Here is a 56204-nt window from a genome sequence, read left to right as displayed (position 1 = left end):
GGAGTACGTCGTCTTGCCGGTCGCGAGCAGATCGCGCACCGTTCGTGAGCGATCTGTCCTGGTGGAAGGTGTGCCAAGGGCCATACCGGCAGGTTAGCCACGGGCCGGTCGTCACCCAACCGGAGCGGGGTGTTTTGTCGCTTTTGCCGGGTTGTTGTCCACTCTGTGGACACTCGTGGACAGGGTGGGTGGGCGGTGACCGCTCCGGAGGAGCGCTCTCCGGACACCTCCTAGGCGGATCGCTCGCGGACCCGCTTCGCCAGCGCCGCCGCGGCCCGGGCCGGGTCGTCCGCCTCGGTGATCGCCCGGACGACGACGATCCGGCGGGCGCCGGCGTCCAGCACCTCGTCCAGGTTGGCCGCGTCGATGCCACCGATCGCGAACCACGGCCGCCGCTGGTCCAGCGACGCCGCGTACCGCACGAGATCCAGTCCGGGGGCGTACCGCCCCGGCTTGGTGGGCGTGGGCCAGCAGGGGCCGGTGCAGAAGTAGTCGACGCCGGGCTCGGCGACCGCCGCGTCCACCTCCGCCTCCGCGTGCGTGGAGCGGCCGATCAGCACGTCGTCGCCCAGGACGGCACGGGCGGCCGGGACGGGCAGGTCGCCCTGGCCGAGGTGCAGCACGTCGGAGCCGATGGCGTGCGCCACGTCGGCGCGGTCGTTCACCGCCAGCAGCGTGCCGTGCCGCCGGCAGGCGTCGGCGAACACGGCCAGGTGCTCCAGCTCCTCGCCGGCCTCCATGCCCTTGTCGCGCAGCTGGACGATGTCCACGCCGGAGGCGAGCACCGCGTCGAGGAAGTCCGGCAGGTCACCCTGCCGCTTGCGGGCGTCCGTGCAGAGGTAGAGCCGGGCGTCGGCCAGCCGGGCGCGTGCGGTGGACATGCGGTGTTCCCCCCGTTGGGTGCGGCGGTGTCGGTCTTCCGCCCGGCGTACGGCGCCGGGACTCAGGGCGTCAGACGGCGAGCGCCTGGGCGCGGCGCTTCACCTCCGTGCCGCGATTCTCGCTGAGCGCCTGCACGGGCGTGCCCGGCAGGGTCGGGTCGGGGGTGAAGAGCCACTCGAGCATCTCTTCGTCGGTGAAGCCGTCGTCCCTCAGGAGCGTCAGGGTCCCGGAGAGGCCCTTCACCACCTTGCCGTCCTTGATGAAGGCGGCCGGCACCTGGAGCGTCCTGTTCTCGCCGCGGCGCACGGCGATCAGCTGGCCCTCCTTGACCAGCTGCCGCACACGCGTCACCTCGACATCGAGCGTTTCCGCGATGTCGGGCAGGTGGAGCCAGGCGGGGACGAGAGCATCGATCTTTGCGTCAATCTCGGTCACGGCACTAGCGTGCCATCCCGCACCGACAGTCGGTACCCGGGCTACGCCGGACCTGCCTCCGCTACCCCCGGGCGGCCGACTTCAGCGGGACCGACGAGTCCGCGACGCGCTCGGGGTCGAGGGGTGTGCCCGCCTCGATGAGCTTGCGCCCCTGCGCCAGGTCGCGCGGGCGGCCCACCGCCAGCAGCGCCACCAGGGCACCCCGGCGCAGCCACGCCACCGACCAGGCGGCACCGGCCGGGTCGCCCCGCCACACCAGCGTGTCCGCGGCCGCGTGATGGCCGGCGTACTGCACGAACCGCCCGAACTGCTCGGACCAGAAGTACGGCACCGGGTCGTACGGCCGCGGGACCTCGCCGACCACGGCGGCGGCCACCGTGCGCGGGCCCTGGAGGGCGTTGTCCCAGTGGTGCACCATCAGCCGCTCGCCGTAGCGCGCCGACGGGAAGGACGCGCAGTCGCCCACGGCGTACACGTCGGGCGCGGACGTGCGCAGGTGCTCGTCGGCGACGACCGCGCCCTCCGGCCCGAGCGCGATGCCCGAACCGGCCAGCCACCCGGTGGCGGGCCGGGCGCCGATACCGACGACCACCGCCTCGGCGGGCAGCAGCCGGCCGTCCTCCAGGGCGACCTCGCCCGGTTCGAGGTGGCCCACGCGCGCGTGCGTCAGGAGCGTGGCGCCGCTCTCCTCGTACCACTCGGCCATCGGGGCGGCGACCTCGGCGGGCAGCGCACCGGCGAGCGGCCGGTCGGCGGCCTCGACGACGGTGACCGCGCAACCGGCCTCGCGGGCGGCCGTCGTGAACTCGGCGCCGATCCACCCGGCACCGACCACCACCACGTCGTGCTTGTCCGCCAGGACGGGGCGCAGCCGCTCGGCGTCGTCGAGGGTGCGCAGCAGGTGGACGCCGCGCACGCCCTCGGAGCCGGGCAGCGCGACCGGTCGGGCACCGGTGGCCACGACCAGGACGTCGTAGGGGACCGGCCCGGTCCCGGTGTCCACCTCGTGCGCGTCGGGGCGCAGGGCGGTGACCTCGACCCCCAGGCTCAGCTCGATGCCGAGCGCTTCGAAGTCCACGTCGAAGGCCGACCCCTCGGCCGTGCCCAGGAGCACCGCCTTGGACAACGGGGGCCGGTCGTACGGCTGGTGGGGCTCGGCCCCGATCAGTCGCACGGGGCCGGTGAAGCCCTGTTCGCGCAGCGCCACCGCCGTCTGCACACCCGCCATCCCGGCACCGACGACGACGACGCGCCGCTCCGCTTCCATCCGCTCGCTCACCCGCCCACCTTACGCAGCTGACACGATGTCAGGAAGGGAGCCGCCCCACGGCACCGGCGCCACCGCCCTCCTGGGACTCCCCTTCCCGCGTCTCCGACGGCCGAACGCGCCCGCCGCCGGGCTCCGCGATCGTGGTAGCGGCGCGCCCCGACACCCGTGCGGCCGGTCACGGTCCAGCCGGACGTACCGAAAGTCGAGACGATCTCCCCCGCGACCGCCGGCGAGGTGCCCGCACGCCACGCCACCGCCCGTGCACGCGGGCCGCCGCGGCCGTCCACACCGCGGTACGCGACGCAGGCCGCTGGACCGACCTGGCCGGGGCGCGGTCGGCCACCGGCCGTGGGTGTCCCCCGGCCGACGGCGGGGGTGAGAGCCCGCGGCGCGACCACACCAGGGTGAAGCTCCCTTACAGCGGGTCCCCGGGTGGGGTTAGTCTGGCCACCGCAGAGCACTCGCGGGAGCCCGGACGCACCGGGCTGAGAGGGAGGCTGGGACGGCCTCCGACCGTACGAACCTGATCCGGGTCATGCCGGCGAAGGGAGGGGCTGGACGCCCATGCATCCACGTACGACAGGTCCGCGCACGACCTCCGACGTCCTGGTCGTCGGGGGCGGGATCATCGGCCTGGTCACGGCCTGGCGGGCCACGCAGCACGGGCTGCGGGTCGCCGTCGTCGACCCCGAGCCGGGCGGCGGGGCCGCGCGCGTGGCGGCGGGCATGCTCGCCGCGGTCACCGAGCTCCACTACGGCGAGGAGACGCTCCTGGGGCTGAACCTGGAGTCGGCGCGCCGTTACCCGGACTTCGTCGCCGAACTCCAGGAGGCGGCCGGCGGCATGGACGTCGGCTACCGCGCGTGCGGCACCCTCGCCGTCGCCCTGGACGCCGACGACCGCGCCCACCTGCGGGAGCTGCACGCCCTCCAGCAGCGCTCGGGCCTGCGGTCGGAGTGGCTGACCGGCCGCGAGTGCCGCCGCCTGGAGCCCTTGCTGGCGCCCGGGGTGCGCGGCGGGCTCCGGGTGGACGGCGACCACCAGGTCGATCCGCGCCGGCTGGCGGCCGCCCTGGTGGCCGCGTGCGAGCGGTCCGGAGTGGTGTTCCACCACGCCCGGGCGGAGCGGCTGGTCGTGACCGGCGAGCGGGCGGCGGGAGCGGTGCTGGACGACGGCACGGAAGCGGGCGCCGGCCAAGTGGTGCTGGCGGCCGGCAGCCTGAGCGGCCGGCTCGGTGGCGTACCGGAGGAGGTGCTGCCGCCGGTACGGCCGGTGAAGGGGCAGGTGCTGCGGCTGTCCGTGCCCCGCGCGTACGCGCCCTTCCTCAGCCGTACGGTCCGGGCGGTCGTGCGCGGCAGCCAGGTGTACCTGGTGCCCCGCGAGAACGGCGAGCTGGTGGTCGGGGCGACGAGCGAGGAGCTCGGCTGGGACACCACGGTCACCGCGGGCGGAGTGTACGAGCTGCTGCGCGACGCTCACGAGCTGGTGCCCGGCATCACCGAGCTGCCGCTGACCGAGACCCGCGCGGGGCTGCGGCCGGGCTCCCCCGACAACGCTCCCCTGCTCGGCCCCACGGCGCTGCCCGGTCTGCACCTGGCGACGGGGCACTACCGCAACGGGGTGCTGCTGACCCCCGTCACCGGGGACGTGATGGCCACCGTGCTGACCACCGGGGAGCTCCCCGAGCCGGCCCGGGCCTTCACCCCGGCCCGCTTCGGGCCGTCACCCGCCTCCCCGTCCGTCTCGCCGACCACCTCCCCCTCCCTCTCTCCGGCAGGAGTGTCATGAACGTCTCCGTCAACGGCGAGGCCCGACGGCTCGCCGGCCCGACCACCCTCGACGCCCTGGTCGCCACGCTCACCACGGCGCCCTCCGGGGTCGCCGCCGCCGTCAACGAGACCGTCGTCCCGCGCGGCCAGTGGCCGGCGACCGTCCTCGGCGAGGGCGACCGGGTCGAGGTCCTCACCGCCGTCCAGGGGGGCTGACCCGTGGCAGACGACCGTCTCACCATCGCCGGGACCACGTTCGACTCCCGGCTGATCATGGGCACCGGCGGGGCGCCCAGCCTCGACGTCCTGGAGCGCTCCCTCGCCGCCAGCGGCACGGAGCTGACCACCGTGGCCATGCGCCGCCTCGACCCGACCGTGCAGGGCTCCGTCCTGTCCGTCCTCGACAGGCTCGGCATCCGGGTCCTGCCCAACACGGCGGGCTGCTTCACGGCGGGCGAGGCGGTGCTGACCGCCCGCCTCGCGCGCGAGGCACTCGGCACGGAGTGGATCAAGCTGGAGGTCGTGGCGGACGAGCGGACCCTGCTGCCCGACCCGATCGAGCTGCTCGACGCCGCCGAGACGCTGGTCGACGACGGCTTCACGGTGCTGCCGTACACCAACGACGACCCGGTGCTGGCCCGCAGGCTGGAGGACGTCGGCTGCGCGGCGATCATGCCGCTGGGCTCGCCCATCGGTTCCGGTCTCGGCATCCGCAACCCGCACAACTTCCAGCTGATCGTGGAGCACGCGCGCGTGCCGGTGATCCTGGACGCGGGTGCCGGGACGGCGTCCGACGCGGCGCTGGCGATGGAGCTGGGGTGCGCGGCGGTGATGCTGGCGTCGGCGGTCACGCGCGCGCAGGAGCCGGTGCTGATGGCCGAGGCGATGCGGCACGCGGTGGAGGCGGGCCGGCTGGCGCACCGGGCGGGGCGGATCCCGCGCCGGCACTTCGCGGAGGCATCCTCCCCCGTGGAGGGCCGGGCGGCGCTGGACCCTGAGCGGCCGGCGTTCTGACCCCGGCGCGGCGCCCGCTCCACGGGCCGGGCGCCCGCCGCGCCGGTGTCACAGGTCGGCCGCAGTCCAGGCCGGGGCGGGGACGGGGCGGCGGGGGTGCCGGTCCGGGCTCGTAGACTCGGGCGGGTGGATACGACCCTGCACGACCCCCTCGTCGGCCAGCTGCTCGACGGCCGCTACCGGGTCGACGCGCGCATCGCCGTCGGTGGCATGGCCACGGTCTACCGTGCCCTCGACACCCGGCTCGACCGGGTGCTCGCCCTGAAGGTGATGCACCCCGCCCTGGCGACCGACGCGGCCTTCGTGGAGCGCTTCATCCGCGAGGCCAAGTCCGTGGCCCGGCTGTCGCACCCCAATGTGGTGGGCGTGTTCGACCAGGGCGCCGACGGGGCGTACGTCTACCTGGCGATGGAGTACGTCGCCGGCTGCACCCTCCGCGACGTCCTGCGCGAGCGCGGCGCCCTCCGGCCCCGGGCGGCGCTCGACATCCTGGAGCCGGTGCTCGCCGCGCTGGGGGCCGCGCACCGGGCCGGGTTCGTCCACCGCGACATGAAGCCCGAGAACGTCCTGATAGGCGACGACGGCCGGGTGAAGGTCGCCGACTTCGGCCTCGTCCGGGCGGTCGGCGCGGCCACCAACACCACCGGGTCCGTCCTCGGCACCGTGTCCTACCTGGCGCCCGAGCAGATCGAGCACGGCACCGCCGACACCCGCGCGGACGTGTACGCCTGCGGCGTCGTCCTGTACGAGATGCTGACCGGCGCCAAGCCGCACGCCGGCGACACCCCCGCGCAGGTCCTCTACCAGCACCTGAACGCCGACGTCCCGGCACCCTCCGCCCTCGTCCCCGGCCTCGCGGTCGAGCTGGACGACCTGGTGGCGAGCGCCACCGCGCGCAACCCGGAGGTGCGCCCGCACGACGCGGTGGCGCTCCTCGCCCAGGCGCGCGAGGCCCGCGCGGCGCTCGGCGACGAGCAGCTCGACCTGGTCCCGCCGCAGGTCCGGGCGGAGCCCGAGGGCGCGGCCGGCACCGGCTCGGAGAGCCCCACCAGCGTGATCGCGCGCCCGCTGCCCGGCGAGGACGTCGGCAGCGGCGGCTTCGAGGGGGGCGACGGCGTCCAGCGCACCAGCCGGCTGCCGGTGCCCCCGCCGCCCGGTCCCGGCCCGGCCGCGGTGGCCGCTCGTCCGGCCCGCCTCCCGTTCGGCAACGCGGGCAACGCCCGCCGCGGCATGGTCGCCGCCGTCGTCGCCGTACTGCTGGTCCTGGGCGTCGGCGCGGGCGTCTGGTACATCAACTCGGGGCAGTTCACCCGCGTCCCCACCGTGCTCGGCCGGACCCAGGCGGAGGCCGAGAAGCGGCTCGCCGACGCGGGACTGGACGTCAAGGGCGTCGAGCGGGACTACAGCACCGCGTACGAACGGGGCACCGTGATGGCCGCCGACCCCGCTCCCGGTGAGCGCGTCCGCGGCAACGGTTCGGTGACCCTGACCATCTCCCGGGGCCCGGAGACCGTGAAGGTCCCCAACCTGAGGGGCCTGCCGCTCGGCGAGGCCGGGCGCGAGCTCGCGGAGGCCGGACTCGCCCTGGGCAAGGTCACCAAGGCGTTCAGCCAGGAGTTCGAGAAGAACACGGTCATCAGCACCGACCCGAAGGCGGGCACCGCGCGCAAGCCGGACTCCGCGGTCGCCCTCGTCGTGAGCAGGGGCGCCCCCGTCGACGTGCCGGACGTCACCGGCGACACCGTCGAGGACGCGACCCGTACGCTGGAGGAGTCCGGGCTCACCGTGAAGGTCGCCGCCGCGCGGGTCCACTCCGCTCAGCGGGCGGGCAGCGTGGCGGCCCAGTCCCTCTCCGCCGGCGGCCGGGCCGCCGAGGGCGACACGGTCACACTGACCGTCTCCAAGGGCCCGCGCATGGTGGCCGTTCCCGACGTCACCGGCAAGAACGTCGACGACGCCAAGGAGGAGCTGGAGGGCGCCGGGTTCGAGGTGAAGGTCGAGAAGAACTTCCCGTTCCTCGGCGACACCGTGGAGAGCCAGTCCGTCGGCGGCGGCGACCGGGCCCCCGAGGGCAGCACCATCACCATCAAGACCAAGGGACTCTAGAAGCACATGAGCAACGCAGTCGGCGGCCATGTTCCCGTGGCCGGCGGCCTCGCCAAGACCGGCCTCACCTACGCCCGCGAGGTGGGCGCCGAAGCCGTCCAGGTCTTCGTCGCCAATCCGCGCGGCTGGGCGACACCGGTCGGCAATCCGGTCCAGGACGAGCTGTTCCGCGAGGAGTGCGCCGTCGAGGGCATACCCGCGTACGTCCACGCCCCCTACCTGATCAACTTCGGCTCCCACACGGAGGCGACCGTCGAGTTCTCCGTGGCGTCCCTGCGTCACTCGCTGCGTCGCGCCCGGGACATCGGCGCGCTGGGCGTGGTGGTGCACACCGGTTCGGCGACCGGCGGCCGCCCCCGGCAGGAGGCCCTGGCCCAGGTGCGCACGCACATGCTGCCGCTGCTGGACGAGCTGGACCACGACGACGACCCGTTGCTGCTGCTGGAGTCGACGGCCGGACAGGGTTTCTCCCTCTGCTCCCGCACCTGGGACTTCGGGCCGTACTTCGAGGCCCTGGACTCCCACCCCAAGCTTGGGATCTGCCTCGACACGTGCCACATCTTCGCCGCCGGGCACGACCTGACCGGCGAGCACGGCGTGCGGCAGACCCTGGACCTGCTCGTCGAGACGGTCGGCGAGGGCAGGCTGAAGCTCATCCACGCCAATGACTCCAAGGACGTCGTGGGTGCCCACAAGGACCGCCACGCCAACATCGGCGCCGGTCACATCGGCGAGGATCCGTTCCGCGAGCTGATGCGCCACCCGGCGGCGGACGGCGTCCCCCTGGTGATCGAGACGCCCGGCGGCAAGGAAGGACACGCGGCCGACATCGAGCGGCTCAAGAAGCTCCGGGACAGTTGAGGACATACCCCGGGGGGTATACGGGCGCGATGGCGCCCCCGACACCACCGCCGGGTGCTCAGAGCTCCGGGCCGTCCCCCGGCTCCTCCTGGTACGAGTACCGCTGCTCCGTCCACGGGTCGCCGATGTTGTGGTAGCCCCGCTCCTCCCAGAAGCCGCGGCGGTCGGCGGTCATGTACTCCACGCCCCTGACCCACTTGGGGCCCTTCCAGGCGTACAGGTGCGGCACGATCAGCCGCAGCGGGAAGCCGTGCTCGGCGGTGAGCAGCTCACCGTCCTTGTGCGTGGCGAAAATCGTTCGGTCCGAGGCGAAGTCGGAGAGCCGCATGTTCGCGCTGAAGCCGTACTCGGCCCACACCATCACATGCGTGACGTTCGCGGCCGGGGGTGCGAGCTCCAGGACCGTACGGGCGGGCACCCCACCCCATTCGGCCCCCAGCATGCTGTACTTCGTCACGCAGTGCAGGTCGGCCACGACCGTCGAGAACGGCAGCGCCGAGAACTCCTCGTGGTTCCAGCAGTGCTTGTCGCCGCCCGCCGTGGCTCCGAAGACCCTGAACTCCCAGCGGTCCGGCTTGAACTTGGGGACCGGCCCGTAGTGGGTGACCGGCCAGCCGCGCTGGAGTCGCTGTCCCGGCGGAAGCTCGGACTCCCCTGCTGCCCGGTGTTCCCCGCTCCCTGGCTGACCCATGCCTCAATGGTGACAGACCGGGAGGGGTGGTCACGACCAGGGAAGAGTCCTATTCGGGCAACTCCTACTAAGCATGCACTTACTGGACGCCCCCGGCCCGCAGTGCGAGACTGCGCGACATCTGCCCCTTTCACCAGCGCGGAAGGAGCCTCTGCGATGCAGGGCGACCCCGAGGTCATCGAGTTCCTCAACGAGCAGCTCACCGCCGAGCTGACGGCGATCAACCAGTACTTCCTGCACGCCAAGATGCAGGAGAACTTCGGGTGGACGAAGCTCGCCAAGTACACCCGGGCGGAGTCGTTCGACGAGATGAAGCACGCCGAGGTGCTGACCGACCGGATCCTCTTCCTCGACGGCCTGCCGAACTACCAGCGGCTGTTCCACGTCCGCATCGGCCAGACGGTCACGGAGATGTTCCAGGCGGACCGACAGGTCGAGGTCGAGGCGATCGACCGGCTCAGGCGCGGCATCGAGGTCATGCGCAACAAGGGCGACATCACGTCCGCGAACATCTTCGAGTCCATCCTGGCGGACGAGGAGCACCACATCGACTACCTCGACACGCAGCTGGAGCTGGTCGAGAAGCTCGGCGAGGCGCTCTACATCACCCAGCTGATCGAACAGCCGGACAGCTGACCCGCCCCGTCCGGCCCCGCGGCGCCGAGGGAGCCCGTCCGGCCCCGCGCTCGCACCCGTGACCGCGGACTCAAGCGGCTTCGGGCAGCTCCGCCGCGTCCACCGCGTCGGCGAGTCCGGCGCCCGTGAGCGCCGGCATGCCCTGGTCCACCAGCTCGCGCCGGGGGCAGTTCCCGCGACCGAGGATCGCCTGGATGCGGCGTACGCAGGATCCGCAGTCCGTGCCTGCCTTGCAGGCCGACGCGATCTGGCGGGGCGTGCAGGCACCGGCGTCCGCGTGCTGCTTGACCTGCTTCTCGGTGACACCGAAGCACGAGCAGACGTACACGCGGTTCACCTCCCTGCGGGATCGACGGGATCGAAGACTGGGCACCCCGCCCTGATCGGTGAGGCTAACCTAACCTTACCCAACGGCCATGGCGTGCAAAAGCCCGGCGAACGACGATGGGGCGCGGATCACACGATCCGCGCCCCATCGGTACGTCAAGGCGATATTCGGCCAGGCACAACCAGGCACGGTCACGACCGGCCAGGGATCCCTGGTCACCGGTCACCCGTGACCGGTGATCTGTCACCGGTCGCCTGTCACCGGCTCACTGGTCGCGGTACATCTCCGCCACCAGGAACGCCAGGTCCAGGGACTGGCTGCGGTTGAGCCGCGGGTCGCAGGCCGTCTCGTAGCGCTGGTGCAGGTCGTCGACGAAGATCTCGTCGCCGCCGCCGACGCACTCGGTGACGTCGTCACCGGTCAGCTCCACGTGGATGCCGCCCGGGTGCGTACCCAGCTCCTTGTGGACCTCGAAGAAGCCCTTGACCTCGTCGAGCACGTCGTCGAAACGACGCGTCTTGTGGCCGGAGGCCGCCTCGAAGGTGTTGCCGTGCATCGGGTCGGTCACCCAGGCCACGGTGGCACCGGAGGCGGTGACCTTCTCGACCAGCTCGGGCAGCTTGTCCCGCACCTTGTCGGCGCCCATCCGGACGATGAAGGTCAGCCGGCCCGGCTCCCGCTCGGGGTCGAGGCGGTCGACGTACGTCAGCGCCTCGTCGACCGTGGTCGTCGGGCCGAGCTTGATGCCGATCGGGTTGCGGATGCGCGACGCGAACTCGATGTGCGCGCCGTCCAGCTGGCGGGTGCGCTCACCGATCCAGACCATGTGGCCCGACGTGTCGTACAGCTGCCCGGTCCGGGAGTCCACGCGGGTGAGCGCCGACTCGTAGTCGAGCAGCAGCGCCTCGTGCGAGGCGAAGAACTCGACCGTGCGGAACTCGGCCGGGTCGGTGCCGCACGCCTTCATGAAGTTGAGCGCGTTGTCGATCTCCCGCGCCAGCTGCTCGTAGCGCTGGCCCGACGGCGACGACTTCACGAAGTCCTGGTTCCAGGCGTGGACCTGGCGCAGGTCGGCGTAGCCGCCGGTGGTGAAGGCGCGCACCAGGTTCAGCGTCGAGGCGGACGCCTGGTACATGCGCTTGAGCCGCTCCGGATCCGGGATCCGCGACTCCTCGGTGAAGGCGAAGCCGTTGACGGAGTCGCCGCGGTACGTCGGCAGCGTCACCCCGTCGCGGGTCTCGGTCGGCTTGGAGCGCGGCTTGGAGTACTGGCCCGCGATCCGCCCCACCTTCACGACGGGGACGGACGCGGCGTACGTCAGCACGGCGCCCATCTGGAGCAGGGTCTTGAGCTTGTTGCGGATGTGGTCGGCCGACACGGCGTCGAATGCCTCGGCGCAGTCGCCGCCCTGGAGCAGGAACGCTTCGCCCCTGGCGACGGCTCCCATCCGGGCGCGCAGCTGGTCGCACTCGCCCGCGAAGACGAGCGGCGGATACGCCTCGAGGTCCGCGATCACATCGCGCAGAGCCTCGGCATCGGGGTACTCGGGCTGCTGCGCCGCGGGAAGGTCTCGCCAGGTGTTGCCACCGGTTGCGGTGGGCTTAGCGTTCACGGTCACGTGCACAACCTTACGGCCTGTTCCCATTCGTCCATCTGGCCGCTCACCTGATGAGACGGGAATCTTGAACTTCCGGGGTTCCCGTGCGGTAGGGTGCGGCCCATGTTCGCGCACTCGACCCAGAACTGGTGGTGGACCGCTCATCCGGCGGCCCACTGACTGCGCGTACCACCACACGCGAAGGCCGCCCGGGGGGCGGCCTTCTTCCGTTTCGGCGGGCCGTTCCTCTCCACCTGGATCTCCCTCTCGGATCTCCACCCCGGAAGGAACGCTGCCCATGGACCTCGACCTCAGCCGCCTGCTCGACGACTCCTGCCCGCCCTTCGCCCTGCTGCGCCGCCGCACCCCCGGCCGCGACCACGACACCGTCGAAGTGCTGATCGGCGCCGTGCACGAGGCGGAGCGGCTGGCCGACCTCCCCGTCGGGGACCGACCGACCCTCGCCCTGGTGCCCTTCCGACAGCTGCGGGAGCGGGGCTTCGACGTACGGGACGACGGCACGCCGCTGTCGGTGCTGGTGGCCGACGAGGCGTACGAGATGCCGCTCGTGGCCGCGCTGGAACAGCTCCCGGCGCACGACGTGACGGTCGAGGGCGGCGCCTTCGACGTGTCCGACGAGGAGTACGCGGGCGCCGTGCGCCGCGTCATCGAGGACGAGATCGGGCGCGGCGAGGGGGCGAACTTCGTCATCCGCCGCACCTACCGGGGACGGATCCCCGGCTTCGGCCGGCGGGACGCGCTGGCGCTGTTCCGGCGGCTGCTGGCCGGGGAGCGGGGAGCGTACTGGACGTTCGTCGTGCACACCGGGGAGCGCACCCTGGTGGGGGCGAGCCCCGAGGTGCACGTCCGGATGTCGGGCGGGACGGTCGTGATGAACCCGATCAGCGGCACGTACCGCTATCCCGTCGGCGGTCCGACCCCGGAGGACCTGCTGCGCTTCCTCGCCGACCGCAAGGAGACCGACGAGCTCTCCATGGTCGTGGACGAGGAGCTGAAGATGATGTGCGCGGTCGGCGACATGGGCGGCGTGGTGATCGGCCCCCGGCTCAGAGAGATGGCGCACCTCGCGCACACCGAATACGAACTGCGGGGCCGGACGTCGCTGGACGTGCGGGAGGTGCTGCGCGAGACGATGTTCGCGGCGACGGTCACCGGCTCGCCGGTCCAGAACGCCTGCCGGGTCATCGAGCGGCACGAGACCGGCGGGCGGGGGTACTACGCGGGCGCGCTGGCGCTGCTCGGTACGGACGCGGGCGGCGCGCAGACCCTCGACTCGCCGATCCTCATCCGTACCGTCGACATCGCCGCGACCGGTGAGCTGCGCGTCCCGGTCGGCGCCACGCTGGTGCAGCACTCCGACCCGGCGGGTGAGGTCGCCGAGACGCACGCGAAGGCGGCCGGGGTCCTGGCGGCGCTGGGGGTGCGCCCCGAGCGGCCGCGCGAGGAGGCCGTGCGCCCCCGGCTGGCCGACGACCCTCGCGTACGCGCGGCTCTGGACGGGCGGCGGGCGGACCTGGCGCCGTTCTGGCTGAAGATGCAGGAGGCGGCGGCCGCCCCGGCCGGGCACGCCCTGGTGGTCGACGCGGAGGACACGTTCACCGCGATGCTGGCGCACCTGCTGCGCGCCGCGGGCCTGCGGGTCACGGTCCGCCGGTTCGACGAGCCGGGGCTGCGGGAGGCGGCACTCGCGCACGAGGGCCCGGTGGTGCTGGGGCCGGGCCCCGGTGACCCCGGCGACGCGGCCGACCCGAAGATGCGCTCGCTGCGGGCGCTGACCGCCGAGCTGGTGCGCGGCCACCGCCACGGTCTGCTGGGCGTGTGCCTGGGCCATGAGCTGATCGCCGCCGAGCTGGGGCTGCCGATCGTGCGCAAGGCGGTGCCGTTCCAGGGCGCGCAGGTACGGATCGGCCTCTTCGGCCCGGAGGAGACGGTCGGCTTCTACAACAGCTTCACCGCCCGGTGCGACGACGAGGCGGCCGCCCGGCTGGCGGCGCGGGGCGTCGAGGTGAGCCGCGACGCGGCGACCGGCGAGGTGCACGCACTGCGCGCGCCGGAATTCGCCGGCGTGCAGTTCCATCCCGAGTCGGTGCTGACGCTGCGGGGCGCGTCGCTCGTACGGGAACTGGTGCGGGCGCTGGACGTCACCCGGCGGTGAGCGCCCCTGGCCTGGAGGGCCGGGAACGGGCGCCGCGCGCCCGGCCCGGCCCCCGGGGTTCGCGCCGCCCCCTGCCTCCCGCGCCCCCCGGGCCCCGCATCCGGCCCCCTCGCCCTCAGCCGAAGAAGACGCCGACCTCCGCGTACAGCGCCGGGTCCACCGTCTTCAGCCGCGCGGTCGCCTCACCCATCGGTACGCGGACGATGTCCGTGCCGCGCAGGGCGACCATCGCGCCGAAGTCGCCGTCCCGTACCGCGTCGATCGCGTGCAGCCCGAACCGGGTGGCGAGCCAGCGGTCGAACGCGCTCGGGGTGCCGCCGCGCTGGACGTGCCCCAGCACGGTGGTGCGGGCCTCCTTCCCGGTCCGCTTCTCGATCTCCCGCGCGAGCCACTCGCCGACCCCCGAGAGCCGGACGTGCCCGAAGGCGTCCAGCGTCCGGTCCTTGAGAACCATGTCGCCGTCCTTGGGCACCGCCCCCTCGGCCACGACCACGATCGGCGCGTACGACGCCCGGAAACGGGAGGTCACCCAGGAGCAGACCTGCTCCACGTCGAAGCGCTGCTCCGGGATGAGGATGACGTTGGCGCCGCCCGCGAGACCGGAGTGCAGGGCGATCCAGCCGGCGTGGCGGCCCATCACCTCGACGACCAGGACCCGCATATGGGACTCGGCGGTGGTGTGGAGGCGGTCGATGGCCTCCGTCGCGATGCCGACCGCCGTGTCGAAGCCGAAGGTGTAGTCGGTGGCGGACAGGTCGTTGTCGATGGTCTTGGGTACGCCGACGCAGGGGATGCCGTGCTCGCCGCACAGCCGCGCGGCGACCCCCAGGGTGTCCTCGCCACCGATGGTGATCAGCGCGTCCACCGCGTGCTCGGCGAGGGTGTCCTTGATGCGGCGGACACCGTCCGGCACCGTGAGGGGGTTGGTGCGCGAGGAGCCGAGGACGGTGCCGCCGCGCGGCAGGATGCCGCGGACGGCCGGGATGTCGAGGCGTACGGTGTCGCCCTCCAGGGGGCCGCGCCAGCCGTCCCGGAAGCCGGTGAAGGCGTAGCCGTACTCCTGGACGCCCTTGCGGACGATGGCGCGGATGACCGCGTTGAGTCCGGGGCAGTCGCCGCCCCCGGTCAGTACTCCGACCCGCATGGAATCTTCCCTTCGCCGTCACGGAGACGATGGAGACGCACAGGGGCCACGCTAGTGGTGACCTACGTCACTCCGGGACGGTACGAACGGTGAATTCCGGGTGGGCGTAGGGGAGTTACGCGTCAGGCGTCGTCGAGGCCACGCTCTATCGCGTACCGCACCAGCTCGACCCGGTTGTGGAGCTGGAGCTTGCCGAGGGTGTTCTGGACGTGGTTCTGCACCGTGCGGTGCGAGATGACCAGGCGCTCGGCGATCTGCTTGTAGCTCAGGCCCTTGGCGACCAGCCGCAGCACCTCGGTCTCCCGCTCGGTGAGTCGCGGGGCCTTGGGGTCGTCGGCGCCGGCGGCCGGCTGCGGCTCGGAGGCCAGGCGGCGGTACTCGCCGAGGACGAGACCGGCCAGGCCGGGCGTGAACACCGGGTCGCCGGCCGCCGTCCGCCGCACGGCGTCGAGCAACTCGCCGGTGCTGGCCGACTTCAGCAGGTACCCGGTCGCGCCGGACTTCACCGCTTCCAGCACGTCGGCGTGCTCACCGCTCGCGGACAGCACCAGCACCCGCAGGGCGGGGTCGGCGCCGACGAGCTCCTTGCAGACCTGGACGCCCGGCTTCGCGGGCAGGTTCAGGTCCAGGACCAGCACGTCCGGGCCGGTGGCCCGGGCGCGGCGCACCGCCTGCTCGCCGTCCCCGGCCGTGGCGACCACGTCGAACCCGGCCTCCGCCAGGTCGCGGGCGACGGCATCCCGCCACATCGGGTGGTCGTCGACCACCATCACCTTGATCCGCTGCTCGTTCATGTCCCTGCCTTCCCCCGTGTGTCCCGTGGAACCTTCAGCTCGACTTCCGTGCCCTGCCCCGGCACCGATATCAGTTCGGCGGTGCCGCCCAGGTCGCGGAGCCTGCCCCGGATGGACTGCGCGACGCCGAGCCGTCCCTCGCCCTCGGCCTGCGCGAGGCGCCCTTCCGGGATGCCCGGCCCGTCGTCCCGCACCGTGACGATCACCTCGTCCGGCCAGTCCTCCAGCAGGATCCACGCCCGGGCGGCCTCACCCGCGTGCCTGCGGACATTGTCCAGGGCGGCACCGACAGCGGCCGCCAGCTCCCGCGCCGCGGCGGGCGCCAGCAGCACCGGGGCGCCCGGTTCCGAGAAGGTGACCCGGGCCCCCGCGTGCCGGGCGAGCAGGGCGCGCAGGTCGGTGGGTCCGTCGCCGGGGCCGTCCTCGGGTTCCTCCACCTCGCGGACGACGGCGCCCAGCGACTCGTCCTCCGAGACGTGGGACGTACGGGTCAGGCCGCCCGCGACCAGCGTGCGCAGCGCGACCTCCTGCTCCCCCGCCATCCGGCCGAGCTCGGCGGCCTCGCCGCCCAGGGCCGTGCCCCGGCGCTGGACCATGGCCAGCACCTGGAGGACCGAGTCGTGGATGTCACGGGCCAGCCGCTCCCGCTCGCGGGTGGCGGCCTCGATCTCCAGCGCCCGCGCGAGGGTCCGTTCGGAGGCGCGGGCGACCTCGACGACGTACCCGATCGCTATGGAGGCGACCCACACCAGCAGCACGTTGTGCAGGGTGTCCCGGCTGGGGTCGCCGCGCTCGACGATGTTGGCGACGGCGACCAGGGACGATGCGAACGCGGCCCAGCGCCAGCCGCCCTTGATGGCGTACGCGAGGACCGAACCGGCCGTCCAGATGCTCGGCAGCGTCGGCCCGTCGAACGACTGGGCGTGGACGTCGGCGAGCGGGGTCAGCACGATGCCGGTGAGGGCGACCGTCAGGTCGGCGACCAGGAAGCGCGTGGTGCAGAAGGCGGCACCGGCCACCTTGGGCAGCGTCGCCAGCGTCCAGACGGACAGGGCGGCGAGGAACCCCACGGCCACCCAGGGACGCTCGAACTGGTCCCGGGTGAAGACGAACAGCAGCACCGCGTACCCCATGGTGAGGACGCGGTACGCGGACAGCGCCCGCCACAGCGGCTGCTCGACGGACATGCGGACGACGCGCTCGCGTCTGGCCAACTCCCCCACCCCCGGACCCGCGGCGCGGCTAGGCGCCGGACTGCTCGCGCCCGGGCTCCGCCGGCTCCCGGGACGGCTGCTCGGACGCCTTCGCCGCCTCCTTGGCGGCCTCTTTCGCGGCCTCCTTGGCGGCCTTCTCCGCGTCGGCGATCTGCCGCTTGGCGGCCGTCGCGTAGATGTCGACGTACTCCTGGCCGGAGAGCTTCATGATCTCGTACATCACCTCGTCGGTGACCGAGCGCAGGATGAAGCGGTCCCCGTCCATGCCCTGGTAGCGGCTGAAGTCCAGGGGCTTGCCGATCCGGATACCCGGGCGCATCAGCTTGGGGACGACCTTGCCGGGCGGCTGGATCTTCTCGGTGTCGATCATGGCGACCGGGATCACCGGCGCGCCGGTGGCCAGCGCCACGCGCGCGAGACCGCCGGGCTTGCCCCGGTAGAGCCGGCCGTCGGGCGACCGGGTGCCCTCCGGGTAGATGCCGAAGAGCTCACCGCGCTCGATGACCTCGATACCGCTCCTGATCGCGGCCTCGCCGGCGCCGCGCGCCCCCGAGCGGTCCACCGGCAGCTGGCCGACGCCCTTGAAGAACGCGGCGGTGAGCTTCCCCTTCAGGCCGGGCGAGGTGAAGTACTCCGCCTTCGCGATGAAGGTCACCTTGCGGTCCAGGACCGCTGGCAGGAAGAAGGAGTCCGAGAACGAGAGGTGGTTGCTCGCGAGGATCGCCGGCCCCTCGGCGGGAATGTTCTCGAGGCCCTCCACCCAGGGCCTGAAGGCCAGCTTCAGCGACCCTCCGATGGAGAACTTCATTGCGCCGTAGATCAACTCGAATGCCTCCTGTGTTCCGTCGATCAGACCTTAACCCGACCGGCGCCCCCGGCCCGCCCGAGGACCGCGCGAGGGGCCCTTGACCGGTCGGGCGCGGGCGGCGACGGATCTGGTCGGTGTCAGCCCGGTCGCGTACGGTGAAGTACACCTTCCCGAGACCCATCGAACCCCCGAACAGGAGACCCCGGTGCCGGTCCTCCCTGGAGCCGAGCCGTACCGCCATGAGGGCGGAGAGGTCGGCGTGCTGCTCTGTCACGGCTTCACCGGTTCGCCGCAGTCGCTGCGGCCGTGGGCCGCGTACCTGGCGGAGCGCGGCCTGACCGTGTCCCTGCCGCTGCTCCCCGGCCATGGCACGCGCTGGCAGGACATGCAGGTCACCGGCTGGCAGGACTGGTACGCCGAGGTGGACCGCGAGCTGCGCGCACTGCGGGAGCGGTGCGGCCGGGTCTTCGTCTTCGGCCTCTCCATGGGCGGGGCGCTGGCACTGCGGCTCGCCGCCAAGCACGGGGACGAGGTGGCGGGCCTCGTCCTGGTGAACCCGGCCAACAAGGTGCACGGGGCCGCCGCCCACGCGCTGCCCGTCGTACGCCACCTCGTGCCGTCGCGGCCCGGCATCGCGAGCGACATCGCCAAGGAGGGCGTGCGGGAGCTCGCCTACGACCGGGTGCCGCTGCACGCGGCCCACTCGATGCGCCGCTTCTTCCGGATGGTGGACGCCGAGCTGCCGCAGGTCACCCAGCCCGTGCTGCTGCTGCACAGCCCGCAGGACCACGTCGTGCCGCCCGCCGACTCGGCGCAAATCCTCGGCCGGATCTCCTCCACGGACGTCAAGGAGATCCTGCTGGAACAGAGCTACCACGTGGCGACGTTGGACCACGACGCGGAGCGGATCTTCGAGGAGAGCCACGCGTTCGTCGGCCGGCTCGCTCCGAGTACCGGCACGTCGGGGTTTCCCATGCCGGAGACCCGGGGAGGGAGCACGACCGGTGGCTGAACAGCACGACTCGGACAAGCGGGACGAGCAGCCGTTCGACGAGGAGGCGGCCTGGGCGGCGATCGTCGCCGGGTACGGCGAGGAGCCGGCGGACCCGCCCGGCGCCAAGCCCTTCAAGTCGATCGAGGACCTGGCCCTGCCGGAGGACGACGTCAACGACCTGCCCGGGAGCGCGCCGCCGGAGCCCGGGAAGCCGGACAAGCCGCTGGGCGGCTCCGTGGTGTTCGCCCCCGGTGTCGGCCCCGGGGGGCCGCGCGACTACGAGGTGTCCGAGGCGAGGGACGACGACCTCGACGACACCGACGAGGGTCACTTCGTGCCGCCGGAGCCCCCGCCGCTGCCGGAGGCCGACGCGACCGCGAGGTTCGCCTGGCTCGGGGTCATCGGCGGCCCGGTGCTGATGCTGCTCGCCGTGATACTGCGGTGGGACATGACGTGGTGGCTCACCACGGTGTGCATCGGCGGGTTCCTGGGCGGGTTCGCCACCCTGGTGGCCCGGATGCGCACCGGTGACGACGAGGACGGCGACGACCCCGGTCGTGGAGCGGTGGTCTGACCCCCTGGCGCTCGGGCCCGTCAGGGGACCGCGGGCACCCGCAGGGCCGCCAGGACCGGGAGGTGGTCCGTGGCGGCCCGCAGGTCGGCGTCCGTGAGGCCCGGCAGGTCCCGCGGACGCGGGACGCCGCAGCCCAGCACCTCGATCCCCTTGGTGGCGAAGACCGCGTCGATCCGCTTGTGCGGCTCGCCGGGGTTCCAGGTGTGCTCGCCGCCCCAGGGCCGGACGGACCAGCAGTCCTGGAGGTCGGCCGCCAGCCGCCGGAAGGCGCGCCCGTCCGGCTCGTCGTTGATGTCGCCGGCCGCGATCGCGTGCGGGGCGTCGAGGGCGGCCAGCCGGTCGAGGAGCATCCCGGCCTGGTCGTACCGCTCCCGGGGCTGGAGGCTCAGGTGGCAGCCGAGCACGCCCAGCCGGGCGCCCCCGACGCGGACGACCGCGGTCGCGAAGCCCCGCCGGTGCAGGCCGGGGGTGAGCGGCAGCAGGACGTCCTCGGTCCGCTCCACGGTCGCCCGCAGCGAGCAGAGCAGCAGCGGCCCGGCCGCGGTCGCTCCGCCGCCCAGCACCAGCAGATCGCTCTTCGCGGCGAGCCGGGCCGCGTGTTTGCGCCAGCGGAAGAAGCGGGGCGCCTCCTGGATGGACACGATGTCCGGCGCGCAGGCCCGGATCACGCGCGCGAGGGCGTCCTCGTCGTCCCGCATCGAGCGGATGTTGTAGCTGAGCACCCGCACCACGGCGGAACCGTCCGGCTCGGTGCGCGAGTTGGGCAGTTCGGTGATCGGCATACGAGCACGATATGACGGTGCCCGCCGCATCCGGGCGAGGACGCGGCGGGCACCGTCGTACGAGCGGGGTGGGTCAGCCCTGGCGGGCCAGGTCGGCCGCCCCGACGAGACCGGCCTCCCCGCCCAGCTGGGCGGCGAGGACCTGGGCGTGCGGCCGCCACTGGCCGCCGATCAGCCACCGCCGGAACGACTTGCGGATCGGGCCGAGGACCAGCTCGCCCTCGTCCGAGACGCCGCCGCCCACGATGAACGCCGAGGGGTCGAACAGCGAGGCCAGGTCGGCCAGGCCGGCGCCGGCCCAGCGGGCCAGCTCGCGGAACGAGTCGACGGCGACGGGGCAGCCCTGGCGGGCGGCCTCGGAGATGTGCTTGCCCTCGATGCCCGCGGGGGTGCCGTCACCGAGCCCCAGCAGGATCGCGGCGTTCTCGGGGGTGGCGTTGGCGCGCTGCTTGGCGTACCGCACGAGGGCGCGCCCCGACGCGTACTGCTCCCAGCAGCCCTGGCTGCCGCACCCGCACAGCAGGCCGTCCGGGACGACCCGGATGTGACCGAACTCGGCGGCCACGCCGAAGCGGCCGCGGCGCAGCTTGTTGCCGATGATGATGCCGCCGCCGAGGCCGGTGCCGAGCGTGATGCAGATGACGTCCTCGTGGCCCTTGCCCGCACCGAACTTGTACTCGCCCCAGGCCGCGGCGTTCGCGTCGTTCTCGACGACCACGGGCAGCCCGACGCGCTGTTCGACCTTGTCCTTGAGCGGCTCGTGCCGCCACTGGATGTTGGGCGCGAAGAGGACCGTGGCGCGCTTGTCGTCGACGTACCCCGCGGCACCGATGCCGACGGCCTCGATGTCATGACCCTTGCCGGCCTCGGAGACGGCCGCGCAGATCGCGTCGACGATGCCTTCGGCGGTCGGCGGGGTGGGCACCTTGTGGGTGTCGAGGATCGTGCCCTCCTCGTCGACCACTCCGGCCGCGATCTTCGTGCCGCCGATGTCGACGCCGATGGTGAGTCCCATGTGTCCCTCAGTTTTCGGTCGAGCCCCGCTACGGCCAACCGTACCCGGTGTCAGTCGAGGTCGATGTGCTCGGTGGTGTCCGGGCCGTCCTCGTCCCGCTTCGCGCCCGGGGACGGAGGGGCGTCCGGTCCGCGGGTCCATCGGCGCTCCTGGCCCTCGACGGCGGAGCGGTAGGCGGCCAGCAGTTCGTTGCCGGCGGCCGCGAGGTGGTCGAAGACCTGCGGGTTCCGCTCGATGACCGGCTCGACGGCGGCCTTCGCCTGGCTGACGAACTGCTGTACGGCGCCCTGGGCGCCCATGCCGAGCAACGGGGTGCGCAGCGAGGCGACCTTGTCGGCGACCGCGTCGACGAGTTTGCGCAACTCCTCGGCGGCGCTGCCGGGCGGCGGGCCGTCGGTGCCGCGGCGGCGGGCCTTCTCCGCGGCCAGGTCCTCGGCGCAGGCCTTCGCCCAGGCGTCGGCGTCGGCGTCGGGATGCTGGGTGCCATCGCTCATGGCGTACTCCTGCGGCAGCGTGGGTGGTACTCCCGACGTTACCGCGTGCGGGGCCACAAATCCGGGTCGGGGACGAAGCGGACGCTCAGCACCCCGTCGTCGAGGGCGGCCCCGGAGACGGTGCAGCGGCGGAGGGCGGACGGCAGCGGCACGGCGCGGCGGAAGGGGCCGGCCGTGAGCACCAGTTCGTCGCCGCGGCGGACGAGGCCGAGGTCCGGTTTCTCCGCTCCGGGCAGGGCGATGCGCCAGACCAGGACGCCGTCGGCTTCCCGGCGGTCCTGCACGGTCCAGGGCGGCACGGGGGCCGGTGGGGCGGCGGGGGGCTCCAGCCGGGCGAGGTCCCCGGCGGTCCGGGGGTCGTGGCCGAGGTGCGGCAGCTCGCGTGCGTCGCCGTCGCCCAGGGCCTTGAGGTGTGCCTGCTGCTGCGCGGCGAGGCCGGCCAGCCAGGGGTCGGGGGACGAGGTGGGCAGCATCCGGTTGGCGACGACCGGCTCCACGGCGAGGCGGTGCAGGGCCAGTCCCGCGCGGGCGGCGCGAAGGGTGCGGGCGGCGGCCGGGCCGGGTTCGGCGACCAGCCGGACGGTGGTCGCCGGGTCCGCGATCAGGGCCTCTACGGCGGCGAGTTCGGCGTCGCGGCGGGCGGCGGCCTCGTACAGCCAGTCGGCGGGCATCGGTACGCCGGCGAGCTGGGCGAGCACGGGCCGCAGCGCGCGGGCGGCCTGCCGTTCGGGCGGCAGGAGGCGGCGCAGGTAGCGGCGCAGCTGCTCGGGCAGGGCCAGGACGGCGACGGCGTCGAGGACGGGCGGCATGTCGACGACGACCAGGTCCCAGTCCTCGGCGGCGGCCTCCCGCAGGGCGCCGAGCAGCGCGAACCGGTCGCTTCCGGGGAGTTCGGTGAGCTCCTCGCCGGCCAGCGGGGTGGCCCCGAGCAGTCCGAGGGCGGGGGCGGCACGCTCCTGGAGGGCCAGCAGTTCGGCGCGGAAGTGGGCGCCGGAGTCGACGCGGCGCACGACCGGCCGGTCACCGCCGTCGGGGCCCTCGCCGAACCAGCCGTCGGGCACCGCCCGCTCGCCGGTCAGGAACAGGGCCCGCTGTCCCCGGCGGGCCCCGCCGAGGGCGGTCGCGGCGGCGACGGTGGTACGCCCGGCGCCGCCGGGGCCGGTGACCAGGATGGTTCGCATGTCCCGGGACGCTACGGGGCGTGCCGGGGTCAGGAGGAGGCGGGGGCGGACTCGACGCGCTTCTTCAGGCCGGCCAGGGCTCGGTCGATGATGACCTTCTCGGCCTTGCGCTTGATCATGCCCAGCATCGGGATCTTGACGTCCACCGTCAGCTGGTAGGTCACCTCGGTGCGGGTGCCGCCGTCCAGCGGCGCGAGGCGGTAGGAGCCGTCGAGGGCGCGGAGCATCTGGGACTTGACCAGCGTCCAGCCGACCTCGTGGTCGCCGGTCCAGGTGTACGCGAGGGTGTGGTCGTCCTTGATGGCGCCGGCGTCGAGCAGCAGGCGGACCTTCCCGGCGCGGCCGGCGGCGTCCCTCTCCAGGACCTCCGCCTCCTTGACCTCGCCCGTCCACTCCGGGTAGCGCGCGAAGTCGGCGATCACTCCCATGACGTCGGCCGGCGCCGCCTCGATCTCGATGGTCGAGCTGGTGTGTTCCGCCATCGCGGTGGCTCCTCCAGTGCGGTACCGAATCCCTGTGGGGTGAAGGCTATCGCGTGGGCGGGGTTCACCATTCCAGGGCCCATGGCCGCCCGGTCGACGCGAAATGTCCCACGTTGACGCACTCGGTCGCCCCGATCCGCATCCGCCGCGTCAGCGGCTGGTGGACGTGGCCGAAGAGCGCGTACCGGGGCCGGGTGCGGCGGATGGCGTCGAGCAGGGCGCGGCTGCCGCGCTCGAAGCGGCGCGCGACCGTGTCGTAGGTCAGGTCCGGCACCTCCGGCGGGATGTGCGAGCACAGCACGTCGACCTCGCCCAGGGCCTCGACCTTGGCCGCGTACTCCTCGTCGGAGATCTCGTAGGGGGTGCGCATCGGGGTGCGCAGCCCGCCGCCGACGAAGCCGAAGACCCGGCCGCCGAGCTCGACGCGCTGCCCGTCCAGGACGGTGGTGCCGGGGGCGGCGTACTCGTGCCAGAGGCCGGGGATGTCGACGTTGCCGTACGTGGCGTAGGTCGGGGTCGGGAAGGCCGCGAACAGCGCGGCGTACTGCCGGCGCACGGCGGCCTCGATGGCCGTCTCGCGGTCCAGGTCCAGTTCGGCCCACAGGCGGCGGCCCAGCTCCCGCGCCTCGTCGAAGCGGCGGGCGGTGCGCAGCTCCACGAGCCGGTCGGCGTTCTCCACGCCGAAGAGGTCGGGGAAGATGCCGCGTGAGTGGTCGTGGTAGTCGAGGAAGAGCACCAGGTCGCCGAGGCATATCAGGGCGTCGGCGCCCTCCCCCGCCGCTGCCAGGTCCTCGACGTTCCCGTGCACATCGCTGATCACGTTGACCCTCATGCCGGTCCACCATAGGGGGTCGGACCTGCGGTTACTTCCACGTCGTCACAGGAGTGGACTACTGTGCGTCAAGTACAGCCATTCACGTGTGACGCAGCGAACATCTGACCGGCTCCCCTATCGGGAACCCTGTACTGGTGGGTAACGTCCGGGCAGTCCAGTCGTGCTCGCCCCCACCGAGCACCTGCCCGATCTTGGACCGCAACCGGTGCATCACACAGAGCCGTGGCGCCGGCGCCCGATGAGGAGCAGCAGTTTTGCGCGAGTTCAGCCTTCCGGCCCTGTACGAGGTCCCCACGGACGGCAACCTGACGGATCTCATCCGCCGCAATGCCGCTCAGCACCCAGATGTCGCCGTCATGGGCCGCAAGGTGGACGGCGTGTGGACGGACGTCACCGCCACCCGGTTCCTGGCCGAGGTCCGGGCCGCCGCCAAGGGCCTGATCGCCAAGGGCGTGCGCCCCGGCGACCGGGTCGCCCTGATCTCCCGCACCCGGTACGAGTGGGTGCAGCTGGACTTCGCGATCTGGAGCGCCGGCGCCGTGACGGTGCCGGTCTACGAGACCAGCTCCGCCGAGCAGGTGCAGTGGATCCTGAGCGACTCGGGCGCGGTCGCGGCGATCGTGGAGACCGGGACGCACGCCGCCGCGGTGGAGTCCGTACGCGAGAACCTTCCGGAGCTGCGGCACGTCTGGCGCCTGGACCAGGGCGGCGTGGACGAACTGACCGCCGCCGGGGCCGACGTGCCCGACGAGACCCTCGACGAGGCGACGTCGGCCGCCAAGGCCGACGACATCGCGACGATCGTCTACACCTCCGGCACCACCGGCCGCCCCAAGGGCTGCGTCCTGACGCACCGCAACTTCTTCGCCGAGTGCGGCAACGTCGTGGAGCGGCTCAAACCGCTGTTCCGCACCGGCGAGTGCTCGGCGCTGCTCTTCCTCCCGGCCGCGCACGTCTTCGGGCGGCTCATCGAGGTCGGCTCCGTCCTGGCGCCGATCCGCCTCGGCTGCGTACCGGACATCAAGGAACTCACCGACGAGCTGGCCGCGTTCAGGCCGACGCTGATCCTGGGCGTCCCGCGCGTCTTCGAGAAGGTCTACAACTCGGCGCGTGCCAAGGCGCAGGCGGAGGGCAAGGGCAAGATCTTCGACAAGGCCGCGCAGGCGGCCATCGACTACAGCCGCGCCACCTCCACCCCCGAGGGCCCGTCGCTGGGCCTGAAGGTGAAGCACTTCGTCTTCGACAAGCTGGTCTACAGCAAGCTCCGCGCGGTCCTGGGCGGGCGCTGTCAGGCGGCCGTCTCGGGCGGGGCGCCGCTGGGTGAGCGGCTGGGCCACTTCTACCGCGGCATCGGCCTCACCGTCCTGGAGGGCTACGGCCTGACGGAGACGTGCGCGGCGACCGCGTTCAACCCGTACGACCGCCCCAAGATCGGCACGGTGGGCCAGCCGCTGCCCGGTTCGGTGGTGCGGATCGCGGACGACGGCGAGGTCCTCGTCCACGGCGAGCACGTCTTCTCGGGCTACTGGAAGAACGAGTCCGCGACGGCCGAGGCACTGGCCGACGGCTGGTTCCACACCGGGGACATCGGCACGCTGGACGAGGACGGCTACCTGGCCATCACGGGCCGCAAGAAGGAGATCCTGGTCACCGCGGGCGGCAAGAACGTCGCCCCCGCGGTGATCGAAGACCGCATCCGCGGCCACGCGCTGGTCGCGGAGTGCATGGTGGTCGGCGACGGCCGCCCGTTCGTGGGCGCGCTGGTCACCATCGACGAGGAGTTCCTGGGCCGCTGGGCCGCCGAGCACGGCAAGCCGGCCGGCTCCACGGCGGCGTCGCTGCGCGAGGACCCGGACCTGCTGGCGGAGGTGCAGCGGGCCGTGGACGACGGCAACGCGGCGGTCTCCAAAGCGGAATCGGTGCGGAAGTTCCGTGTCCTCACCGCCCAGTTCACGGAGGAGGCCGGGCACATCACGCCGTCGCTGAAGCTGAAGCGCAACGTGGTGGCCAAGGACTTCGCCGACGAGATCGAGGCGATCTACCGCGCCTGACCGGCCCGGCCCAGCCGGTCACGTACACCTCCCCGTCCCCGGGACGCGCCCCGCGTCCCGGGGACGGCTGCGTGCGGGGCCGCGCCCACGACGGGGCCGGCGGGACCGTGGCAGGCGCGTGTCCGGTGGGTGGCACGCGCGTGTCCGGTGGCCCGGCCCGCCGGCCGGGGGCCTCGCCGGACGCCGCCCAACGGCGCCTCCTCACAGGAGCCGCTTCAGCTCCTCCGCCAGCAGGTCCCAGCGCCACTTCTCCTCGACCCACGCCCGGCCCCGCTCCCCCATCCGGCGCCGCAGCTCGGGGTCCTCCAGCAGCGTGACGACGCGGTCGGCGGAGTCGGCCGGCGACCCGCCCCGCACCACCCAGCCCGTCTCCCCGTCCAGGACGGCGTCCGGCGCGCCGCCGGAGTCGCCCGCGACGACCGGGAGCCCGGTCGCGGAGGCCTCCAGGTACACGATGCCGAGGCCCTCGACGTCCAGCCCGCCCCGCCGCGTGCGGCAGGGCATCGCGAAGACGTCACCGGCCCCGTAGTGCGCCGGGAGCTCTTCCCACGGCACCGCGCCCGTGAACCGTACGGATCCCGCCACACCCGTCTCGTCGGCGAGCCGGCGCAGATCTTTTCCGTACGGGCCTCCGCCGACGATCAGCAGGACCGCGTCCGGCACCCGCGCGAGGATCGCGGGCATGGCCCTGATCAGGGTGTCCTGCCCCTTGCGGGGGACCAGCCGCGAGACGCACACGACGACCGGCCGGCCCGCCAGGCCCAGCCGCTCCCGCACGGCGTCGCCGCCCGAGCCGGGGTGGAACGTCTTCTCGTCGACCCCCGGCGGCAGCTGGACCATCCGCCCGGCCGCCCCGGGCGTCAGCGCCGCCGCGATGCGGGAGCGCGTGTACTCGCCGAGGTACGTGATCGTGTCCGTGCCCTCGCCGATCCGGCGCAGCAGCCCCCGGGAGCCCGGCAGCTGCGCCCACCCCGCCTCGTGGCCGTGCGTCGTGGCGACGATCCGCCGCGCGCCGGCCCGGCGCAGCGCGGGAGCCATGAGGCCCAGCGGGGCCGCCGCGCCGAACCACACCGACTCGCAGCCGTGCTCGCGCAGCAGGCCGACCGCCCGCCTGGTCACGCGCGGTGTGGGCAACAGCATGGTCGTGGGGTCCCGGACAACCGTGAACGGCTGTCCGGCGTCGAACAAGGCGGTCGCCTCGGCCCCCTCCCGGCCGCGCTTCCACGTGGAGGCGTAGACGACGATCCGTTCCGGATCGAGTCTGAGCGCCATGTTGTGCAGAAACGCCTGAATCCCGCCGGGTCTGGGCGGAAAGTCGTTGGTTACGATCAAGGTCTTGTGCATCGCATGCCGACAGTACCGAACGGCGCCGCACCACCGCTCACGCACAGTCCCGCCCGGCACCACCACCCCCGACCGCCCACCCACCCACCCACCCGGACGAGGTTTGCATGAAGGGCCCCAGCGGCACCCGGCTCCCGCTCCCTGTCGTCGGCATATGGCTCCTGACCAGAGCACTGCTGCTGCTCTGCGTCTTCAAGGTCCTCGTCCTGCCCGGACCCGACGTCACGAGCGACGTCTCGGTGATCTATCAGGGCTGGTACGACGTGCTGCGCACCGGCACGTACCCGCTGGACGACGTCACCTGGCAGTACCCGCCGGCCGCCGCGCTCGCCGTCCTGTCACCCGGCCTGCTGCCCTTCCTGGACTACGCCTCCGCCTTCTTCGTCCTGGTGTTCGCCTGCGACGCGGTCGTCTTCGGCCTGCTGCTCTACGCGGGGCGCCGTCCAGGCAAGTGCCTGTCCGGGGCGTGGGTCTGGGTCGCGGGCGTTCCGCTGCTCGGCCCCACGGCGTACGCGCGCTACGACCTGATGGTCACCGCCGTCGCGGTCGCCGCGCTGCTGGCCGGAGTCCGGCACCCGCGCGTGCTGGGCGCGCTGGCCGGCGCGGGCGCGCTGCTGAAGGTCTGGCCGGCGCTGCTGCTGGCGGGCACCCGGCGCGGCGCCGTCACCCGGCGTTCCTGGACCGCCGCGGCGGTCACCGGGGCGGTGGTGCTCCTGGCCTGCACGGCGGCGATGCCGGGCGCGCTTGCGTTCCTGACCTTCCAGCGGGACCGGGGCACCGAGGTGGAGTCGCTGGGGTCCCTGGTCTTCCACGTGGCGCGGAACTTCGGCTGGGAGGGGCGGGTGCTGCTGAACTACGGGTCGGTGGAGTTCCTCGGCCCGTACGTGCCGGTGGTCTCCACCGCCGCGCTGGCGCTGACGGTGGCGGCGTTCGGCTGGCTGCTGGTGTGGCGGCTGCGGGCGCGCGAGTTCGGTACGACGACGCCGGCCGACGCGGCGTTCGCGGCGGTGCTGCTGTTCACCACCACGAGCCGGGTGATCAGCCCCCAGTACATGATCTGGCTGGTCGGGCTGGCGGCGGTGTGCCTGGTGTTCCGCTCCAGCCGGATGGCCCGCCCCGCGAAGATGGTCCTGGCGGCCACGGGCGTGACGCTGCTGGAGTTCCCCATCTGGTTCACCCACGTCGTGCACAGCGACCTGTGGGGCATCACGCTGCTGACCGTGCGCAACGGTCTCCTCGTCGCCGCCACCCTCACCGCGTGCCGCGAGCTGTGGCGCCGGACGGTCACCGAGCCGCGCCTGCGCGAGCTCGCCACCGTACCGGCGCAGACCGCCGGCGCCGGGCCGCGCCGGCCGGACGTCACCCCAGCCGCTCCCGCAGGTGACCACGCCACTGCGCGGTGAAGGCCGCCGGGGTGGTCGCCAGCACCTCGCCCAGGGCGCGCTCCACTCCGTGCGTCCCCGTCACCCGGTACAGCTCCCGCAGCTTCCCCTCGCCCCAGCGCTCGGCGATCAGCTCGCAGGCCAGCCAGCCGCCCTCGTACGCGCGGCCCAGGGCGTCCGGGTCCGAGGCGAAGGAGAAGTCGCCGTCCGTCGGCAGGGCGGCCGGGACGGTGCCCGCGCGGACGGCGTCACGCAGCCCGGGCGCGGCCTGGGCCGGATCGCGGGACGTTCCTCGGTAGGCCACCCAGTCCGCGAGGCCCTCCGACAGCCACAGCGGCGTGGCCGCCGAGGTGTGCGCCCGGGTGGCCACGTGGGTCGTCTCGTGGGCGAGCACGAAGCGCTGCCCGAACGCGCCCAGCTCCGCGTACGCTTCCGGGTTGACGATCACCCGGTCCGCCGGGGCGTCCGGCCCGCCGCCGACCCGGCCCGTGGTGACCGCGGCGATCCCCCGGTACCCCGCCGCCGGCTCCCCCAGCAGCGCGCCCATCGCCGTGAGCGAGCCCGGCACGAGCACCACGACCCGCCGCGCCCAGCCCTCGGGCCAGGCGTCCGACACGGCGGGCACCGCGCGGTCGGCGGCCGCGGCGACGGAGCGCAGCCGCTCGGCGCTCTGCCCGACGCCCAGGACGAGGCTCCGCCTGCCCCGGACGACGTCGATGTCGCCCTGCTCCCACAGCTGCGGGGCCTCGCCGCGTGCGGGCCGGTCCGACGTCACCCGCCAGCGCCCGTCCCGCCGCGCCAGCACGAGCGCCCGCTCGCCGGTCACCGCTCCGCCGTCGTACCCGGCGACGCGGTAGCTCAGCTCGGCCCGCGCGGTCGCCCGGTCGTCGCCGTCCCGCCGCGCCTCGATCACCCGGTACGACCAGGAGCCGAGCGGCACCCCGGCCAGGGCGCGGGCGCGTACCTCGGCCGCCCGGCGGTCGGCCGCCGCCTGGAGCGGGGCCGGGTCGAGCGGGGGCCGCGGCGTCCGGGCCGTACAGCCGCCGGCGAGCAGGCAGAGGGCGAGCACCGCCCCCGCCGTACGCCTCCGGACCCACATCCTCCCGATCCTACGGCCGCGTGCGACGTCAGACCCTGGTGACCGCGGAGACGGGCATCATGCCCACCGGGTCGTAGCGCACGGGCGCGCCCGGGTAGGGGGCGTGCACCACTTGGCCGTCGCCGACGTACATCCCGACGTGGCTGGCGTCGTCCCGGTAGATCACCAGGTCGCCGGGGCGCGCCTCGGACAGCGGGACGTGCCGCCCGGCGTCGCGCTGGGCCTGCGAGGTGCGGGGGATGCCGACGCCCGCCTGCGCGTAGGACCACTGCGTCAGTCCCGAGCAGTCGAAGCCGGAGGGGCCGTTGGCGCCCCACACGTACGGCTTGCCGAGGGCGGAGCGGGCGGCGGCCACCGCGGCGGCGGCCCGGCCCGACGCGGCTTCCCCGCCGGGCGGCGGGAGGTCGTCGCGGCCGGAGCGGGAGGCCCGGTCGAAGTCCTCGCGCTCCTTGGCCGTGAGGGAGTTGAGCAGGGCCCGCGCCTCGGCGAGCTTCCGCTCGACGGTCCGCTTGTGGAGGGCCACGGCCGCGCGGCTGCGCTCCAGTTCGGTGAGCAGCCGGCCGGCCTCGGCACGCCGCTGGGCCAGGTCGCGCTGGGCGCGCCTCAGTTCGGCGAGGGCGGTGGCCTGCCGCTCGCTGATCCGGTCGAGGGCGGCGGCCTTGTCGAGGTAGTTGTCGGGGTCCTCGGAGAGCAGCAGCGCGAGCGCGGGGTCCATGCCGCCCGACCGGTACTGCGCGCCGGCGACGGCGCCCAGCACACCGCGCATCCGGTTGATCCGCTCCTGCCCCCGGGCCACGCCGTCCTGCACCCGGGACACCTGCTCGCGGAGCACGCCGGCGCGCTCGTCCGCCTTGTTGAAGCCCTCGGTGGCCCGCTCCGCCTGCTCGTAGAGCCGGTCGACCTCGGCGCGGGCGGTCCGCTCCCCGGTGCCGGGGTCGGCGCTCGACGGGGTGGCGCCGAACGCGGCGGCGGTGACCGCCGCCGCGGAGAGGACGGTGACCTTCGCGCTCCGGGAGAGCACCGATGACGAGGACGACGGGGACCGGCGATGGGACGCCACGAACCGCGCTCCCTTCCGCTGACGTGAGGCCGTGCGGCCGATGCCGTACCGGCCGTGCGGGCTGTTGCGCGCCAGACAGTAGCCGGGCGATCACACCGCGGCCAGCGACCGTACGGGCGTCGAACAACGGCGCCCCGCCCGAGACCACAAGGTCACCGGCGGGGCGGAGCGTCAGCTTGGAGGGTGGTGAACCACCCGATCGGGCGTGGGGTTCGGGCGCGTCAAAGGTGTGCGGGCGGGCACGGGGGTCAGATACGCACGCCGAACTGGAAGTCGCCGAGGTACTCCATCGCCTCGTAGCGCACGACCGTGCCCGGGTAGGGGGCGTGCAGCACCTGGCCGTTGCCGGCGTACAGGCCCACGTGCGACAGGTTGCTGAAGAAGACGAGGTCGCCCGGCTTGAGCTGGCTGCGGCCGATCTTCACACCGTCGTTGTGCTGGGTGTAGGTGGTGCGGGAGATGGCCACACCGGCCTGGCGGTAGGCCCACTGGGTCAGGCCCGAGCAGTCGTAGGAGTTGGGGCCCTCCGCGCCGGAGACGTACGGCTTGCCGACCTGGGTGTCGGCGGCGGCGAGCGCGGCGGCGCCGCGCTGCGAGGCGGGCACCTCGTTGCCGAGTTCGACGCGGTCGCTGGCGGCCCGGCTGGCGCGCTGCTCCTGCTCCTGGATCTTGGCCCGCTCCTCGGCGGTCAGGGTGTTGAGCAGCTGCTGCGCCTCGGCGAGTTTGGCCTGGTACGCCTTCTTCTTCTCGGCGAGGTTCTTGCGCACGTCCTCCAGGCCGGCGAGCTTCGTGGTCGCCTCGGCGCGCTGCTGGGCCAGGGCGCGCTGCTTGGCCTGGATGGTCTCCAGGGCCTCGGCCTGCTTGGCGCTGATGGCGTCGACGGCGGACGCCTTGTCGAGGTAGCTGTCCGGGTCGGAGGAGAGCAGCAGCTGGAGGGAGGGGTCCATACCGCCGGAGCGGTACTGGGCGGTGGCGACCGAACCCAGGCCGTTGCGCAGCTCGTTGAGCTCCTGCTGGCCGCGCGCGACCTTGTCCTGGAGGGCGTCGACCTCCTTCTGGAGCTTGCCGCGCTGCTCGTCGGCGAGGTTGTACTGCTCGGTGGCGACCTCGGCCTCGTGGTGGAGCTTGTCGACCTTCGCCTTGACCTCGGTCTTGCTCGGCTTGGGGTCTGCCTGAGCTGCCTGGGAGGACAGGGCGACGGCAGCGGCGGCGGTTGCGGTGAGCACGGTCACGCGGGCGCGGCTCGGCTGCTTGGGACGACGGTGGGACGCCACGGAGGCGAGCTCCTTCATTCCTCTACGCCGCCTGCCGGGCTGTGGGTTCGGGGCCCCGGCTCCGCACGTGGCCCGGCTCCCCCGCGAAACAGGCCGGACCGCACGGAATTAGGCGGTTCCTCCGCTGTCGCTCCCGATGAGCGATCAACTGCGCGGAGGTTCGTGGCCAGACCCTAGTGACCATCTTGTGATCAGTTCAAATCCTCATGCGAAAAATCTCGCTCAGGGGCCACATTCTTTACATACAGTCCACGGTAAGTCATGGGCAGTTGACGGTACGTTTCCCGAAACCGGGCATTGCGCCCATGAGTTATGAGACGCGCGAAAGCCGCTTCAGCAACAAGGCGGACGCGACGGGCCGGGCACCGGCCTTGGCGACCCCGTCGGCGACCTCACGGTCGGTGGAGACCACCACGACCGGCCTGCCCGGTGGCTCCGCCCGCACCAGCTGGCGGATCAGCTCGTCGGCCGTGACGCCCGGCTTGGAGAACAGCACCCGCACCCCGCGCGGCGGCGCGAGCAGCACCGGGGCCGCCAGTTCGGCGCCGTCGAAGACACAGGTGACCTCCGCCCCCGACCGGGCGGCCAGCGCCGACAGGCCGCCCAGCAACCGCAGCCGCTGCTTCTCCAGCGGCATGGTCGGATAGCCGGTCTTGGTGACGTTGTAGCCGTCCACCACCAGGTGCGCCTGCGGCAGCGCCAGCAGTTGGTCCAGCAGCGCCGGGTCGGTCTCCGACAGCGCGCGCGCCGCGATGTCCTTGGGCGACATCCGGCCCGGCTCCACCGCGTCGACGGTGTCCGCGGGATGCACCGACACGGGCGGCAGGGCCAGCTCGCGGCGCAGTCCCTGGGCCGCCTCCAGGACGGTGTCCAGCAGCAGTCGCAGCCGCATGTCCTCCACCGAGCGCCCCTCGCGGGTGGCCCGGCGGCTGGCCTCCAGCGCGGCCTCCGCCTCGCCGAGGCGGGCCTTGAGGCGCCGCGTCTCGCTCTCCGCGGCGGACACCTGGGCGGCCGCCTCGGCGCGGACGCCCTCGACGTCGGCCCGGCTGCGGCGCAGGGCCGCCTCACCGCGCTTCACGTCGCTCTGGGCGCTGCGCAGCTTGCGCTGAAGCGATTCGGCTTCCTTGCGCGCCGCGTCCAGCTCGGCGCGCAGCCGCTCCGTCTCGGTCCTGGTGTGCGCGCGCGCCTCGGCCAGTTCGGCGCGCAGCCGCTCCAGCTCCCGCCGGCCGGCCTCGTCGGCGCGTTCGGCGTCCGCCCGCTGGGCCTCCTCACCGGCGGCGGCGACCAGCTTGACCCAGCCGGCGGGGCGGAGCACGTACGCCGTCGCGGCGACGTCCACCGGGTCGGCGGCGGCCGGCGGGGCGCCGGACTCGACCGCGCGGGCCAGCTCCGGCTGCCCCTCCTTGAGGCGCTCGCCGATGCGCTGGCGGAACACCGGGTCGCCCTCCAGGGCCGCCGCCATCGCGTTGCCCGCGAACTTGGCCCGGCGCGACGGGGTGAACCGGGCGTACTGGCGCAGCTGCGCGGGGAGCTCCGCGACCGTCAGGCCGCCGAAGGCGTCGGAGACCAGCGCGACGACCCGGCGCCGCACGCCGTCGGGCAGCGGGCGGTCGAGCGCCTCGGCGGCGTCACCGGCCGCACCGGCCGGCTCAGCGCCGCTGTCGGGCTGCTCCACGATTCGTCACCCCACTACCCGTCCGTCTTGGCCCGCCGGACCGCCTCCGGTCCCTCAGGAAGCGGCGTCCGGCCTGTCCACCAGCTCGATCCGGTCCACCGCGTTGCACCAACGGCAGCGGACCGACTCGATGGTCTCACTGACCACCTCGCGCTCCTCCACCGTGGGCTCGCCCGCGAGGTCCAGATGGACGTACTCCACGACCTTGGACGAGCGCGTGACGTCGAAGCGGGTCAGATTGCCGCAGAGCGTGCAGCGCCAGCGGGTCGTCGCGGTCGGCAGGGGAACCGTCGTCATCGTTCCGTCCTCTTCCATCGTGCCGGGTCCGGGATCCGCGGTGCGCCGTCGAACTGCGGGTGTGCGTCCCGTAACCCTACGGCCTCGCGGGTACCCCGTGGCGCGGCGAGGCACCCTGTCCCGCTCCCTCCGTTTACGTCATGATCTGTCCATGATCGCTTGGCGCGGGCCCACCGTGACGTACGCCGTGATCGGCGCCTGTTTCCTGGTCTTCCTGATCAGCCCGGTGTCCGGGCTGAACCCCTCGTACGGCACCGGCGACGCGCTCCTCGCCGCCCAGAGCTCGTACTTCCGCCGCTGGGGCATCGTCCCCGCCGAACTCCTGAGCGGCTCCCCGGACGTCCTCCTCACCCCGCTGACGGCCCTTTTCGTCAGCGGCAGTTGGCTGCACCTGCTGGGCAACATGCTGTTCCTCTACGTGTTCGGGGCGATGACCGAGGAACGGCTGGGCCACCTGGAGTTCGCCCTCTTCTACGCCGGCTCCGGCTGCCTCGCGCTGTTCGGGTACGCCGTGGCGCACGCCGACTCGGACCAGACCCTGGTGGGGGCGTCGGGGGCGATCTCGGGGGTGCTCGGCGCCTTCCTGCACCTCTTCCCGAGGGCGCGGGTCACCAGCCTCTTCCCGTTCCTCTTCTTCCTGCCGCTGCGGTTCCCGGCCTGGATCGTGCTGATCTTCTGGTTCGTGCTCCAGTGGCTGGCCGCCCGGGGCGCGGACAGCGGCCCGGGAGTGGCCTACCTGGCCCACGTGGTGGGCTTCTGCCTGGGCTTCCTCTACGCGTGGGTGCGGTTCGGGCGGGGGGCTAGAGTGAAGGCCCACCCAGCGGCCACCGAGGGAGAAGGACAGCCGTGATCACCGCGATCGTGCTCATCAAGACCAGCGTGGACCGCATCCCCGAGATCGCCGAGTCGATCGCCTCGCTGGACAGCGTCAGCGAGGTCTTCTCCGTCACGGGTACGTACGACCTCATCGCCATGGTCCGTGTGGCCAGGCACGACGACCTGGCGGACGTCATCCCCGGCCGGATCAGCAAGATCCCCGGCGTCGAGGCGACGGACACCCACGTGGCGTTCCGCACCTACTCCCAGCACGACCTGGAGGCCGCGTTCGCGATCGGCCTCGACGCGTAGGACGTCCCCCCCGGGGGCCACGCGTCCGTGGCGTTGCCGGACCGGCTCGCGCATCACCCGGACGGGTGGCTCCCCGGCGGACGCCCGCGGGGTCGTCCGGGCGCGGGACGCGCGCCGCCGAGGCCACCCCCTCGACCGCGTCGCGGGCGCCTTCTCCGCAGGCTCGGGCGTCGCCCGCCCGGAACGCGACCCGCCGGGCGGCCTCCGGCGGGGGCGGCCGGACGCGGAAAACCCGGGCCGTTCATGAAAGAGCCCTCATCCGGCGCTCATCCAGGCGCGGCCGGCCCGCGCCCAGGATGTGCCCCATGGCTTTCTCCCTTCGCATGGCGACGCTCGCCGCGGTCGTCGCCATCCCGCTCGGCATCGCCGCCACCAGCCATCTGCTGACCGAAACGCCCGAGGCGCCCGTGGTGCCGCCCGGAGTGCAACTGGGCGCCACGCCCCGGCCGGCCGGGAGCGGGGCGGGCGCGTCCCCGATCACCGGGCCGGACGTCCCGCCGCCGGGCCGGGGACCGGACGCGGAGCCGAGCGGGACACCGGGCCGCGACGCGGGGGGCACGCCGGCCGCCGTACCCGCCCGGGGCGGGCCGCCCGCGGGGACACCGGGCGGGCCGCCCGGGGGGTCACCGGACCGTGGCGCGGGGACACCGGACGGACGGACCGCGGGGACACCGGAGGGGCCGCCCGCGGGCACGCGCGCGAGCACGCCGGCCCGGCCGGCCGGTGGCGGCGCCGCGCCGGTCCGCACCACGCCCACCGACACCGTGGTGCCGGGGCCGCCGGCCACCGAGGGGGACGACGACGACGACCGCGGTGACGGCTCCGGGGACGACTCCGGTGACGACACCTGACCGCCGCGTCTCCGCCCGGGTGCGGATCCTGCTCTGGCTGCTGCTGGTGATGGCCGTGGCGCTGGTGGCCGTCGCGATGACGACCCGTTCCATCCTGCTGCGCGACGTCGACCACCGGATCAGCCGGTTGCTCACGCAGGAGACCCGCGAGTTCGCCAACTTCGTCGACCAGGGCGTGGATCCCGGCACCGGCGCCCGGTTCGGCGAGCCGCGCCGCCTGCTGGAGGTGTTCCTCCAGCGCCAGTACTCCGACCCCGACGAGGAGCTGCTCGGCCTCACCCGGGGCCCGGGCGGCGTCCCGTCCGTGCTGCGGCAGCCCCGCGACACCACCGGCGCCGCCCTCCACCGCGACCGGGTGGCGCTCACCCGGATCCTCGGCTCCCCCGCCCGCTCGGGCACCCTGGACCGGCCGTGGGGCGAGGTGCGGTGGGCGAAGGTGCCCATCAACCCGGCGAGCCAGGCCCCGCCCGGGGCGTTCGTCGTCGCCTTCCACGCCGCCGACGAACGGGCCATCGCCATGGAGGCGTTCCGCACCCAGCTCGCCATCTCCGGGGTGGCGCTGCTGATGACCACCGGCATCGGCTGGGCCGTCGCGGGCCGCATCCTCGCCCCCGTACGCCTGGTGAGCCGGGCCGCCGCCCAGCTCACCGAACAGGACCTGACCCGCCGTATCCCGGTGCGGGGCCGGGACGACATCGCGCTGCTCGCCGAGACGTTCAACGCGATGCTGGACCGGCTGGAACGGGCGTTCGCGGCGCAGCGCCAGTTCGTCGACGACGCCGGCCACGAACTGCGCACGCCCATCACGATCGTGCGCGGCCACCTGGAGCTGATGGGCGACGACCCGGCGGAACAGGCGGAGACGATCCGGCTGGTCACCGACGAACTGGACCGGATGAGCCGGATCGTGGAGGACCTGCTGCTGCTCGCCAGGGCCGAACGCCCCGACTTCGTCACGCCCGAGCCGGTCCAGCTGGGCGAACTGACCGCCGACGTGTTCGTGAAGGCCCGCGCCCTCGGCGAGCGCGACTGGGTCCTGGACGGCGTCGCCGACCGGGAGGCCGAGCTGGACCCGCAGCGCATCACCCAGGCGATGGTCCAGCTGGCGCAGAACGCCGTCCAGCACACCGCCCCCGGCCGGCGGGTGGGAATCGGCTCCCGTGAGGCGGACGGCCGGATCGAGCTGTACGTCGCCGACACCGGCCCCGGCGTACCGGCGGAGGACGCCCCCGTGATCTTCGAACGGTTCCGCCGCGGCACCACCCGGCGGGGTGCCCGCGCGGGCGGCGGCGCCGGGCTGGGGCTGTCCATCGTGAAGGCCATCGCCGAGGGGCACCGCGGCCGGGTGGACCTGCGGCCGACCGAGGGCGGCGGCGCCACCTTCGTACTCGTGCTGGAGGACGCGCTCGTGCCGGGTCACGCGCTCTCGGCGGAGGAGGGCGAGTGAGCAGGATCCTGATCGCCGAGGACGAGGAGCGGATCGCCTCCTTCGTCGAGAAGGGCCTGCGCGCCAACGCCTTCACCACCACGGTCGCCGCCGACGGGGACACCGCCCTCGACTACGCGGTCACCGGCGGCTTCGACCTGATGGTGCTGGACATCGGGCTGCCCGGCCGGGACGGCTTCACCGTGCTGCGGGAGCTGCGCGAGGCGCGCGTGACGCTGCCGGTGATCGTGCTGACGGCCCGCGACTCGGTACGGGACACGGTGGCCGGCCTGGAGGGCGGCGCCGACGACTGGATGACCAAGCCGTTCCGCTTCGAGGAGCTGCTGGCGCGGGTACGGCTCCGGCTGCGCACCGCGGCGCGCGCGCCCGAGGTGACGGTGTTGCGCAGCGGCGACCTCAGCCTGGACCTGCGCACCCGCCGCGCCCGCGCGGAGAGCCGGACCGTCGACCTGACGGCCCGTGAGTTCGTGCTGCTGGAGCTGTTCCTGCGCCACCCGGGCCAGGTCCTGTCACGGGAGCAGATCCTGTCCCACGTATGGGGGTACGACTTCGACCCCGGCTCGAACATCGTGGACGTGTACGTGCGGGCGCTCCGCAAGAAGCTGGGCGCGCGACGGCTCGAAACGGTGCGCGGCATGGGCTACCGCATGCCATGAAGCGCCCCGTTCCATGAACTTCCCTTAACGAACCGCTCATCGGGGACTCATGGCGCGAACCGAGGCTGATCACCGTGACCCTCACCCCCGGCCGGGCGGCGTGGGTCGGCGGCGGGCTGGGGTCGTGCACGCTGCTGGCCGTGCCGGCCCTGTTCCCCGGTCTCGGCGCCGACGCGCGCCTCACCCTCGCCGTCTTCGTGCTCGCCACCGTCGCCTGGATCGCGACCCCGGCCGACGACACGTATGTCGCGCTGGGCGCGGGACTCGCCCTCACCGCGACGGGCGTGATCAGCAGCCGGACGCTCTTCGCCCCCCTCGGTGACGAGACCATCTGGTTGCTGATCTGCGCGTTCGTCCTGGCCGCCGCGGTCACCCGGACGGGCCTGGCGGGGCGGACGGCGGCGTTCCTGGCCGGCGGCGCCCGGACGGTGCGCCAGCTGGTCCACCTGACCACGGCCGCGCTCGTCGTCACCTCGTTCGCCGTGCCGGCGACCTCGGGGCGGGCCGCGCTCGCGCTGCCCGTGTTCCTGGCGCTGGCCGCCGTGCTGGCGGACCGCCGGCGGCTGGTGGTGATGCTGGCGCTGCTGTTCCCGACGGTGGTGCTGCTGTCCGCCGTCGCGACGCTCATCGGCGCCGGGGCGCACCTGATCACCGTCAACGTGCTGTGGGAGCACACCGGGCAGCGGCTGGGGTTCGTACGGTGGCTGCTGCTCGGCCTGCCGCTGGCGGTCGTGTCGTCGCACCTGGCCGCCGAGGTGGTCCTGCTCACCACCACCACGCGCGACGACCGGCGCGCCCCGGTGCGCGTCACCCCCGCGGACATCGAGGCGCACGCGCACGCCCCCGTCACGGGACCGCTGTCCACCGCCGAGGCACGCTGCGCCCTGCTGCTGGCCACGGTGGTGGTGCTGTGGTGCAGCGAGCCGCTGCACCGGGTGTCCCCGGCGGTCGTGGCGCTGATCGGCGCGGTGGTGGCCGCGTCGCCGGCGCTGGGGACGGTACGGCTCAAGGACGGCTTGCGGACCGTGCCGTGGCCGCTGCTGCTGTTCATGGCCGCGACGATGGCGATGGGCGTGGCGCTCGCCGACTCGGGGGCGGCGGAGTGGCTGGTGGCGGGCCTGCCGGTGCACGCGCCGCCCTGGCTGTTCCTGACCGGTGTCGTGGTCGTCAGCACGGCCGCGCACCTGGTGCTCCAGTCCCGTTCGGCCCGCTCGTCGGTGCTCGTCCCGCTGGTGGTGGTGGCGGCGTCCGCGGCGGGGGTCAACCCGGTCACCGCCGCGCTCGCCTCGACCGCCGCGGCCGGGTTCTGCCACACGCTGCCGGCGTCGGCGAAGCCCGTCGCGCTCTTCCGTGACGTCCCCGACGGGGTGCCCACCTACACCCCGCGCGACCTGCTGCGGCTGTCGGCGGTGCTCGCCCCGCTCACGGCGGGCCTGGTCCTGTTCTTCGCCCTGACCGTCTGGCCGCTGATCGGCGTGCCCGTCCTCGTGGAGGCCCCCCGATGAGCTACCGCGTCGCCGTCGCCCCGAGCGGCTTCAAGGAGTCCCTGTCGGCGCGGGAGGCCGCCGAGGCCATCGCCGAGGGGGTGCTGCGGGTCCTGCCGGACGCCGAGCTGGACCTGATCCCGCTGGTCGACGGGGGTGAGGGCACGGCCGAGGCGCTGGCCGCCGCGACCGGCGGACGGCTCGTCGCGTGCGCCGCGACCGGCCCGCTGGGCGACCCGCTGGACAGCCGCTTCGCGCTCCTCGGGGACGGCTCGGCGGTCGTGGAGATGGCCGCCGCCGCCGGGCTCGCCCTGGTGCCGCCGGGCCGCCGAGACCCGGGCGCCACGACCACGTACGGCGTCGGCGAGTTGATCCGCGCGGCCCTCGACGCGGGCGCCCGGCGCGTCCTGGTCGGGTGCGGCGACTCGGGCACCTCGGACGGCGGCGCGGGCGCCCTCCAGGCGCTGGGCGTCCGGCTCCTCGACGCGTCCGGCGCCGAACTCCCCCACGGCGGCTCGGCGCTGACCCGGCTCGCGGTCGTCGACCCGCGCGGGCTCGACCCGCGGCTGGTGGACACCGAGCTGCTGGTGGCGTGCAACCCGTACAACGTGCTGTGCGGCGAGCGGGGGGTCGCCCGGGTCTTCGGCCCGCAGAAGGGCGCCACCCCGGCACGGTGCGAGGAGCTGTCGGCCGCCCTGGAGCACTGGGCGGCCGCGCTGACGGCGGCGTGCGCCCCCGGCGTCGACCTGCGGTGCGCCCCCGGCACCGGGGCGTCGGGCGGGCTGGGCGCGGGGCTCGCGGCGGTGGGGGGCCGGCTGCTCCCGCGCTTCGAGGTGCTCCTCGACGGGCTGGACCTGGGCGCCCGGCTGGGCCTCGCCGACCTGGTGGTGACCGGCGAGGGCGCGCTGGACGCCCAGACCGTGCGGGGCAAGGTGCCGGGCGAGGTGGCGCGGCGTGCCCGGGAGGCGGGGGTACCGGTCCTGGCGCTGGCGGGCACGCTGGGCGTGGGCGCCGGGGAGGCGGGGCTCGACGCCTACGAGTCGATCGCGGCCGGCCCGCTGCCGCTGCCGGAGGCGCTGGACCGGGCCGCCGAGCTGCTCGCGGACGCCGCCGAACGGGCGCTGCGCACGGTCCTGGTGGGCACCCGGCTCAGGGCCCCTCGCCGGGTCCCGGCCGGGCTCGCCGACCCGGCGGGGTCAGGACACGCCCCGGGCCGTGTCCGCGACGTCCCGCCCGGCCCGCGACGCCCGGCGGGCGGACGCCGATACGTTCCGGACACTCCCTAGCCTCGGTCGGGCACGCAACGCCCGTCCTCCGTACGGTAGTTCCAGCGAGCCCCGTCCCGGACGAGTTCCTTCACGGCCCGGACGAACCGGTCGACGTGCTCGTCCGGCGTCCCCGCCCCGAAGCTGACGCGGATGGCGTTCAGCGAGGTGGCCCCGCCGTCCGGGGCGCCGCACTCGCCGACGTCCTGCGGGTCGCCGCCCAGCAGGGTGCGCACCAGCGGGTGGGCGCAGAACAGTCCGTCCCGGACACCGATGCCGTACTCGGCCGAGAGGGCCGCCGCGAAGTGCGAGCTGTTCCAGCCCCGTACGACGAAGGAGATGACGCCCACCCGGGGCGCGTCTTCGCCGAACAGCGACAGCACCTTCACCTCCGGCACCTCGGCGAGCCCCGCGCGCACCTTGCCGATCAGGTACTGCTCGCGGGCCACCAGGTCGTCGAACCCGGCCTCGGTGAGCGCCTTGCAGGCGGACGCGACGGCGTAGACGCCGATGACGTTGGGGGAACCGGCCTCGTGGCGGGCCGGGGTGGTGTGCCACTCGACGTCCACCCCGCCGTCGGCGCGCCGGGCGACCTTGCGGGAGGCGCCGCCGCCGGCCAGGTACGGGTCGGCGTCCCGCAGCCAGTCGGCCCGTCCCGCGAGGACGCCGGAGCCGAACGGGGCGTACAGCTTGTGCCCGGAGAACGCCACCCAGTCGACGTCCAGGTCCCGCACCGAGACCGGGTGGTGGGGTGCCAGCTGCGCGGCGTCCAGGACGATGCGGGCGCCGTGGGCGTGGGCGGCGGCGGCCAGCTCGCGTACCGGCCACAACTCACCGGTCACGTTCGACGCACCGGTCACGCAGACCAGCGCCGGCCCGTGGGGGTCCCGGTCCGCCAGCGCCCGCTCCAGCGTCCGGACCGCCTCTTCCGGCGTCCGGGGCGCGTCGAGGTACGTGACCGTCGCGTCCTTCCACGGCAGCAGCGAGGCGTGGTGCTCGGTCTCGAAGACGAAGACCTGGCAGCCGGCGGGCAGCGCGGCGGCCAGCAGGTTCAGCGAGTCGGTGGTCGACCGGGTGAAGACGACCTGGTCGCCCTCCCGGCAGTCGAGGAACTCCGCCACCGCGGCGCGGCTGTTCTCGAACAGGTCGGTCGACAGCTGCGACAGGTACCCGGCACCCCGGTGCACGCTGCCGTAGTACGGCGCGTACGCGGCCACGTCGTCCCACACCCGCTGGAGGGCCGGCGCGCTGGCGGCGTAGTCGAGCGCGGCGTAGGTGACCTCGCCCCCGGTGACGAGCGGCACGGTGACATCCCGCCCCAGAACGGGCAGCGGGGCACAAACGGACTGGTCGGCGGCAAGGGTGGAGACAGACATGGCGAACTCCCGTACAGGGCAGGCGAACTCGTCGCGTCGGCGCACGAGGGTGCGGCGCGGCGAGAGGAGAAGAAGGGGGTACCGAAGAAGGGGCTGATACGCCCTATCGCATTCGCTTGCTCACGAGACTGCTCCCTTGAGGACCAGGACCCCAGGGTGTGCAGGGGTCCGCGCTTGCCACAGACTTCGCCGCCTGCGGCCTGGTCTTCACCCGGGGCACCCCGCCACGGACGGAGGGTTGCCGGACAGCGGGCCGGGGCCGTAGTCGCTGTCACTCATGACCTGCCGAGAAGTTAAACCACGTGATCGCCCGCACGCAAGCCGTGTCCGGATCCCGGGACACCGGCCCTCGGCCGGACGACGACCGGCACGGACCCCGCGGGGCCGCCGCCGCGGGGTACGGGCGGCGCCCGGCGGGCCCCGCCCGTACGCCCGACACCACCGGCCCGGTGCGGGCCGTCGTCCACGACCGTCACGGGCCCGGAGGGGCCGTCACGCGTTGCTGGCGGCCACCCAGCGGTCCAGCGCCGCCCGCGCAGCACCGGAGTCGATCGCCTCGGCCGCGCGGGTGATGCCCGCCCCGATCCGCTCGGTCAGCGGGGCGTCGGACGGCTCCAGCGCGACCAGGGCCGCCGCCGCGTTCAGCAGCACCGCGTCCCGCACGGGCCCGGTCTCCCCGGCCAGTATCCGCCGGGCCACGTCGGCGTTGTACGAGGCGTCCGCGCCGCGCAGCGCCTCCACGGGCACGAGGCCGATGCCGACGTCCCGCGGGTCGAACGTCTCCTCGCGCACCGCGCCGTCGCGGACTACCCACACCTTCGAAGTGGCGGTGGTGGTCAGCTCGTCCAGCCCGTCGTCACCGCGGAACACCAGCGCGGAGGAGCCGCGCTCGGCGAGCACACCGGCCATGATGGGGGCCATCCGGGCGTCGGCGACACCGGTCGCCTGGGCCTTGACCCGCGCCGGGTTGGTGAGCGGGCCGAGGAAGTTGAACGTGGTCCGGATGCCGAGCTCCTTGCGGGCCGCCGCCACGTACCGCAGCGCCGGGTGGAACCGCACGGCGAAGCAGAACGTGATGCCGGCCTCCTCGGCGACCTCGGCGACCCGCCGGGGCGTCAGGTCCAGGTTGACACCCAGCTTCTCCAGCACGTCGGAGGACCCGGAGGCGGAGGAGGCGGCGCGGTTGCCGTGCTTGACGACCTTGGCGCCGGTACCGGCGACGACGATCGCGGACATGGTGGAGATGTTGACGGTCCTGGCGCCGTCGCCGCCGGTGCCGACGAGGTCCACGGCCGGGCCGGGCACCTCGATCACGTTCGCGTGCGCGTACATGGCGCGGACCAGGCCGGTGATCTCCTCGACGGTCTCGCCCTTCGCGCGCAGGGCGACCGCGAACCCGGCGATCTGGGCGTCGGTGGCCTCACCGCGCATGATCCGGTCCATCGCCCACGCCGTGTCGTCGGCGCTCCGGTCGCGCCCCTCCAGCAGGGCGTTCAGGACGTCGGGCCACGAGCGGCCCGCCGCGATGTCTCCTCCAGCGGGGTGCACAGCGCTCATGGTCGCTCCTGGTGTCTTCGTACCGGGGTGTACGGGGCGTACAGGGATGACCACCACCCTATCCATCCCCGGGCACGGCAAAGAGCCCCGTCCAGCGAATGGACGGGGCTCGATGCTGTGGCGACCTGGGGCCGGGACGTCAGGTGATCAGTGGTGGCCGTGGCCGCTGGTGATCTCCTTGTACTCCTCGACGGAGGGCTTGGGGATCTGGTTCCCCTCGCCGTAGTAGCCCTTGCTGAGCTTCGCCCGGAGCTTCTGCGAACGGGACGGCTTGCGCTCGACACCGTTCTCGTCGACCGACGGGCCGATCTCGGCCGGCGTGTACTGCTCGTGCGCGGTGAGCGCGTGCAGCTGGGCCTGGCTGAGCGGCTCGTGGATCTCGACGAACTCACCGTGCGGCAGGCGCTTGATGATGCCGGACTCGCGTCCGTGCAGCACCTTGTCCTTGTCGCGCCGCTGGAGACCGAGGCAGATCCGCTTGGTGACGATGAACGCGATGACCGGGCCGAGGAAGAAGAAGATCCGCACGAACCAGGTGATGGCGTTGATCGACAGGTGGAAGTGGGTGGCGAAGATGTCGTTGCCACCACCGACCAGCATGATCATGTACGCGGTGACCCAGGCGACACCCAGAGCGGTCCGGGTCGGCGCGTTGCGCGGCCGGTCCAGCAGGTGGTGCTCCCGCTTGTCGCCGGTGATCCACGACTCGATGAACGGGTAGAGCGCGATCGCGGCCAGCATGACACCGAAGACCACCAGCGGGATGAGCACGCCCAGCACGAGCGTGTGACCCCAGAGGCGGATCTCCCAGCCCGGCATCACTCGGACGAGGCCCTCGGCGAAGCCCATGTACCAGTCGGGCTGGGCGCCGGTGGACACCTGGTCCGGGCGGTACGGGCCCATGGTCCAGATCGGGTTGATCGTGAACAGGGCGGAGATGACCGCGATGACACCGAAGACCAGGAAGAAGAAGCCTCCGGCCTTGGCCATGTAGACCGGCAGCAGCGGCATGCCGACGACGTTCTTGTTCGTCCGGCCGGGGCCGGGGAACTGGGTGTGCTTGTGGTAGAAGACCAGGATCAGGTGCGCCACCACGAGGCCGAGCATGATGCCCGGCAGCAGCAGGATGTGGATCGAGTAGAACCGGGCGATGATGTCGTGGCCCGGGAACTCGCCGCCGAACAGGAACATCGAGATGTACGTGCCGACGATCGGCATGGACAGGATCGCGCCCTGCGTGAAGCGGACACCGGTGCCGGAGAGCAGGTCGTCCGGGAGCGAGTAACCGGTGAAACCGGTGAACATGCCCAGGACGAACAGCAGGAAGCCGAACAGCCAGTTGATCTCACGCGGCTTGCGGAACGCGCCGGTGAAGAAGACGCGCATCATGTGCACGAACATGCCGGCGAGGAAGACCACGGCGGCCCAGTGGTGGATCTGCCGGATGAGCAGGCCACCGCGGACGTCGAAGCTGATGTCCAGGGTCGAGGCGTACGCCTCGGTCATCCGGATGCCGTGCATCGGGACGTACGAGCCGTGGTACTCGATCTCGTTCATGCTCGGGTGGAAGAACAGCGTCAGATACACACCCGTGAGGATGATGATCAGGAAGCTGTAGAGGCAGATCTCACCGAGCATGAAGGACCAGTGGTCCGGGAAGATCTTCCGCATGTTGGCCTTGGCCAGGCTGTAGATGCCCAGCCGGCCGTCGGCCCAGTCGGCTACCCGCTCGCCGGCGGGCGCCTTGCGCTTGGCGTCGCTTGCGGTCGTGGTGCTCATCCGCGCTCCCAGAATGCAGGGCCGACGGGCTCGTCGAAGTCGCCGAGCGCCTCGAGGAAGCCCTTGTCGTTCACACCGATCCGCAGCTGCGGAAGGGGATGACCGGCGGGGCCGAAGATGACGCGGGCGCCGTCGGAGAGGTCGAAGGTGGACTGGTGGCACGGGCAGAGGACGTGGTGGGTCTGCTGCTCGTACAGGGAGATCGGGCAGCCCACGTGGGTGCAGATCTTGGAGAAGGCGACGATGCCCTCGTGCGACCACTCCAGCTCGCGCTTGTCCTTGATGTCCTCCGGCTGGATCCGGACGATCATCAGGGCATCCTTGGCGATCTTGTTGCTGAAGTCGTGGTCGTCCTCCTCCAGGCCCTGGGGCTTGGCGAAGGTCAGGGAGCCCACCGCGACGTCCTCGGGACGCAGCGGCTCGTTGGTGTTCATGTTGATGAGCTGCTTGCCCTTGGCCCATCCGGTGTGGAAGAGCTTCTTCTCGGGCAGCGGACCCAGCTCGCGGAGCAGGACCACACCGGAGAGCGGCACCATGGCCAGGGCGCCGAACATGGTGTTGCGGATCAGCGGGCGGCGGCCGATGGCCGACTCGCGCGCGCCGTCCGCGAAGTCCGACATGACCTTCGCCTTGACGTCGGGCGTCGCCTCGATGGCGTGCCGGTCGTCGGCGACCTCCTCGTCGGACATCAGCGTGCGGGCCCAGTGGACCGCGCCGGCGCCGATGCAGAAGAGGGCGAGGCCGAGCGTCAGACCGAGCGACAGGTTGGTCGCGCTGACGTGACCCAGCGGCCAGACGTAGACGATCTTGTCGACCGGGAAGATCACGAACGACGCGATGAAGCCGATCGTGGCCAGCATCGACAGCGTGAACAGCAGGGCGACCGTGCGCTCGGACCGCTTGGCGGCCCGCTCGTCGATGTCCTGGATACGCGGCCGGTGGGGCGGCAGCCCCGGGTCGGCGAACGGGTTCTCGGCTACCGCCGTACCGTGCGCGGTGTCCTGCTCGCTCGGCAGGCTCTCCTTGGGAATCTCTTGGCTACTCATGACTTCTTGGCCTTAGCGGTGTGGGCCGCGACCCAGACGGCGACGGCGATCAGCGAACCCAGACCGAAGATCCACCCGAACAGACCCTCGCTGACGGGGCCGACGCCGCCCAGCGCGAAGCCGCCGGGGGTCGCGGTCCGGTCGTCGTTGACGGTCCGGATGTACGCGATGATGTCCTTCTTCTCCTGCTCCGGCATGGTCGTGTCGGGGAAGGAGGGCATGTTCTGCGGGCCGGTCTGCATGGCCTCGTAGATGTGCTTCGGGCTCACGTCGTTCAGCGGCGGGGCGTACTTGCCGTGCGTCAGGGCACCGCCCGCACCGGTGAAGTTGTGGCACTGGGCGCAGTTGGTGCGGAACAGGTCACCACCACGGGCGATGTCCGCGCCTTCCGGGCTGGACTGCTTCTCGGTCGGCGTGATCGGACCGGCGCCCAGGGACGCGATGTACGCGGCGAGCTGGTCGATCTCGGCCTGCGAGTAGATGACCTTCTTCTCCGGCACCTGGGCGCCGGGCTGCTGCGCCGGCATACGGCCGGTGCCGACCTGGAAGTCCACGGCTGCGGAGCCGACGCCGACCAGGCTCGGGCCGTCAGTGGTTCCCTGACCGCCGGTTCCGTGGCAGCTGGCGCAGCCGACGGTGTAGAGCTTCTTGCCCTCCTCGATGGCGAGGGACTGGGCGGTTTCGTCTGCCTGCGCCTTGCCCGCGGGCGCGAACGCGGCGTACAGCCCCCCAGTGGCCGCCAGCGCGAGGAGTAGGACGACGACCGCCGCCAGCGGATGGCGTCGTCGTGCGGAGAGCTTTTTCACGGATTACCCCGGTGTCAGGATCTTCTGCGTCGATGCTTGCTGGATGTGTCGGGTGTACCTGAGGTACGGACCCGACTACTTGATCATGTAGATCGTGGCGAAGAGGCCGATCCAGACGACATCGACGAAGTGCCAGTAGTAGGACACGACGATGGCGGCGGTTGCCTGCTCGTGAGTGAATCTCTTGGCCGCGTAGGTACGGCCGAGGACCAGCAGGAAGGCGATGAGTCCGCCCGTCACGTGCAGGCCGTGGAAGCCGGTCGTCAGGTAGAACACGGAGCCGTACGGATCCGACGAGAGCGACAGGCCCTCGTGCTTCACCAGCTCGGTGTACTCGAGGACCTGGCCTCCGATGAAGATCGCACCCATCACGAACGTGATCACGAACCACGTACGGAGCTTCTTCACGTCACCCCGCTCGGCGGCGAACACGCCGAGCTGGCAGGTGAGTGAGGAGAGCACCAGGATCGTGGTGTTGGTAGCCGAGAACGGGAAGTTCAGCGCATCGGCTTTCTCTGCCCAGAACTCGGCACCCGTCACCGATCGCAGGGTGAAGTACATCGCGAAGAGGGCCGCGAAGAACATCAGCTCGGAACTCAGCCAGATGATGGTTCCGACGCTGGTGAGGTTCGGCCGATTGACCGACGGGTGCGCGTGCCCGGTTTCTACTGTCGTTGCTGTCGCCACGACCGACATTATGTCGGTCGCTTATCCCGCCCTCACTCCGGGGGGTGCCGTTCGGTGTGTTGATGGGCTCCGTCCAGCCCGAACGGCCCATCGGAAGGGGTGTCGAAGGAGTGTCCGAACCGCTGTGGAGGGGCGGACGGGAGGAGTAGCATCCGGCGCATCGGTACCTGCCTTCCCGCCCATGCCGCCGACGTACTCGGAGGAACCATGCAGTCGAGCGCCACCGTCCTGGTCTACAGCGACGACGCCAACACCCGCGCGCAGGTGCGGCTGGCGGCCGGGCGCAGGCCGGCGGCCGACGTTCCGCCGGTCGAGTACATCGAGTGCGCGACGCTCCCGGCCGTGCTGGAGCGGCTGGACGCGGGCGGCGTGGACGTCTGCGTCCTGGACGGCGAGGCGGCGCCGGCGGGCGGCATGGGGGTGTGCCGCCAGATCAAGGACGAGGTGTTCCGCTGCCCGCCCGTGCTGGTGCTCATCGGCCGCCCCCAGGACGCCTGGCTGGCCACGTGGAGCCGCGCGGACGCCGCGGTGACCCTTCCGGTCGACCCGGTGGAGCTGGCGGACTCCCTGGCGGCCCTGCTGCGGAGCCGGCTCGCCGTGGAGGCGTGACGTCCCGGCCCGGCCCTCCGCCCGCCGGGGCGCCTCAGAGACCGGGGCGGAGGCGTACCTGTTCGGTGCGGGGGGCGTCGGCCTTGGTGGCACTGCCCGCCTGCCACTTCTCCCAGGGCAGGTTCCAGTCGCCGAAGCCGTTGCCGAAGTGGTCCATCTCCTGGCCCTCGCTGTTGATGACGTGGACCAGGTCGCCGGCGCGGACGTTCTCGTAGAACCAGGCGGCGTTGCCGGTGGACATGCCGGTGCAGCCGTGGCTGACGTTGGCGTACCCCTGTGAGCCGACGGACCAGGGGGCGGCGTGGACGTACTCGCCGCTCCAGGTCACCCGGGTGGCGTAGTACACCGGCAGGTCGTACGACTCGCTGCTGCCCGCCGCGATGCCGACGGTGGTGCTGCGCATCCGGACGAAGTACTCCTTGCCGAGCACCACTTTGATCCCGTTACGGGTGGAGAAGCCCGGCTTTCCGGTGGTCACCGGAATGGTGTTGATCACTTCGCCGTTGCGCTTGACCGTCATGTGGTGGCTGCCGGCGTCCGTGATGGCCTCGACCCGGTCGCCGATGCTCAGGTTCACGGACTTCGCCGAGCCGCCGTAGAGGTCGCCCGCGACCTTCACGCCCGCGAGGTTGCCCGTGACGGTGACGGACGCGCCGACGGGCCAGTACTCCTTCGGGCGATAGTGCAGCTTCTTGTCGTCGACCCAGTACCAGGAGCCCGTGACCGCGGGGGTGGACCGCACCTTGAGGGAGCGCTCGACGGCGGCGCGGCCCTCCTTGGTGGTGACCGGGGCGCTGAGCTCGGCGGTGATGGGCTGACCGACGCCGTACTTGCCCGTCTCCGGCCCGAATTCCACGTTCAGGACCTTCTTGGCCCGCGCGGTCTCGAAAGTCAGCGTACGGGCACCTGGGGCGCCTTCGCGGTCCTCCGTGGAAACCCGGACGGTGTAGCGCGTGCCGGCCACCAGCGGGGCGGTGGAGCGCCAGCGGCTGCCGTCGGCGGACAGTTCGCCCGCGAGGTAGTGGCCGGCGGTGTCCACGGCCGTGACGTCCGTGATGCGGCCGTCCTTGCCCTTGGCCGTGACTTCCAGCGGCTTGTCGAGGGCTGCCTTGGCGGTGCCGGACGGGGCGTTGAAGGCGACCTGGCCGGCCGCGTCGTACGGCCTGGCGGACAGGGGATGGCCGTCCGGACCACCGCACGCGGTCGCGCTCGCGCCGGTGACGGCGACCAGCAGGGTGCAGCTCGTGGCGATGCGCATGCGGGGCGTGTTGCTCATAACCACACCGTAGGAAGGTGCGACCGGAGCGGCACGCCGGATGACTCCAAAAGAGGGGCCCGGCGGCCTCCGTACAGAGGTCGCCGGGCCCCTTCTCGAAGCGCGGCCCGCGGTGTGCGGACTACTGGTTCTGGTTCTCGCCCCGGTAGTACTCGAAGACCCATCCCCAGAGGCCGATCAGGACGAGCGGCAGGGAGAAGTACAGGAGCCACCAGCCGAGCGCGACGCTCAGGAAGGCGAAGGCGCCACCGATCGCCAGGGAGAGCGGCTGCCAGCTGTGCGGCGAGAAGAAGCCAACCTCACCGGCCTCGTCCGCGACGTCGGCCTCCTTGTCGTCCTGCGCCATGGCGTCCACTCGCCGGGCCGTGAAGGCCAGGTAGTAGCCGATCATGATCGACAGGCCGAAGGCCAGGAAGAGCGCCGTCGTACCGGCCGGCTCCTTCGACCACACGCCATAGAGGATCGCCATGGCGAGGATGAAGATGCTCAGCCAGATGAACATCTTGCCCTGGATCTTCACTTGCCGACCTCCTTGCCACCGAACATCGCGGTGTCCTTCTGCCCGTGGTTCTCGAGCTGGCCGACGGCGGCGATCTCCGGGTGGTGCAGGTCGAAGGCCGGGGATTCCGAGCGGATGCGCGGCAGCGTGAGGAAGTTGTGCCGCGGCGGCGGGCAGGAGGTCGCCCACTCCAGCGAGCGGCCGTAACCCCACGGGTCGTCGACCTCGACCTTCTTGCCGTACTTGGCGGTCTTCCACACGTTGTAGAAGAACGGCAGGATCGACAGGCCCAGCAGGAACGAGGCGATCGTGGAGATCGTGTTCAGCAGGGTGAAGCCGTCGGCGGCGAGGTAGTCGGCGTAACGACGCGGCATGCCCTCGGCACCGAGCCAGTGCTGCACCAGGAACGTGCCGTGGAAGCCGATGAACAGCGTCCAGAACGTCATCTTGCCGAGGCGCTCGTCCAGCATCTTGCCGGTGAACTTCGGCCACCAGAAGTGGAACCCGGCGAACATCGCGAAGACCACGGTGCCGAAGACGACGTAGTGGAAGTGCGCGACGACGAAGTACGAGTCGGAGACGTGGAAGTCCATCGGGGGCGAGGCCAGGATGACGCCGGTCAGACCACCGAAGGTGAAGGTGACCAGGAAGCCGATCGTCCAGAGCATCGGTGTCTCGAAGGACAGCGAGCCCTTCCACATGGTGCCGATCCAGTTGAAGAACTTCACACCGGTCGGTACCGCGATGAGGAAGGTCATGAAGGAGAAGAACGGCAGCAGCACACCGCCCGTGACGTACATGTGGTGCGCCCACACCGTCACCGACAGACCGGCGATCGCGATGGTCGCGGCCACCAGGCCGATGTAACCGAACATCGGCTTGCGGCTGAAGACCGGGATGATCTCCGAGACGATGCCGAAGAACGGCAGGGCGATGATGTACACCTCGGGGTGGCCGAAGAACCAGAAGAGGTGCTGCCACAGCAGCGCGCCGCCGTTGGCCGCGTCGAAGATGTGCGAGCCGAACTTCCGGTCGGCCTCCAGCGCGAAGAGCGCCGCGGCCAGCACCGGGAACGCGAGCAGGACCAGCACACCGGTCAGCAGCACGTTCCAGGTGAAGATCGGCATACGGAACATCGTCATGCCGGGTGCGCGCATGCAGATGATCGTGGTGATGAAGTTGACCGAGCCGAGGATCGTGCCGAAGCCGGAGAAGGCCAGACCCATGATCCACATGTCGGCGCCGACACCCGGCGAGCGGACCGCGTCCGACAGCGGGGCGTAGGCGAACCAGCCGAAGTCGGCCGCGCCCTGCGGGGTGAGGAAGCCGGCCACCGCGATGAGCGAGCCGAAGAGGTACAGCCAGTACGCGAACATGTTCAGCCGCGGGAACGCCACGTCGGGCGCGCCGATCTGCAGCGGCATGATCCAGTTGGCGAATCCGGCGAACAGCGGCGTCGCGAACATCAGCAGCATGATCGTGCCGTGCATCGTGAACGCCTGGTTGAACTGCTCGTTCGACATGATCTGCGTACCCGGACGGGCCAGCTCGGCGCGCATGAAGAGCGCCAGCAGACCGCCGATGCAGAAGAAGGCGAACGACGTGACCAGGTAAAGCGTGCCGATGGTCTTGTGGTCGGTGGTGGTCAGCCACTTCACGACCACACCACCGGGGTGGCTGCGCCGGACGGGCAGCTCGTTCTCGTACGGCTCACGCGAGCCGTCGGCTGCCGTGGCGGCACCCTGAGGTTCGTTGAGGATGCTCACAGTTGGTTGCTCTCCGAGTTCCTGGCCGAGTCGGTGATCTCCATGCCCGCCGGGATGTAACCCGTCTGCCCCTTCTCGGCCAGCTCCTTCAGGTGCTGCTGGTAGCGCTCCGGGGAGACGACCTTGACGTTGAAGAGCATCCGGGAGTGGTCGACGCCGCAGAGCTCGGCGCACTTGCCCTTGAAGGTGCCCTCCTTCGTGGCGGTCACCTCGAAGACGTTCACATTGTGACCGGGGAAGACGTCCTGCTTGAACAGGAAGGGGACGACCCAGAACGAGTGGATGACGTCACGCGAGGTCAGGATGAACCGGACCTTCTCGCCCTTCGGCAGCCACAGGGTCGGGCCCGAGTTGCCGTTCTGCGGGTTCCGCGTGCCCGGGATGCCGTAGTCGTAGACGCCCTCGGCCCCCTGGGGGAACTGCTTCTGGTACTTGTCGGGGATGACGGCCAGTTCCTTGGCGGGCGAGGTGCCCGTGTCGGCCTTGCCGTCGACGTTCTCGATGTAGTTGAAGCCCCAGCTCCACTGGTAACCGACCACACCGATGGTGTGGGTCGGCTTGTCCGAGAGGGCCAGGAGCTTCGACTCGTCGCGCGCGGTGAAGTAGAAGAGCACCGAGACGATGATGAGCGGGGTCACCGTGTACAGCGCCTCGATGGGCATGTTGTACCGGGTCTGCGGAGGAACCTCCACCTTGGTGCGGCTACGCCGGTGGAAGATGACGCTCCACAGGATCAGGCCCCAGACCAGCACGCCCGTGGCGAGCGCAGCCGCCCACGAGCCCTGCCAGAGGGAGAGGATCCGCGGGGCCTCCTCCGTCACCGGGGTGGGCATACCAAGGCGGGGGAAATCCTCCCAGTTGTACGAGCAACCGGTGGCGGTAGCCAGGATCAGGCCCGCAGTCAGCACCTGCGGCAGCTTCCGCCGCATCGGGCGCCGCGACGAGCGGTCGGAGCCGTTGGGACTCACGTAGCGCCTTCCCGAGAGTCTCGCCCGCGCGGTCGGCTGCGGCCGTCACGCTGGTCGGTCGCCGGCCCTGACGCGGGCAGGGGTTTGGATGTTTATGCGGACCAAACCCTACTGGACGCTATTTGGGGTCGCGCGGGGAGGGTGCCCAACGCGCCGCAGGGCACCCCGAAGGGGTGTTCCGGACCGGGTTTCCGGCGGGTCGGCGGGGGTGCCGTGCCTCCTGGCACCCGGGTCCGGGCCCCGCGGAGTTAGCGTGACCGTGTGCCCTACTTCGATTCCGCTTCCGCCGCTCCCCTCCACCCGGTCGCCCGCCAGGCCCTGCAGGCCGCGCTGGACGAGGGGTGGGCCGACCCCGCCCGCCTGTACCGGGAGGGACGGCGCGCCCGGCTGCTGCTGGACGCGGCGCGGGAGGCCGCCGCCGAGGCGGTGGGGTGCCGCCCCGACGAGCTCGTGTTCACTCCTTCGGGGACGGCGGCGGTGCACTCCGGGGTTGCCGGGGCGCTCGCCGGACGCCGGCGGGCCGGGCGGCACCTGGTCGTGTCGGCGGTGGAGCACTCGTCGGTGCTCCAGTCGGCCGCCGCGCACGAGGCGGGCGGCGGGACGGTGACCGAGGTGCCGGTGGACCGGGGCGGGCGGGTGGCGCCGGACGCGTACGCCGCCGCGCTGCGGGACGACACGGCGCTCGCCTGCCTCCAGTCGGCCAACCACGAGGTGGGCACCGAGCAGCCGGTGGCCGAGGTGTCGGAGGCGTGCCGGGAGGCGGGGGTGCCGCTGCTGGTGGACGCCGCGCAGTCGCTGGCGTGGGGCCCGGTGGGGGGCGGTTGGTCGCTGCTCGCGGCAAGTGCCCACAAATGGGGCGGCCCTGCGGGTGTCGGGCTGCTCGTGGTGCGCAAGGGGACGCGGTTCGCGCCGCAAGGTCCGGCGGACGAGCGGGAGTCGGGGCGCTCGGCCGGATTCGAGAACATCCCGGGCGTCGTGGCGGCGGCGGCCTCGCTGCGGGCGGTGCGGGCCGAGGCGGCCGCGGAGGCCGCGCGGCTGCGGGAGCTGGTGGAACGGATCCGGACGCGGGTGCCCGAGCTGGTGCCGGACGTGGAGGTGGCCGGCGACCCGGTGCGGCGCCTGCCCCACCTGGTGACCTTCTCGTGTCTCTATGTCGACGGGGAGGCTTTGCTCACCGAGCTGGACCGGGCCGGTTTCTCCGTGTCCTCCGGTTCGTCGTGCACGAGTTCCACGCTGACGCCCAGCCATGTGCTGCGGGCGATGGGCGTGCTGTCGGAGGGCAACGTGCGGGTCTCGCTGCCGTTCGGTACGGCGGAGGCGGACGTGGACCGGTTCCTGGAGATCCTGCCGGGCACGGTGGCGGGGATCCGGGAGCGGTTCGGCGCGCCGGGGGCCGGGCCGGTGACCGGGGGGGCGGAGTCCCTGGTGGTGGACGCGCTCGGCAGGCGGTGCCCGATCCCGGTGATCGAGCTGGCCAAGGTGTTCGGGGACGTCCCGGTCGGCGGCACCGTGACGGTCCTCTCCGACGACGAGGCGGCCCGGCTGGACATCCCGGCCTGGTGCGGGATGCGGGGCCAGGAGTACGTGGGCGAGCGCCCGGCGGAGCGGGGCACCGCGTACACGGTCCGCCGGACGTCGTAGGCCGTGCCCGCCCGGCCGGCCCGGGCAGGTCCGGAGGCGTGCCCGGGGGTGGGCGGGGCGGTTACGGCAGGTGCGTGCGGACCTCGGCGGCGGCCGCGTGGCCGTACGCCTTGGTGAAGCGGTCCATGAAGTTGGCGCGGCGCAGGGTGTACTCCTGGGTGCCGAGCGTCTCGATGACCAGGGTGGCCAGCATGCAGCCGACCTGGGCGGCGCGCTCCAGGCCGACGCCCCAGGACAGACCGGACAGGAAACCGGCCCGGAAGGCGTCACCGACACCGGTCGGGTCGACCTTGGCCTGCTCCTCCGGGCAGCCGACCTCGATGACCGGCTCGCCGGCCTTCTCGATCCGGACGCCCCGCGAGCCGAGGGTGGTCACGCGGTGGCCGACCTTGGCGAGGATCTCCTCGTCGGTCCAGCCGGTCTTGGACTCGATGAGCCCCTTCTCGTACTCGTTGGAGAACAGGTACGTCGCGCCGGAGAGGAGCGTACGGATCTCGTCGCCGTCCATGCGGGCGATCTGCTGCGAGAAGTCGGCGGCGAACGGGATGCCCCGGCTGCGGCACTCCTCCGTGTGGCGGAGCATCGCCTCGGGGTCGTCCGCGCCGATGGAGACGAGGTCGAGGCCGCCGACCCGGTCGGCCACGGCCTTGAGCTCGATGAGGCGGGCCTCGCTCATCGCGCCGGTGTAGAAGGAGCCGATCTGGTTGTGGTCGGCGTCCGTGGTGCAGACGAAGCGCGCGGTGTGCAGGACCTCGGAGATCCGCACGGAGCCGGTGTCGACGCCGTGCCGGTCGAGCCAGGCGCGGTACTCGTCGAAGTCCGAGCCCGCCGCGCCGACCAGGACGGGGCGCGTGCCGAGCTGCCCCATGCCGAAGCAGATGTTGGCCGCCACCCCTCCCCTGCGGACGTCGAGGTTGTCGACCAGGAAGGAGAGGGAGACCGTGTGCAGCTGGTCGGCGACCAGCTGGTCGGCGAAACGGCCGGGGAAGGTCATGAGGTGGTCGGTGGCGATGGAGCCGGTGACTGCGATACGCACGGCTGGGCGCTCCTGCGGGAAGGTGGAGTTGACGGTTCACGCTACCGGGTCGACGGAGCACCC

The 56204-nt window shown here is 72.7% G+C and carries 55 protein-coding genes and 2 riboswitches (1 of these 57 cut by a window edge); of the genes, 21 read left to right on the top strand and 34 right to left on the bottom strand.

The window, feature by feature from the left end; genetic code table 11:
* The 4 genes from metF to AC07DW_RS22005 all read right to left on the bottom strand — a co-directional run.
* Nucleotides 1-84 carry the start of a methylenetetrahydrofolate reductase [NAD(P)H] gene (gene metF, locus AC07DW_RS22020; RefSeq protein ID WP_478859368.1) on the bottom strand. It extends 834 nt beyond the left edge of the window, so 84 of the gene's 918 nt are visible here — the first part of the coding sequence; the start codon lies at nt 82-84; the stop codon falls past the left edge of the window.
* 146 nt (nt 85-230) lie between these two features.
* Nucleotides 231-881: a thiamine phosphate synthase gene (gene thiE, locus AC07DW_RS22015; protein WP_478859367.1), complete on the bottom strand. Its 651-nt coding sequence runs from the start codon at nt 879-881 to the stop codon at nt 231-233.
* A gap of 70 nt (nt 882-951) precedes the next feature.
* Nucleotides 952-1317 (bottom strand): Rv2175c family DNA-binding protein, encoded by a 366-nt coding sequence (locus tag AC07DW_RS22010; protein WP_478859366.1) that lies wholly within the window; start codon nt 1315-1317, stop codon nt 952-954.
* Between the two features lie 61 nt (nt 1318-1378).
* The gene (locus AC07DW_RS22005; protein ID WP_478859375.1) at nt 1379-2584 is read right to left on the bottom strand and encodes an NAD(P)/FAD-dependent oxidoreductase; all 1206 of its coding nucleotides are present in this window, start codon (nt 2582-2584) and stop codon (nt 1379-1381) included.
* 456 nt (nt 2585-3040) lie between these two features.
* Nucleotides 3041-3154: riboswitch (TPP riboswitch) on the top strand.
* Here AC07DW_RS22005 and thiO point away from each other — a divergent pair.
* The 5 genes from thiO (at nt 3152) to AC07DW_RS21980 (ending at nt 8337) form a co-directional block, all read left to right on the top strand.
* On the top strand, nt 3152-4375 hold the full coding sequence (thiO, locus tag AC07DW_RS22000; protein WP_478859365.1) for a glycine oxidase ThiO: 1224 nt from the start codon (nt 3152-3154) through the stop codon (nt 4373-4375). (Overlaps the previous riboswitch by 3 nt.)
* The gene (thiS, locus tag AC07DW_RS21995; RefSeq protein WP_478859364.1) at nt 4372-4572 is read left to right on the top strand and encodes a sulfur carrier protein ThiS; all 201 of its coding nucleotides are present in this window, start codon (nt 4372-4374) and stop codon (nt 4570-4572) included. The genes thiO and thiS overlap by 4 nt, the downstream gene beginning before the upstream one ends.
* Nucleotides 4573-4575: 3 nt before the next feature.
* Nucleotides 4576-5370, top strand: coding sequence for a thiazole synthase (locus AC07DW_RS21990; protein ID WP_478859363.1), 795 nt, complete (start codon nt 4576-4578; stop codon nt 5368-5370).
* Between the two features lie 126 nt (nt 5371-5496).
* The gene (gene pknB / locus AC07DW_RS21985; protein WP_478859362.1) at nt 5497-7476 is read left to right on the top strand and encodes a Stk1 family PASTA domain-containing Ser/Thr kinase; all 1980 of its coding nucleotides are present in this window, start codon (nt 5497-5499) and stop codon (nt 7474-7476) included.
* Nucleotides 7477-7482: 6 nt separating this feature from the next.
* Nucleotides 7483-8337: a deoxyribonuclease IV gene (locus tag AC07DW_RS21980; protein ID WP_478859361.1), complete on the top strand. Its 855-nt coding sequence runs from the start codon at nt 7483-7485 to the stop codon at nt 8335-8337.
* A gap of 58 nt (nt 8338-8395) precedes the next feature.
* Here AC07DW_RS21980 and AC07DW_RS21975 read toward each other — a convergent pair whose 3' ends face one another.
* Nucleotides 8396-9028 carry a sulfite oxidase-like oxidoreductase gene (locus tag AC07DW_RS21975; protein ID WP_478859360.1) on the bottom strand — a complete coding sequence of 211 codons (633 nt, stop codon included), beginning with the start codon at nt 9026-9028 and terminating at the stop codon, nt 8396-8398.
* A 156-nt stretch (nt 9029-9184) separates the two neighbouring features.
* Between AC07DW_RS21975 and bfr the strand changes: the two genes are divergently transcribed.
* Entirely contained in the window at nt 9185-9664 is a 480-nt protein-coding gene (gene bfr / locus AC07DW_RS21970; protein ID WP_478859359.1) for a bacterioferritin, read from the top strand.
* Between the two features lie 70 nt (nt 9665-9734).
* Here the strand turns inward: bfr and AC07DW_RS21965 are convergent, their stop codons facing one another.
* Nucleotides 9735-10001, bottom strand: coding sequence for a (2Fe-2S)-binding protein (locus AC07DW_RS21965; RefSeq protein WP_478859358.1), 267 nt, complete (start codon nt 9999-10001; stop codon nt 9735-9737).
* 256 nt (nt 10002-10257) lie between these two features.
* A complete protein-coding gene (locus AC07DW_RS21960; protein ID WP_478859374.1) occupies nt 10258-11604 on the bottom strand; it encodes a class II 3-deoxy-7-phosphoheptulonate synthase in 1347 nt (448 codons plus the stop codon).
* Nucleotides 11605-11712: 108 nt separating this feature from the next.
* Here AC07DW_RS21960 and AC07DW_RS21955 point away from each other — a divergent pair, with 108 nt between their 5' ends.
* On the top strand, nt 11713-11769 hold the full coding sequence (locus AC07DW_RS21955; RefSeq protein WP_071528813.1) for a trp operon leader peptide: 57 nt from the start codon (nt 11713-11715) through the stop codon (nt 11767-11769).
* 118 nt (nt 11770-11887) lie between these two features.
* Nucleotides 11888-13765: an anthranilate synthase family protein gene (locus AC07DW_RS21950; RefSeq protein WP_478859357.1), complete on the top strand. Its 1878-nt coding sequence runs from the start codon at nt 11888-11890 to the stop codon at nt 13763-13765.
* 115 nt (nt 13766-13880) lie between these two features.
* Here AC07DW_RS21950 and AC07DW_RS21945 read toward each other — a convergent pair whose 3' ends face one another.
* From AC07DW_RS21945 to AC07DW_RS21930, 4 genes are all read right to left on the bottom strand, one after another.
* Entirely contained in the window at nt 13881-14909 is a 1029-nt protein-coding gene (locus tag AC07DW_RS21945) for a 6-phosphofructokinase (RefSeq protein WP_478859356.1), read from the bottom strand.
* 122 nt (nt 14910-15031) lie between these two features.
* Nucleotides 15032-15703 (bottom strand): response regulator, encoded by a 672-nt coding sequence (locus AC07DW_RS21940; protein ID WP_478859355.1) that lies wholly within the window; start codon nt 15701-15703, stop codon nt 15032-15034.
* The gene (gene macS, locus AC07DW_RS21935) at nt 15700-16917 is read right to left on the bottom strand and encodes a MacS family sensor histidine kinase (protein ID WP_478859354.1); all 1218 of its coding nucleotides are present in this window, start codon (nt 16915-16917) and stop codon (nt 15700-15702) included. Before macS ends, AC07DW_RS21940 begins: the two co-directional genes overlap by 4 nt.
* A 28-nt stretch (nt 16918-16945) precedes the next feature.
* Nucleotides 16946-17740 carry a lysophospholipid acyltransferase family protein gene (locus AC07DW_RS21930; RefSeq protein ID WP_478859353.1) on the bottom strand — a complete coding sequence of 265 codons (795 nt, stop codon included), beginning with the start codon at nt 17738-17740 and terminating at the stop codon, nt 16946-16948.
* Nucleotides 17741-17930: 190 nt separating this feature from the next.
* On the opposite strand from AC07DW_RS21930, the gene AC07DW_RS21925 reads away from it, so the two are divergent.
* On the top strand, nt 17931-18737 hold the full coding sequence (locus AC07DW_RS21925) for an alpha/beta hydrolase (protein WP_478859352.1): 807 nt from the start codon (nt 17931-17933) through the stop codon (nt 18735-18737).
* A complete protein-coding gene (locus AC07DW_RS21920) occupies nt 18730-19293 on the top strand; it encodes a hypothetical protein (protein WP_478859351.1) in 564 nt (187 codons plus the stop codon). The genes AC07DW_RS21925 and AC07DW_RS21920 overlap by 8 nt, the downstream gene beginning before the upstream one ends.
* A gap of 20 nt (nt 19294-19313) precedes the next feature.
* Here the strand turns inward: AC07DW_RS21920 and AC07DW_RS21915 are convergent, their stop codons facing one another.
* The 6 genes from AC07DW_RS21915 to AC07DW_RS21890 all read right to left on the bottom strand — a co-directional run bounded on the left by AC07DW_RS21915 (nt 19314) and on the right by AC07DW_RS21890 (nt 24079).
* Entirely contained in the window at nt 19314-20075 is a 762-nt protein-coding gene (locus tag AC07DW_RS21915) for an endonuclease/exonuclease/phosphatase family protein (RefSeq protein WP_478859350.1), read from the bottom strand.
* Nucleotides 20076-20148: 73 nt separating this feature from the next.
* Nucleotides 20149-21090 carry an ROK family glucokinase gene (locus AC07DW_RS21910; protein ID WP_478859349.1) on the bottom strand — a complete coding sequence of 314 codons (942 nt, stop codon included), beginning with the start codon at nt 21088-21090 and terminating at the stop codon, nt 20149-20151.
* Nucleotides 21091-21140: 50 nt separating this feature from the next.
* On the bottom strand, nt 21141-21584 hold the full coding sequence (locus AC07DW_RS21905; RefSeq protein WP_478859348.1) for a DUF5304 domain-containing protein: 444 nt from the start codon (nt 21582-21584) through the stop codon (nt 21141-21143).
* Between the two features lie 38 nt (nt 21585-21622).
* Nucleotides 21623-22765 (bottom strand): ArsA family ATPase, encoded by a 1143-nt coding sequence (locus tag AC07DW_RS21900; RefSeq protein ID WP_478859347.1) that lies wholly within the window; start codon nt 22763-22765, stop codon nt 21623-21625.
* Between the two features lie 29 nt (nt 22766-22794).
* Nucleotides 22795-23247: an SRPBCC family protein gene (locus AC07DW_RS21895; protein ID WP_478859346.1), complete on the bottom strand. Its 453-nt coding sequence runs from the start codon at nt 23245-23247 to the stop codon at nt 22795-22797.
* Nucleotides 23248-23311: 64 nt separating this feature from the next.
* A complete protein-coding gene (locus tag AC07DW_RS21890; RefSeq protein WP_478859345.1) occupies nt 23312-24079 on the bottom strand; it encodes a metallophosphoesterase family protein in 768 nt (255 codons plus the stop codon).
* Nucleotides 24080-24336: 257 nt separating this feature from the next.
* Here AC07DW_RS21890 and AC07DW_RS21885 point away from each other — a divergent pair, with 257 nt between their 5' ends.
* Nucleotides 24337-26133, top strand: coding sequence for an AMP-dependent synthetase/ligase (locus AC07DW_RS21885; RefSeq protein WP_478859344.1), 1797 nt, complete (start codon nt 24337-24339; stop codon nt 26131-26133).
* A gap of 201 nt (nt 26134-26334) precedes the next feature.
* Here AC07DW_RS21885 and AC07DW_RS21880 read toward each other — a convergent pair whose 3' ends face one another.
* The gene (locus AC07DW_RS21880) at nt 26335-27477 is read right to left on the bottom strand and encodes a glycosyltransferase family 4 protein (protein ID WP_478859343.1); all 1143 of its coding nucleotides are present in this window, start codon (nt 27475-27477) and stop codon (nt 26335-26337) included.
* A 107-nt stretch (nt 27478-27584) separates the two neighbouring features.
* Between AC07DW_RS21880 and AC07DW_RS21875 the strand changes: the two genes are divergently transcribed.
* Nucleotides 27585-28880 carry a glycosyltransferase 87 family protein gene (locus AC07DW_RS21875; protein WP_478859342.1) on the top strand — a complete coding sequence of 432 codons (1296 nt, stop codon included), beginning with the start codon at nt 27585-27587 and terminating at the stop codon, nt 28878-28880.
* Here AC07DW_RS21875 and AC07DW_RS21870 read toward each other — a convergent pair.
* The 5 genes from AC07DW_RS21870 to AC07DW_RS21850 form a co-directional block, all read right to left on the bottom strand.
* Nucleotides 28837-29958, bottom strand: a complete 1122-nt coding sequence (locus tag AC07DW_RS21870) for a hypothetical protein (RefSeq protein WP_478859341.1) — start codon at nt 29956-29958, stop codon at nt 28837-28839. The two genes, AC07DW_RS21875 and AC07DW_RS21870, sit on opposite strands and share 44 nt — an antisense overlap.
* A 28-nt stretch (nt 29959-29986) precedes the next feature.
* A complete protein-coding gene (locus AC07DW_RS21865; protein ID WP_478859340.1) occupies nt 29987-31018 on the bottom strand; it encodes a C40 family peptidase in 1032 nt (343 codons plus the stop codon).
* Between the two features lie 248 nt (nt 31019-31266).
* The gene (locus tag AC07DW_RS21860; protein ID WP_478859339.1) at nt 31267-32292 is read right to left on the bottom strand and encodes a C40 family peptidase; all 1026 of its coding nucleotides are present in this window, start codon (nt 32290-32292) and stop codon (nt 31267-31269) included.
* Between the two features lie 310 nt (nt 32293-32602).
* The gene (locus AC07DW_RS21855) at nt 32603-33967 is read right to left on the bottom strand and encodes an NYN domain-containing protein (RefSeq protein WP_478859338.1); all 1365 of its coding nucleotides are present in this window, start codon (nt 33965-33967) and stop codon (nt 32603-32605) included.
* Between the two features lie 54 nt (nt 33968-34021).
* A complete protein-coding gene (locus AC07DW_RS21850) occupies nt 34022-34264 on the bottom strand; it encodes a hypothetical protein (protein WP_189548494.1) in 243 nt (80 codons plus the stop codon).
* 151 nt (nt 34265-34415) lie between these two features.
* Here AC07DW_RS21850 and AC07DW_RS21845 point away from each other — a divergent pair, with 151 nt between their 5' ends.
* The 7 genes from AC07DW_RS21845 (at nt 34416) to AC07DW_RS21815 (ending at nt 41116) form a co-directional block, all read left to right on the top strand.
* A complete protein-coding gene (locus AC07DW_RS21845; RefSeq protein WP_478859337.1) occupies nt 34416-35114 on the top strand; it encodes a rhomboid family intramembrane serine protease in 699 nt (232 codons plus the stop codon).
* Nucleotides 35111-35392: an Lrp/AsnC family transcriptional regulator gene (locus AC07DW_RS21840; RefSeq protein WP_064071695.1), complete on the top strand. Its 282-nt coding sequence runs from the start codon at nt 35111-35113 to the stop codon at nt 35390-35392. Before AC07DW_RS21845 ends, AC07DW_RS21840 begins: the two co-directional genes overlap by 4 nt.
* Nucleotides 35393-35697: 305 nt before the next feature.
* A complete protein-coding gene (locus AC07DW_RS21835) occupies nt 35698-36243 on the top strand; it encodes a hypothetical protein (protein WP_478859336.1) in 546 nt (181 codons plus the stop codon).
* Nucleotides 36244-36292: 49 nt separating this feature from the next.
* Entirely contained in the window at nt 36293-37690 is a 1398-nt protein-coding gene (locus AC07DW_RS21830) for a sensor histidine kinase (RefSeq protein WP_478859373.1), read from the top strand.
* Entirely contained in the window at nt 37687-38346 is a 660-nt protein-coding gene (locus tag AC07DW_RS21825) for a response regulator transcription factor (RefSeq protein WP_478859335.1), read from the top strand. Before AC07DW_RS21830 ends, AC07DW_RS21825 begins: the two co-directional genes overlap by 4 nt.
* Before the next feature lie 74 nt (nt 38347-38420).
* On the top strand, nt 38421-39851 hold the full coding sequence (locus AC07DW_RS21820) for an SLC13 family permease (protein WP_478859334.1): 1431 nt from the start codon (nt 38421-38423) through the stop codon (nt 39849-39851).
* Entirely contained in the window at nt 39848-41116 is a 1269-nt protein-coding gene (locus AC07DW_RS21815) for a glycerate kinase family protein (protein ID WP_478859333.1), read from the top strand. The genes AC07DW_RS21820 and AC07DW_RS21815 overlap by 4 nt, the downstream gene beginning before the upstream one ends.
* Here AC07DW_RS21815 and AC07DW_RS21810 read toward each other — a convergent pair.
* The 6 genes from AC07DW_RS21810 to ctaE form a co-directional block, all read right to left on the bottom strand.
* Nucleotides 41113-42471, bottom strand: coding sequence for an aminotransferase class V-fold PLP-dependent enzyme (locus AC07DW_RS21810; RefSeq protein WP_478859332.1), 1359 nt, complete (start codon nt 42469-42471; stop codon nt 41113-41115). The two genes, AC07DW_RS21815 and AC07DW_RS21810, sit on opposite strands and share 4 nt — an antisense overlap.
* Before the next feature lie 165 nt (nt 42472-42636).
* A riboswitch (SAM riboswitch) is annotated at nt 42637-42754 on the bottom strand.
* 209 nt (nt 42755-42963) lie between these two features.
* Nucleotides 42964-44028 carry an anthranilate phosphoribosyltransferase gene (trpD, locus tag AC07DW_RS21805; RefSeq protein ID WP_478859331.1) on the bottom strand — a complete coding sequence of 355 codons (1065 nt, stop codon included), beginning with the start codon at nt 44026-44028 and terminating at the stop codon, nt 42964-42966.
* Between the two features lie 147 nt (nt 44029-44175).
* On the bottom strand, nt 44176-45807 hold the full coding sequence (qcrB, locus tag AC07DW_RS21800) for a cytochrome bc1 complex cytochrome b subunit (RefSeq protein ID WP_478859330.1): 1632 nt from the start codon (nt 45805-45807) through the stop codon (nt 44176-44178).
* Nucleotides 45804-46853, bottom strand: a complete 1050-nt coding sequence (gene qcrA, locus AC07DW_RS21795) for a cytochrome bc1 complex Rieske iron-sulfur subunit (RefSeq protein WP_478859329.1) — start codon at nt 46851-46853, stop codon at nt 45804-45806. The genes qcrB and qcrA overlap by 4 nt, the downstream gene beginning before the upstream one ends.
* Complete coding sequence (qcrC, locus tag AC07DW_RS21790; protein ID WP_478859328.1) at nt 46850-47659, bottom strand: cytochrome bc1 complex diheme cytochrome c subunit; 810 nt, start codon at nt 47657-47659, stop codon at nt 46850-46852. The genes qcrA and qcrC overlap by 4 nt, the downstream gene beginning before the upstream one ends.
* A 75-nt stretch (nt 47660-47734) precedes the next feature.
* Nucleotides 47735-48355: an aa3-type cytochrome oxidase subunit III gene (gene ctaE, locus AC07DW_RS21785; protein ID WP_336318359.1), complete on the bottom strand. Its 621-nt coding sequence runs from the start codon at nt 48353-48355 to the stop codon at nt 47735-47737.
* A 198-nt stretch (nt 48356-48553) separates the two neighbouring features.
* Here ctaE and AC07DW_RS21780 point away from each other — a divergent pair, with 198 nt between their 5' ends.
* Complete coding sequence (locus tag AC07DW_RS21780; protein WP_478859327.1) at nt 48554-48955, top strand: hypothetical protein; 402 nt, start codon at nt 48554-48556, stop codon at nt 48953-48955.
* A gap of 34 nt (nt 48956-48989) precedes the next feature.
* Here AC07DW_RS21780 and AC07DW_RS21775 read toward each other — a convergent pair whose 3' ends face one another.
* From AC07DW_RS21775 to ctaC, 4 genes are all read right to left on the bottom strand, one after another.
* Nucleotides 48990-50231 carry a L,D-transpeptidase gene (locus AC07DW_RS21775; protein ID WP_478859326.1) on the bottom strand — a complete coding sequence of 414 codons (1242 nt, stop codon included), beginning with the start codon at nt 50229-50231 and terminating at the stop codon, nt 48990-48992.
* Between the two features lie 121 nt (nt 50232-50352).
* Nucleotides 50353-50751: a cytochrome c oxidase subunit 4 gene (locus AC07DW_RS21770; RefSeq protein WP_478859325.1), complete on the bottom strand. Its 399-nt coding sequence runs from the start codon at nt 50749-50751 to the stop codon at nt 50353-50355.
* Nucleotides 50748-52496 carry an aa3-type cytochrome oxidase subunit I gene (gene ctaD / locus AC07DW_RS21765; protein WP_478859324.1) on the bottom strand — a complete coding sequence of 583 codons (1749 nt, stop codon included), beginning with the start codon at nt 52494-52496 and terminating at the stop codon, nt 50748-50750. Before ctaD ends, AC07DW_RS21770 begins: the two co-directional genes overlap by 4 nt.
* On the bottom strand, nt 52493-53464 hold the full coding sequence (gene ctaC, locus AC07DW_RS21760; protein ID WP_478859323.1) for an aa3-type cytochrome oxidase subunit II: 972 nt from the start codon (nt 53462-53464) through the stop codon (nt 52493-52495). Before ctaC ends, ctaD begins: the two co-directional genes overlap by 4 nt.
* A gap of 261 nt (nt 53465-53725) precedes the next feature.
* Here ctaC and AC07DW_RS21755 point away from each other — a divergent pair, with 261 nt between their 5' ends.
* Nucleotides 53726-55105 carry an aminotransferase class V-fold PLP-dependent enzyme gene (locus tag AC07DW_RS21755; RefSeq protein ID WP_478859322.1) on the top strand — a complete coding sequence of 460 codons (1380 nt, stop codon included), beginning with the start codon at nt 53726-53728 and terminating at the stop codon, nt 55103-55105.
* Between the two features lie 61 nt (nt 55106-55166).
* Here the strand turns inward: AC07DW_RS21755 and AC07DW_RS21750 are convergent, their stop codons facing one another.
* On the bottom strand, nt 55167-56141 hold the full coding sequence (locus AC07DW_RS21750; protein WP_478859321.1) for a carbohydrate kinase family protein: 975 nt from the start codon (nt 56139-56141) through the stop codon (nt 55167-55169).
* Nucleotides 56142-56204: the final 63 nt, after the last annotated feature.

This window comes from Streptomyces sp. NPDC045701 (assembly GCF_056432045.1).
Note: the sequence above shows the minus strand (reverse complement) of the source record. Positions and strands in the feature narration are given on the sequence as shown.

Excerpts from the sequence above, each read along its gene's own strand:
- thiE (WP_478859367.1), bottom strand. The coding sequence starts at position 881 with ATGTCCACCGCACGCGCCCGGCTGGCCGACGCCCGGCTCTACCTCTGC.
- AC07DW_RS22005 (WP_478859375.1), bottom strand. The coding sequence starts at position 2,584 with ATGGAAGCGGAGCGGCGCGTCGTCGTCGTCGGTGCCGGGATGGCGGGT.
- thiO (WP_478859365.1), top strand. The coding sequence starts at position 3,152 with ATGCATCCACGTACGACAGGTCCGCGCACGACCTCCGACGTCCTGGTC.
- thiS (WP_478859364.1), top strand. The coding sequence starts at position 4,372 with ATGAACGTCTCCGTCAACGGCGAGGCCCGACGGCTCGCCGGCCCGACC.
- AC07DW_RS21980 (WP_478859361.1), top strand. The coding sequence starts at position 7,483 with ATGAGCAACGCAGTCGGCGGCCATGTTCCCGTGGCCGGCGGCCTCGCC.
- AC07DW_RS21975 (WP_478859360.1), bottom strand. The coding sequence starts at position 9,028 with ATGGGTCAGCCAGGGAGCGGGGAACACCGGGCAGCAGGGGAGTCCGAG.
- bfr (WP_478859359.1), top strand. The coding sequence starts at position 9,185 with ATGCAGGGCGACCCCGAGGTCATCGAGTTCCTCAACGAGCAGCTCACC.
- AC07DW_RS21950 (WP_478859357.1), top strand. The coding sequence starts at position 11,888 with ATGGACCTCGACCTCAGCCGCCTGCTCGACGACTCCTGCCCGCCCTTC.
- AC07DW_RS21945 (WP_478859356.1), bottom strand. The coding sequence starts at position 14,909 with ATGCGGGTCGGAGTACTGACCGGGGGCGGCGACTGCCCCGGACTCAAC.
- AC07DW_RS21940 (WP_478859355.1), bottom strand. The coding sequence starts at position 15,703 with ATGAACGAGCAGCGGATCAAGGTGATGGTGGTCGACGACCACCCGATG.
- AC07DW_RS21915 (WP_478859350.1), bottom strand. The coding sequence starts at position 20,075 with ATGCCGATCACCGAACTGCCCAACTCGCGCACCGAGCCGGACGGTTCC.
- AC07DW_RS21910 (WP_478859349.1), bottom strand. The coding sequence starts at position 21,090 with ATGGGACTCACCATCGGCGTCGACATCGGCGGCACGAAGATCGCGGCC.
- AC07DW_RS21905 (WP_478859348.1), bottom strand. The coding sequence starts at position 21,584 with ATGAGCGATGGCACCCAGCATCCCGACGCCGACGCCGACGCCTGGGCG.
- AC07DW_RS21900 (WP_478859347.1), bottom strand. The coding sequence starts at position 22,765 with ATGCGAACCATCCTGGTCACCGGCCCCGGCGGCGCCGGGCGTACCACC.
- AC07DW_RS21895 (WP_478859346.1), bottom strand. The coding sequence starts at position 23,247 with ATGGCGGAACACACCAGCTCGACCATCGAGATCGAGGCGGCGCCGGCC.
- AC07DW_RS21890 (WP_478859345.1), bottom strand. The coding sequence starts at position 24,079 with ATGAGGGTCAACGTGATCAGCGATGTGCACGGGAACGTCGAGGACCTG.
- AC07DW_RS21880 (WP_478859343.1), bottom strand. The coding sequence starts at position 27,477 with ATGCACAAGACCTTGATCGTAACCAACGACTTTCCGCCCAGACCCGGC.
- AC07DW_RS21875 (WP_478859342.1), top strand. The coding sequence starts at position 27,585 with ATGAAGGGCCCCAGCGGCACCCGGCTCCCGCTCCCTGTCGTCGGCATA.
- AC07DW_RS21870 (WP_478859341.1), bottom strand. The coding sequence starts at position 29,958 with ATGTGGGTCCGGAGGCGTACGGCGGGGGCGGTGCTCGCCCTCTGCCTG.
- AC07DW_RS21850 (WP_189548494.1), bottom strand. The coding sequence starts at position 34,264 with ATGACGACGGTTCCCCTGCCGACCGCGACGACCCGCTGGCGCTGCACG.
- AC07DW_RS21845 (WP_478859337.1), top strand. The coding sequence starts at position 34,416 with ATGATCGCTTGGCGCGGGCCCACCGTGACGTACGCCGTGATCGGCGCC.
- AC07DW_RS21835 (WP_478859336.1), top strand. The coding sequence starts at position 35,698 with ATGGCTTTCTCCCTTCGCATGGCGACGCTCGCCGCGGTCGTCGCCATC.
- AC07DW_RS21830 (WP_478859373.1), top strand. The coding sequence starts at position 36,293 with ATGGCCGTGGCGCTGGTGGCCGTCGCGATGACGACCCGTTCCATCCTG.
- AC07DW_RS21815 (WP_478859333.1), top strand. The coding sequence starts at position 39,848 with ATGAGCTACCGCGTCGCCGTCGCCCCGAGCGGCTTCAAGGAGTCCCTG.
- AC07DW_RS21810 (WP_478859332.1), bottom strand. The coding sequence starts at position 42,471 with ATGTCTGTCTCCACCCTTGCCGCCGACCAGTCCGTTTGTGCCCCGCTG.
- trpD (WP_478859331.1), bottom strand. The coding sequence starts at position 44,028 with ATGAGCGCTGTGCACCCCGCTGGAGGAGACATCGCGGCGGGCCGCTCG.
- qcrB (WP_478859330.1), bottom strand. The coding sequence starts at position 45,807 with ATGAGCACCACGACCGCAAGCGACGCCAAGCGCAAGGCGCCCGCCGGC.
- qcrA (WP_478859329.1), bottom strand. The coding sequence starts at position 46,853 with ATGAGTAGCCAAGAGATTCCCAAGGAGAGCCTGCCGAGCGAGCAGGAC.
- ctaE (WP_336318359.1), bottom strand. The coding sequence starts at position 48,355 with ATGTCGGTCGTGGCGACAGCAACGACAGTAGAAACCGGGCACGCGCAC.
- AC07DW_RS21780 (WP_478859327.1), top strand. The coding sequence starts at position 48,554 with ATGCAGTCGAGCGCCACCGTCCTGGTCTACAGCGACGACGCCAACACC.
- AC07DW_RS21775 (WP_478859326.1), bottom strand. The coding sequence starts at position 50,231 with ATGAGCAACACGCCCCGCATGCGCATCGCCACGAGCTGCACCCTGCTG.